The sequence below is a fragment of the Rhizobium sp. RAF36 genome (assembly GCF_052114105.1).
Classification (GTDB): Bacteria; Pseudomonadota; Alphaproteobacteria; order Rhizobiales; family Rhizobiaceae; genus Rhizobium.
Genome location: NZ_JBFREC010000003.1, coordinates 115,344 through 170,077, shown reverse-complemented (window position 1 = coordinate 170,077; position 54,734 = coordinate 115,344). Strand labels below are relative to the sequence as shown.

Here is a 54,734-nt window from a genome sequence, read left to right as displayed (position 1 = left end):
ATCAAGGTGTCAGGCGCTGTCGGCTTCATGCACAGCGGTGGCCCCGAAACGCCGCTGGGATCGATCGTGAAGGTGGTCGTCAACGAGGTGGCCCAGGTGAATGGGGAACTGACGTCGAAGCCTTCGTCCCCTACCCGCGCCTATCTGATCGGCTCCGACTACACCACCAATCTCGATAGTCTCGTCAGCGCCGCCCAGTCGGATGTGCCAGGAGGGTTGTTCTCCATCTTCCAGGTGAACCCGACGTTGGCAATCGTCATCGAAGCGATGAAGACTCACAAAATCACAGTGGCCTTCAACCAGATGGGTGGCAGCTCGGACATCAGACTTCCGCTTGATCTCGCTGTCCTCGCCACCGACGAGAACGGCCAGCGCCAAAGGAGCGGGCAGATCGTCGAGGACTTCGCTGGCTGTCTAGGAGCGATCGGTAAGCAGCTCTCGAAGTAAGAGCACCGAAAACGTGTGACCCCAATCTATCAGAGTGAGCAAGCATGCCATCCAAAGCTGACTTCTTCCCAAAGGCATGGCCAGAAATCCGGTTGAGCTGGGGCGCGAACGCCTCCCCTGGGGACTGGGATGCCGCTATTCGGTTGTGCTTAGATAACAGGCTGAAGGTGCGATACCTCGATCCGATTGAAGCCATCGTTGCAAGCCGCGTTCTGAAAGGCGAAGGGTTTTTGATCCTGACGATCCAGTGTTCGATCTTGGAATTTCTGGCATCTCTTCGCTTGGGCTGGAACTACCGACAAGGCGCAACATGGGGCACCAACTTCGAATACGGGGCCAGCAAGCGCCTCTTTGTGGATTTTCTGCGTCACACTCCTGCTTTTTCCGAATCGTTTCCGACCCAAGCCAATGCCGAGGATTTCTATAAAGACATTCGATGCGGCCTGATTCACGAGGCCCAAACGAAGAATGGCTGGGTTGTACGGGCTGGCCCGTCTTACCCGTTAATTGACTTCCAAACGAAGATCGTCAACCGCGACGCCGTAGGTGCCGCTATCAACGACTATCTTCACACTTACCGCCAGGCCTTGAAAACCGAAATCCCTCTTCAGGAGGCATTCAGTGCTGCGCAGCCGGGACTAACTCGTCGTCCATGCGTGCCGCGATCGATGCGGCATGGGCCGCCGACCCGACGCTCGACCGCAGCGGTATCGTGGTCAGAATACTCGGCCCGATCGTAATTCTTGAGGGATACCTTTCCGCGCGGGAGCATCGAGACATCGCCGTTCGCATTGCCGCGGCTGTAGCCGGAACTGGCAGGGTTCAGGACCGGATGCTCTATCGGTACAGCGCCCAATAATTGGAGGCAGGTTCTGAAAACGATCAGCGATTGGCTTGAGGACAAGCTCGACAATATGGGGTCGGAAATCGGCTTCGAGGAAGATGCGTCAGCATTCGAACAGCACGCCGAGCTCCTGCGTGCCGAAGCTGAAGAGGCCGGCTATACGGCCGAGGAGCTGACTGAAGCCTGCGGTGGCGATATCGCTGCGTTTCTTCGGGATCGTCAGAATTTGGCTACCGACAACGAGATGCAGGACAAGCTCGCGGGCGACCCGTTTCCCATTCCGCCTTCCGGCCTGAAACAGGACTAACGGCGTTTCACCAAGTTGCCTTGTCGCCGAAACATCTGGATTTGCCCTGCGTTTCAGCGGGCCGTCTTTCATCACCTGAAACGAAAAAGCTTCGCCCTCTGGAATGGAAGGCGCAGACAGGCCCTCGCCGTTTTTTTGACGGGGACGCTAAACTGATTTGCGGGATCTGCCCCCTCCTGACTTCATTTCGTCCGAGAATTCAATGCGTGTCGTTTTGTTCGCGCCTAAAACATTCGCCCAGATGTCAAAGGCCGAAAAGCTGCGAGCCTGCTTTTTTCATTGCATCCTTCGTTGGCTCACCCATGACTACATGAGTAACGCCACTCTTAGAGAGCGATTTTCAATCCCGCCGGAGGAGTACGTCATCGGCGAATCCATCAAACTCAATCGCATTGCGCCCGCGGATCCCGACCAAGGTAGGCGCAATGCGCGATACGTCCCGTATTGGGCGTCCTAAGCTTTTCGAGCATCCCGCCTTTAAAGGATACGAACCGTCGACCCGCTGCTGAGAACACAACCCTCTGAAAGTCCACAACGGTGAACGTCAGTTACTTTCACGCTGAACGACTGATAAGGGGCCGACGGCAGTCCGTCCGCGTTTGGCATTCGCGGTTCGAATAAGCTGCCTGTAAACGACGGTTTGATTGGGTGCGGATGTCAACACCATTCGCTCGTCCGTAGATCGCTTTAAAGAACAGAAAGCCGCCGCTCATCAGGCTGCGGGAAAGTTCAGCCTTGCCCGCTCCAGAGAAGTCGCAGAAACGATATCTAGACCCGAGATCTTTGCAGATGAATGAATTATTGCATCGTTATTCCGGCAATTTCATGCGCAGTGACTTCGCTTTTGCAAGATCGTTCAGCATATCATTTAAGCTAAGCTGGCCGTCCCCATCGAAGTCTAAGGCGTTCATTGCTTGAGGAATGGACGTATTTAGACTTTGGATGCGGCCAGCTACACCCGCAGGAGTTCCTGACGTCGACAGCGTAAATGCTGCCGTGAAAGCAGCGGTTTCGTCGTCCGCAGAGTTCGTACCGCTCGCGGTTGCCAGTACGTTGGTAAATCCGTTAGCGCTGTTCTGGCGCTCCGTCGGTTTTGACGCATAATTGCTGGGATCTATTCCGTTATAAGGATGATGTTTAATAAGCATGTTGGCCTCCGCTTTATCTTGCTCACGGGAATATTCCCTAAAGGTTGTGTCAGGCTTGGCAGTCTTGGCGGTTGCCGCAGCGAGAGCATCCGGCGCAACAATTATCCGGACGCCGGCATAGCTTCCCTTACGCCCCATCTTCGCACAACGCACCATTCGTTGCTGGCTTCTCACGCAAAGGGAGAATTTCAGCCTTTAATGGCTACGGCAGCTTTCAAATGAGCTTACTCCTCGGGAGCGCTTTCCTCAGAGGAAAGCGGCAGGAAATGCGTGTCTGTTTTTGCGCCGATGGCAATCACACGCTCAAGAGCTGCGGCTGGCGACTGCGACGAGAAGGGCTTCTGCTCGTCGGCATCCTTAACCGCGTCGAAGAACCTTTCATGCGCAGCCACAGAAATGCTGAGCATACGCACTGTCTCACTGCCCTTGTTAAAAAACCCGTGCGGTGTATTGGCCCGGGCAATGACGACGTCGCCCACACTGCAGTCCCAGCTCTCGCCCGAGGCGACGCTTGATGCGAAGTGGATGGTACCGCTGACGACGTAGAAGGCTTCGGGATAACTGTGTGTGTGGAGGGGAACGCCTTCCCCAGGTTCGACGACCTGTTCGAAAAGGCACAAGTCTCCATTCGCCTCGCCGCTCCTAACCTTCCAGGTGAGATTCGCGCCTGCAACAGAAAACGCTCTGCCTTCGCCAGCCGGTATTCGAACAAGCGCGAGATTTTCGGTATTCTTCATGACGATCTGGTCCATCTTTTGTCTGAACTTGATTGATGTGAAATGCAACAGTCACTGTCCTCTCGCGGCCTCAGCCACCGTTGCGTGAAAAAGCTCTTTTATCGGCCCGCTGTTGAGGTGCTTCCACTGCTCGGGGTCATGACCAAACACGACAAGAACACCGTCGTTCTGAAACTTCTGCAATCGGCGAAAGCGCTCCAACGTTGCCTTCCCATCACGGACGAACGCAGGATCTGGCAGCACCATTTTTTCAAGGGCCTTGCGCAAGTAACAGGCGTCGGCCGAAAGAATAACCTCGCCGTCCGCGAGCTTCACCTTGAGCGACTGGTGACCTGGAGTATGGCCGTGCGTTGGAATGAGGACGACGCTCCCATCGCCGAAGAGATCATGCTCCCCATCGACCGGGAGCCTGTCATGACCGAGATCATACTGGCGGATCAAGTAACTATTCTGTTCGATGGTTTCAGGCGTTGTTGCCGCTATCCACTCTCGTTTTTGAAGAACCAGTCGAGCGTTATTGATCAATTCATTACCGCCGCAATGATCAAAATGCAGGTGTGAGTTGATCAGGTAGTCGATCTTGTCGGGATCGACCCCAAACGCCCTAAGACGCTCGGCGACATCTTCGCCGGCCTTGAACTCGGGTTTGACCAGAGGCTCGAACTTTCCCAGGGTCCGCTTGACTTCCTCGGGATCGAGGCTCTGAAGGCGGTTTCAAGCCCGGTGTCGAACAGTGCAGTGCCCTTTGGATGGACGATCAGGTAGCTCGGTACCGGGATAGCCAACCAACCCTCGCCGCCGCTCAGGAAAAGCTTGGATGGCATTGTCAGCCAACCGCATGTCATCGCATATAGGCGTGGGCCCATTGTTTTGCTCCTTGCAATTTCGAAGAACATCACGGGCACGTTCGCCAGTTTGTCGCGCCCGTTTGAATTCCCTGTTCAGGCATGCATCCAATTTCACTTCCGGGCCTTGCATTTAAGATCTTGCGATGGCGACGCTGCCTTTTCCGATGTTCTTACGAGGTAGACATCTCGATCCGCAGATTATTCCACATTGTATGCGATTATTTTCGGCTACGATGTGAGCCCTGCTCACGGCCGCATCGCTTTAGGGGATGCGTCCTCAGCGCCAATCTCTCCAAGCACCGCCAGTGCATCCGCCGCAACCGTTTGCAGTAGATGTGTAACGTTAAGTCACATTTGGTTTGAAGAGCTGAAGGTGGTGCATTCCGGCCGGCGGCATCGGTCAAGCGATGGAGAAATGTGCCGGCCGGAGGAATTCGTTCACGGCAAGCCGGTTTCAGATGGAGGGCCGCGGTGCACGACTGGAGTATGTTGGCGTTGCGCTAGCGCCCAGCGTGCTATCTCGTCCTTTCGCGCAAACCAAACATCGTCATGACTTTTCGCGTAAGCGAGGAAGCGATCCAGCGCGCGAATTCGATTGGCATGCCCGCTCAGTCGATCGTGCATGCCGATGACCATCAGTCGGCGCCTGGTCGCACCTTCTTCGTAGAGCTGGTCGAACTCGTCTTGCAAGGCTTGCTCGTGCGCAAGGGGGTCGTAGCCTTGGAACGGGAAGTTCATATCGTTCATATGTAGGGTGTACGGCACCATGGCAAAGTCTTTTCCACGAACAGGGATGATAAACGGCTCGTCCCTGCTTGGCTCGTCAATACTGTACAGAAAACCGAGATCCTGCAGGGTTTCCGATATATGGATGGAGTTGCGCATGAAGTAGGCGTTCCAGCCGACAGGCTGCTCTCCGGTGATACGCTTGATGGTATCGACGGATTGCTTGATGAACGCCTTCTCCTCCTCAGGTGACAGATCATACGAGGCCGTCCAAGTCGGACCGTGTGCACCCGCCTCGTGACCGCGTCTAACGATCTCGCGCGCCAAGTCCGGGTTCTGCTCGATCGCCTTGCCGATCATGAACGACGTCACCTTGATGTCGTGCTTATCGAACAGGTCGAGCGCGCGCGGGATGCCCTCGTTCACACCGTAGGCGAAGAAGGCATTCGTCGCGTGATCGGGAACCCCGGGCTTTATCGGCTCCGGTAAAGCGCCGCCAGCCCCAGAGATTGGTTGTCCCGTTCCCTCAAACATCAGGGAAATGCTAACCGCCAATCTAGCGCCGTTCGGCCAAAAGGGGCCGGTCTTTCCATCTGGCTCGCTGGTCGATGTTACTCCCGTGCCGCCTCTTTTGGCTGCAGCGGGAAGCGCCTGCGAAACGAGTGCCCCTGTTGCGGCCACCCCAACGAAGTTACGCCGAGTTAATTCCATTATGGATGACATCACTGTTTTCCTTGTCTGTCTGTCTTGCGACCGCGCGCTTGGAAATGGCGGCTGGCACGACCAGCCGCCGAAGCGCTCACGCGATTGACCGGACGACGCCGCCATCGACGCGCAATGCCGAGCCATTTGTTGCCGATGCCTGTTGCGAGCAGACGTAGACGACCATGTTTGCGATTTCTTCGGTCGTGGAGAAGCGACCCAGAAGCGATGTAGGTCGGTTTTGCTCTAGAAAGCCTTTTTCGACCGCTTCAATTGACTGGCCGGTCTGCTGGGCGATGCCCTCCAGGACGTTACCGAAGCCTTCAGACCGTGTTGGTCCTGGCAGAACAGAGTTGACCGTGACGCCGGACTTGGCTGACAGTTCCGCAACACCACGCGAGACCGCGAGTTGGGCGGCTTTCGTCATGCCGTAATCAATCATTTCCTTCGGCGGGTTCAAAGCGGATTCGCTGCTGATAAAAACGACGCGCCCCCATCCCCGTTTGGTCATGCCTGGCAGATAATGCTTGGTAAGCCGCACACCGCTCATGACGTTGAGCTGGAACATGAAAAGCCAGTCTTCGTCGGTCAGATCATCAAAGGACTTAAACAGAGCAGCACCGACGCTGTTGACGAGAATGTCGGCTTCAGGCGCCGCTGCTACGAGCTTGGTAGCACCTTCAGCCGTCGACATGTCAGAAGAAACGCCGGAAACGATCGCCGTTGGGACTGCCTTTCGGATGGTTTCGATAGCCTTTTGCACGCGCTCTTCTGTGCGGCCATTGACCACCACTTCCGCGCCTGCCGCAGCAAGGCCCGTGGCGATGGCAAGGCCAATACCCGCGGTCGAGCCGCTGACGATAGCGCGTTTTCCATAAAGGTCGATATTCATTTGCATCTCCTTTTATCGTTCATTCGATACGACGAAGATATGCCTGCTCGAAACCAGACAGTAGACGTGGAACAGTCCTTGCACTCGTTCCGACAAGTCACTAATGGATGGGCGAGGAGATCACTTTGGCATCGGATCGTCTTGGAAGTATTGTCGCATTCGTCCGTGTCGCTGAGCTCGGCGGCTTCGCCGCTGCCGGCCGGGATCTGAACGTTTCGCCCTCGGCAATCAGCAAGAGCGTCGCAAGGCTGGAGGAACGGCTGCAACTCCGGCTTTTTCATCGGACGACCCGATCTCTGACCATGACTGAAGATGGGAAGCTGTTTTTCGAGCGGTGCAGCGGGATCCTGACGGACCTCGACCGGGCGGAAGAGGACATGCGTGCACGGGCCGCTCGTCCGAGTGGTATCCTGCGCATCGAAATGCCGACGGCGCTTGGCAGGCTCAAGATTTTGCCTGTCTTGGGGCAACTCACATCGATCTACCCCGAACTGCGCATTGCTGCGACTTTCGCTGACACTGTCACCGACCCGATTGCGGCTGGAATTGACGCTGTGGTGCGTATTGGAGAACCGCGCGACGAACGATTGATGGCAAAGCGTGTTGGAACCGTTCGATACATCGTGTGCGCCTCCCCTTCATATCTTGCAACTCATGGCAAGCCAGAGACTATAGAAGATCTTTCTCGCCATGATTGCGTGCGACGGGTTTCGCACTATGGTCCTGAGTTCGCGCCCTGGCGTTTTTCTCGACCTGAGACCGGGGAGCCGTTTGAACGTTCTGTCCAGGGAACTTTGAGCTTCGACAGTCCAGACGCGATGGTCGACACCGGACTATCAGGTGGCGGCTTGGTACAATTGCATACTTACATGGCTGAACCGCACATCAAGTCAGGCGCACTGATCGAGGTCCTCGCAGCTTTTGCGGCGGACGGTCCGCCGATTTCAGTGTTGTTTCCATCGAATAGAAACCTCGCACCAAAGGTTCGAGCATTCATCGATTTCGTCACGAAGATCCTGTGAGCCTGGCAGCTTCCGGTGGCCTGTCGCCGCCAACGGTGGCTGACCGGCAGAAGTTCTATAATGGAATCAGCCTCGAACGTTTAATCCTCTCCGATCAAGGCATAATGGCGTCGATCCACATCACGAGCGATGAGTGCCTCAACGGAGGTGATCGTTCGCGCCTGCGAGCACGCTATGACGGCGTGAGACCGTATCACGGCCAAGCCAGACACTCTGGTTTACCTCACCAGACACACCAAGACATGCCTCTTTGACGCCAAAGGCCGCCGAATACGTAAGATTGATGGGAATTGATCCGTGGAAACGGGCAGACCATGCACCGTTATAGGCGGGGCAAGCTCCGGTATCGTAGCCGCCACCGTGCTTGCTTTTGCTAGGTTGGGCCATGATCTCGACCTCAAGTACAGCCGGACCGCTATGGAGCCGAGCTGTGGCCACACAGAGCCGAGACGAAGCTGTCGATGCAATTGCGGTCGGGGGTTGGTACCTCGTCATAACCACTGCGACTGCGCAAATAGATCCTGCCGCTGCTTGGACACGACACGTGAGACGTTGCAAGCTCAGTCAAATCGGACGCACCGCGGTTAGCACTGCTAAAGAGTTGTCGTCACCTGCGCGCGAACCTGATCGGCGAGCGGATGCAGGCTCTCCGACGACCGGGGCGCGACGACACTGTATCCCGTTCCCGAATTGGCCCACGACCAGCCATTCACGTCGCCATCGGCGTGCGGCACCATGGGCTTGTTCTGGTCAACGATCATGTGTCGCGCCATGACAACCAGCCGGCCACCCTTGTCGTCGTCGTAGACCAGCATGAAACCAGGGCCATGCGTTGTCGAGATTACCCGTCCGCCCATCAGACGGTACCCCGCCTGGGAGAGATCCGGGAGAATAGCCTTCTTCCCAAGAGTGGCCGATGCAAGGCTGGTCAGCTCGCCCATGTCATCGGCGCGGACCTCGACTGGTCGCACCGCGTCGGTGGCAAACGTACCATAGGTGGCGGAAGCCTCCTGCGCGAGAGCGGCAACGCCCTCGGAAGGCGGCATGGAGAAACCGCGCACGGACCAGCCGCCGGCCGCACCGGCGACGAGCAACACCATGGCCGCCGCCGCGTACCGCCACTTAGGCAGTCTCTCGGGCTGCCTGTTCGCCGCGATGTGGGCCAGGTTCAGCCGGACGGGGATCGGCTCCCGCGCGACTGGGTCGAGGGCCGCCCTCAAGCCTTCGGCCTGGCGCTGGAACTCGGCGGCGCGGGCGGCTTCGGCTCCATTGGCGTCCAGATAGGCTTCGACATCGTCTCGGCGTTCCGAAGGAAGCTGGTTGTCGACGTAGCCCTGAATATCGTCTTCCGTGACTGGCTTTCTCATCACTTAACACTCCTCAGATGCGGTCTTTCCGTGCCAGTCGATACCGGCTGTGGCTCAAGCAGTGCCCGGAGCTGCTCTCTTCCCCTTGAAAGTCTCGACATCACCGTTCCGATCGGAATACCCAATACCTTGGCTGCATCCGCATAGGAAAGGTCCTCGACCGAAACAAGCAAGATGACGCTGCGGTAGTCCGGTGGCAACCGTTCAATAGCTTGCATCACTTGCCCGCCGTAAACGGTCTCGTCCTGAGAGGCGGCTATGGAGTGGCTCTCCTCCGACATGCCCTCGATCGGCGTCGGGTAGCCCCGCCTCGCCTTCTGCCGTATGCGGTTCACAGCCAGATTGTGCAGGATGGAAAACACCCACGTCCTGGGGTTCTCGTTTCGCCTGCGATGCCAGTTGGCGACCACTTTCTCGAGGCAATCCTGAACCGTGTCGTCCGCAGCGTCTGCGTCGCCCAGCAGCCCGCGAGCGTAGCGCCGAAGCGTCGGGATAAGCGGTTCTACGAGCGTGAGCATGTCGTCCATCGGGCACCTCCGGAGTAAAGGAAGCCCGCCTCGTGGAGGCGGGCCAGCCACATCAATCGGCCTGTGTCTGGACGACACTGCCAGGCTTGCCGTCTATGGACGTCGCGATGACCAGGTACTGGCGCTCATCCTTGTGCTTGGCTTCGACGATCTGGCGGATTGGGCCGACCGCGTTGACGATCGCCGAGCCCGCGGGATTGGTCATGAAGTTCGCAAGCCCCTGCAGCGTGCCACTGCCGTCGGCCTTGTCGGAAAGCGCCAGCACGTATGGCTTCTTCGCATCCAGTCCCGTGACCGAGGCTTGCAGAACCTGTGTCAGGCCCTGGTTGAAGAGCGTGACGCTTGTCGGCGTGCCTTCCTTGCTCTTGCCCTTTGCCCCGAGTTTCAGATGGGCTGCGTCGCCTGCCGTTCCAAGGGGCACGAGGTTCTGCAATCCATCGCCTTCTGGTACGGCGTTGGGAACATATGCCACGGCTTGTGGTGCCTGGCCAATCGGAATGTTTGATACGACCTTGTTGGTGACGGTGTCGATGACGGCGAACTGGTCGGCATTTTCGAGGCCAACGTAGACGCGCGTTCCATCGCCCGAAGGCCAGATGCCATGCGGCAGGTTGCCGACAGGGATGGTCGCGACCTGCTCGAAAGTGTCGGTACGGAAGACCTTGACCTGGTTGAGACCACCGACTGTCACGTAGGCAAAACTGCCGTTCTTGTTGGTAACCAGGTTGACGTGATTGGTGATCGGACCGGTGTCGATCGTCTTGATCAGGTCGAACGGAGCCTGAGCGTTGAAGACCTGTGTCTTGCCGACGTCCTTAAGGGTGAACCATACCTGCTTGCCGTCCGGAGAGGCAGCGATGTTCGGGCAGAACGGGCTATCCTGCTTCACGTGGCCGACGATCTGATGGTCGGCGACGGAGACGACGACCGTCTCGGGATTGAAGGACGAGCAGATGTAGCCGTACTTTCCGTCAGGCGAGAAGATCTGCATGCCGGGGCCAGCCGGAACTTTGATCCTCATCTTCTCTTCGAAGGTCGCAGCGTCGATGACGGAAATGTAGTCCTCGCCGCGCACGGTCACCCAGACTTCCTTACCGTCAGGTGTGAAGAAGGCTTCGTGCGGAGACCTGCCGACATAGGTTGTGTGCTTTACTGCATTGGTGGCGGTATCGATAAAGGTCACAGAATTCGAACCGATCGACACGACGGCAAGCGTCTTGTGATCCGGGGAGAAGCCCATGCCGTGCACAAGGACCTGGCCCTTGTAGAGCGGGCTGAGGTTGCCCGGCTGCGGGTCGCCAAGCTTGATGACGCCAAGCAGTTTGTTGTCGACGGGATCGGTCACGGAAACCGTGTTCGAGAACTGCTCGGCCGCATAGACGCGGTCCTTGTGACTGATCGGAATGTCGCCGTCCGAAGCTGATCCCGGTGCCTGACCTGCAAAAGCGGCCAACGGGGAGAGGATGGAGCCCGCGAGCAGAAGTGCTGCGATCGATAAGCGTGTCATTGGTGGTCCTTTCACTTACATCTTCATATCAGGAGACATGGCTTTCATGGCTCCGGCTGGGGCAGTCTGCGGCGCGACTTGGGTCGGAGCCGCGTTGGATGGTGGCAGCGGGTCACCGACGGCGATCTTCATCGCGGCGATTTCCTGCTGTTGGTCGACGATGATTTCCTGGGCGATGCGCTTCAGCTGTTCGTTCGTGCCGTAGCGCAGGTATGCCTGCGCCATGTCGATGGCCCCCTTGTGATGAGGTGTCATCATGACGACGAAGTCACGGTCGATATCGCCTGATGGCTTCGCCTCCATGTCGTCCATCATCTTGGTCATCGCCATGTCGTTCTCGGCGAGGTAGGCCGCTTCCGGCGTGTCCGGCTGGCTTGCCACCGACGGCGTGTTTTCCACCTGTTGGCCGAACGCCTGGTATGCCGAGAATGCCGCCACGGATACGAGCAGCGTCGTGATCAGGTATCTGGAAGATCGGGTCATCGTCGTCTCCTTCATGTTGTTTCCACAAGCGTAGACATCGGCCGGAACGATTTATTCCGGCGACCACCAACTATTTTCAGACGGGATCCTGCAGGCCGAACGAGGCGAGCAGACCGAGCGCGACAAGGCCGAGGAAGATCTCCGTCAGGCTCCCGTACAGCAGGCAGGTTCGCGCACGGGCAGCATTCGTGCCAAACATCGGCACGAAAACGTATCGGTTGACGATGGCGAGGATCACCATCAGACCGACGGCCAGCACCTTGAGAAGAAGCTCCTGATCATATCTCGAAGAGAGGTCTGGCCAGATCCGCCCATGGACGAGCCAGGTGTTGAACAGGCCGCTTACGAGAACAAGTGAGACCGCGACGTGCCCTGCCAGGGAAAACCGCTTCAAGGATTCAAGGGCTGCCGTCCGTAGGTCGAGAACGGAAGATAGGCGAAGGAGGTGGATGAACGGAACGAGCGCTCCGAGCCATGCGGTTCCAGACAGGACGTGCACGATGTCGGTTCCTTGATGGGATAAGCTCGCGAGGCCTGAACCTTCGGTGGCATGTCCGCGCAGCGCGAGTTCGCCGAGCATGAGGCCGGTTACAACGACTGACGTCCGGTAGGCCTTCAACAGCGTCGACACAACAAGAGCGACTGCCGTCGCCGCCTGAATGGCAAAGGCCTGCCCGACCTCCGTTTCTGCCATTAGGTGGAGCGTCTCAGGATCGAAGACGGAACTCCACATGCCCGTCGCATTCGCCGCTGAAAGCCTGAAGCAGTTGTAACGACGACTACCACGACGCAAAAGGACACCATAGGGTCGAGCCTCTGCACGAGCGTGCCGGCGAGCGGACGCTTGGCGACGAACGACGCGTAGCCCAGGCCGCCCCATAACAGCCCGAGCGAACTGTCATGCAGGAAGCGGTTGGCAGCCATGGCGCTTTCGGGCGTCATGGCGCAACCGTGAAGTCAAACTTGCCGGCATTCCTGTGTCCATCCTTGGAAAGAACATGCCATTCCACATGATAGAGGCCCGCCTTGAGGGTTTTGGGCACGGTCGCAGAGAGCTGCCGCCCGCCCTCGCCGCCGACCTGCGAATCGCCGATCGCGACTGGCGCGCCTGTGCTGTCGGTGACGGTAATCGTGGAAAATGAGGGTTCGAGAGCTTCAGACATGTCGACAGACAAGACCGGGGGCGACGACACGGTCGCGCCGGAGGCAGGCAGTGATGTTTCAAGATGGGCGTGAGCCCAGGCAGGTGCAGAGATAGCAGCCACGCAGGCGGTAAGCAGAAGCAGTTTTGCTAGACGAAATGTCATGTCCGCGTTCCTTGTCAGCGAATGCCGAGTGTTCTTTTTGCGTAGACATCACGCAGCCCCGTTTATTCCAGGGAAACTGAAAAGTTCTCTCGCGGGGATCGCTTAGGGAGCGGATGCGACAAAAATTCTGGCAACCGCGTAGATCGACGATATAGCCGATCTGCTTTCGTCGGGTGCCGAAGCTCTCTTCGATTACAGACGTTCAGGCTTTGAGCGGATCTGAACCTAGCTTCTGGTGCAAAAGGTCCAATAACCAGTCCGATTAGCTTTGAGGCGTCAGCAGGAACTACAAGCGAGAGTAGCTGTCTTGGAGAGCTTCGTGGCCGATATTTGGGTCTGGCATCGCTAAGTACGATGCCACCCATACAAAAATGAGCGGTCATGCCAGATGTGCTGACGATCTTATTAGCGTGAGCGCTATCAAAAAACGACTACCGCCCGAAAATCGTTGACGTTTGTCCCGGTTGGTCCGGTCAGAAAAAGGTCTCCGATCGCGGCAAATCCAGTATAGCTATCGTTCCTAGAGAGCAGTGCCCGCGGATCTATTCTAAGTGACCGCAAGCGCCGGATCGTTGTGCCGTCCGCAAATGCACCTGCGTTTGTCTCCGAGCCGTCGATGCCGTCCGTATCCGCGGCGAGAACAACAGCCTGCATGCCATCGATTAACAGAGCCGCTGAAAGCGCAAATTCGGAGTTTCTTCCGCCTTTTCCGCCTGCCCCTCGGAGGGTAACCGTTGTTTCCCCTCCGGAGAGAAGAACCACCGGCTTTCCAAAAGGGCGATTGCGAAGTGCTATTTCACGCACGATCGCCGCGTGGACGTACGCAACGTCACGGGTCTCGCCTTCGATCGAGTCAGACAGGACCGCAGTTTGAAATCCGGACTTTTGAGCCAGCTCGGCTGCCGCATCCAACGAAATCGACGCGGAGGCAATGATATGGGCGGAATTCCGAGCGAACATGGGATCGCGTGGAGACGGCGCATCGGCATGTGGCGAGGATATATGTTCCAACATCCGCAATGGGAGACGGAGGGCGTAGTGGCGAATGGCGTCCAGCGCGTCCGTCCGTGTCCCATCATCCGGCAATGTGGGGCCGGATGCCACAAAGGCCGGATTGTCGCCTGGGATGTCGGAGACGACCAGACTGACGACTTTCGCCCTGGTGGCTGCGGCAAGCCGGCCGCCTTTGATCATCGAGAAATGCTTTCTGATGGCATTCATCGCCGAGATCGGCGCGCCAGACGAAAGGAGGATTTCGTTGAGTGCAATCTCGTCCTGAAGTGAGAAACCCGGCGGCGGAGCCGGGAGAAGCGCAGAGCCTCCTCCACAGACAAGAGCGATGACTAGGTCGTCCGGGCCCAGTTCGCTGATTGCGGCCGTCAATCTTCGCGCCGCCACTATCCCGGCAGCATCCGGAACGGGATGCGACGCCTCAATGACCTCAATGATTGTCGTTGGGCACCCATACCCATATCTGGTCACCACCACCCCGGAGAGTGGACCGTCCCAGAGTGCTTCAAGTGCGCGCGCCATTTGCGCCGCACCTTTCCCTGCGCCGACGACAACCGTGCGGCCCTTTGGCTTGGCTGGGAGGTGTTTACGAATTCCTACAACGGGGTCCGCAGCCGCGACGGCGGCATCAAACAGGCTCTTGAGAAAGAGCCTCGGGTCGAAGTCGGGATGCGAAGCGTTAAAACGATAAGGCGATGTCATCTGGCTTCACTCAACCCCGTACATGCCGACGAGATGGCGCATCCTTGCAACCGCAAGATCGGGGTGATCGAGCACGTTGGCCTGGTCTGCAAGCCGGAACACTTCCGCATAATGTAGGATTCCTCGCGCCGACTGCATGCCTGCCGGCATGCTGAAATGATCCTGATGGCCATTGAGCCATGCGAGAAAGACCACGCCCGCCTTGTAAAACTGTGTAGGTGCTTCGAAGATCTTGCGGGAGAGCGCCACTGTCGGGTCAAGCACCTCGTGGAACGTCGAGAGGTCATTGCGCGCGAGTGCTGCCAGTCCCTTCGATGCTGATGGCGCGACCACATCAAAGATCCCGAGCAGCGCATGGCTGTAATGCTCGCCATCCCCCTCGATCATGTCAGCGTAGTTGAAATCGTCCCCGGTAAAGCACAGGACACCATCCGGAAGGCAGCGCCGGAGGATGACTTCCTTCTCTTTATCGAGAAGCGAGATCTTGATGCCTTCCACCTTGTCTTTGCTGGCTTCGATAATGCGGATGACGATTTTGAGCGCCGAGCCGAAATCCGACGCCCCCCAATACCCTGTGAGGTTCGGATCGAACATATCGCCCAGGCCGTGAAGGACCACCTTGTCTTTGGCCTGCGAAAGTAGGTGCCCATAGACCTCTTCGTAGTCATCCGCAGCGAGAAATGGGTGCCGATGGTGGTACAGCATCGGCACCCGTGCACGATACGCTCACCCTTTGATGTAGTGGCTCGTGGAGTATCCTCGAGCTCACTCAATTCATTTTGCGGTCTTAATCTTGGTGACCTCTTCGGCGCTCAACTCACCGACCGTCGTCACCTCGCCGCCGCTGATCTTCCACAAGCGGAACGGACCTGTGATGTCGCCATACTTGTCGAAGCTGACAGGGCCGATAACACCTTCGTACTTGACCGGCTTGCCATTCTTGATGAGCTGCAGCGCCTTGGCGAACTCTTCCTTGCCAGCATGGATGGGCGTGCCACCCTCGGCGACGACCTCGTGCATGGCTACCTTAATGGCGGCCGCATCTGCCTTGCCGGCCTTGGCGATCGCCAGCGCCACGATTGCACCCGCGTCATAAGAGCGGTCGGCGGCCGGAGCCGAAGGCGAGATGCCGCCGGAGAAGGCCTCGTAGTTGCCATTGAAATATTCGGTCGACGCCGTAGGGCTGGTGCCGGAGGAGGTGCCATAGGCATTCTCGAGATACTGCGCGCCGACGCTCTCGATAAAGTCCTTGGAGTTCATGCCGTCGTTCAACAGGAAGGTCTGCTTGCCACCACCGGAAACCCAAGCGCGAGCAATGGTCGCGCCATCGACAGGCGTGCTGACGAGATAAAGCGCATCGGGGTCACCGGCCATCGCGGCGCTGGCTTCCGAGGCGTAGCTTGATTGCTTCTCGTTATAGGGCGTGGTCGAGGTGATCGTGCCGCCGAGCTTCTGATAGGCGGTCGAAAATTCCTTGACCATGTTCACGCCGAAGTCGTTGTTGACGTTGATGATCGCAATCTTCCTCAGGCCCTGGTCCATCGCGAACTTCGCGGCCGCGGTGCCCTGCAGCGCATCCGAGGTAATGGTGCGGAAGAAGACGCCGTTGGTCTTGCCGCTGCGGCCAAGCTCGGTCAGCGTTGGAGACGAGGATGCTGGCGAGACCTGCACCACGCCGGCCGGTGCCGTTACAGATGTCAGGATCGGGATCGATACCGACGAGATGATGCCACCGATGATGACGGGCACCTTCTTGATGTTGACGAGCTGGGTCGCCTGATCGACGGCGACGTTGCCCTGGCTCTGGCTGTCGCGAGTGTCGGCGACGACCTTGCAGCCATTGACGCCCCCGGCGTCGTTAATGTCCCGGAAGGCCATCTCGACGGACTTAGCGCCGGCCTGGCCATATTCACCGGCCGGACCGGTGAGCTCCATAACGAGGCCCACGGTGATGTCGCAATCGGCGGCCAGCGTCGGTGCCGTGGATGCCGCAAGGGCAGCTACCATGGCAGAAAGCAGGAATGTCGTTCTCATTTTTGTTCCCCTTTGTTGAGATTGTACTTCATGATGCTGCCGTGGCGGCCTTCCCTGTCCCGCTCCAGCGTATAGACGTCGCCGTCGAGCGGCTTTGATTGCGCAAGGATCGCATCGATCTCAACCCTGTCCTTCTCGCTTAGCGCGATATCGGCGATTGCAAGATTGGACTTCAGGTGATCCCGATTGCGGGCGCCGACGATGACGGCGGCGACGCCTGGCTTGGTCAGCATCGCTGCACTTGCGATCGTGGCAATATCGGTATCGTGCCGGTCGGCGATCTCGCGCAGCGTCGACAGCAGCGCCTGGAATAGATCCCAACCGCCAAAATCGTCGATGATCAGCTTGTACTTCGTCAGTGAACGGTTCTCGAGCGGATGTTCCGGTTCCGGCTGGCCGAGCCAGCGATCGCCGAGGAAGCCGCCGGCGACGGTACCGTAGCAGAACAGCGCGAAGTTCTTTTCGCCGGCAAGCGCCGCCATGCGCTTTTCCGGGCGCCGGTCGAGCAGCGAGTATTGCAGCTGCAGCGAGGTGAAGGGCACGTCGGAACCGATGATCGCTTTGATATGATCCGTGTCGAAATTGGTGCCGCTGATCTTGCCGATCTTGCCGGCCTCATGCAGCTCCTTCAGCCAGCCCGCCGTTTCCAGCCAGCCCTCGATATCATAGGCCCACCAGTGGAATTGCACGAGATCGAGGCAGTCGAGGTTGAGCCGCTTGCGCGAGGTATCGATGACGCCTTCAACATAAGCCTTGCTGATGTTTGGTAGGACGGTCAGATCGGGCACGAATTTGGTGTGGACGCGGATGCGCGACAGCGCCTGAGTGCCACGCAGGTTCTTGTAGGCGACGCGAAAACGGCCGATCAGCTCCTCGACGCCTGTATAGATGTCAGCGCAGTCGAAAGTGGTGATCCCGGCGTCGGCAAAGGCGATCATGTCCTCGACAGCGCTGCCGCCATCGATCGCGCCGTGGCCGCCCGCCAGCTGCCAGCCGCCGCGAATGACGCGGGAGATTTCGTAACCGGGGGCGATGGTGATGCGCTGCATGTCTTTCAGCCTATTGGTCATTCAAGGGAACCGCCGTGGTGGCGGCATGGCTGAAACGGCGGATACCCGTGCGGGTGATCCTGAGCCGTGTCGAGCAATTGGGGTCCGGGCAAGCGATGTCGGCGTCCGTCGTCATCCAGTCGTTGCGATCCGTCGGGCGTTGCTTTGCCGCGAGCAGCGGCAGCACGGAGGAGAGCGAGTAGATCGAGATCCCCTGTCCCTCCGGCAGATGCAGCATCTCGCCCTTGAGCTCGAAATGATCGCCAGGCTTGGCGCCGCAGTAAACCGCGCCGCCTTCGGGAATGATCACGTCGACCCTCAGATCGAACAGGTCGAAGCCGTCGTCGATGGGTTCAGGCATGGTGACCTCCCGATGCATTGCCGTTGGGTTCGGCATCCAGCCGCCCGCGGATGAGATCGAAGGAGCGGCTGATGTCGTTGGAAAGCGATTGCATCGCGGCCTCGACATCGCGATTTTCCAGCGCACCGATCAGCGCCCAATGATGATTGGTGGCGGCAAGTCCGCCCTCTTCGTCATGAATATGCGCGGCCTTGCGAATGATCGCGCCCGACTGAAGCCACAGGCTCTCGACGATCGGGATGAGCACCTGCGAGCGCGCCGCATGATAGATGTGGAAATGGAACTGCTGGTTCAGCGCCGAGGTGGCATGGCCGATATCCTTGCCATGCTGCTCGAAAGCGAGATCGCAATCGACATTGATCTGCTTCAGCACGGCAAAATCGTCATCCGTCAGATTGGGCAGCGCCAGCGCAACCATCTGGCCCTCGATCAAGATGCGGGCGCGGGCCAGATCGTCCAGCCGCTCGCGGCTGATCAGCGGCACGCGCACCGAGCGATTGGGTAGCGATTCCAGCGCCTGCTCGGACACGAGGCGGCCAAGCGCCTCGCGGACCGGCATGGTGCTCGTCTGCAGCCGCTCGGCCAGATCGACGATGCGCAACACGTCGCCGGCGTCGAACATGCCGTTGATCAGAGAGTTGCGCAGCTGCGCGTAGACGCGGTCTTGCAGCGTTTCGCGCCCGACCGGCGACAGCGCGTCGTCACGGTCGTGACCACCATCGGCCGGTTTCCTCGCATGGGCTCCTCTCGATGGGACTACCATCGAGCCTGCTCCGTGAGACACCGCTTTTTTCGGTTGCTTTTCACCATGGGGTAAAGTTTGATCAAACATCACCAATCAAATCAAGAGACTTCTTTTCTCCATGCCTTTGCCAGTGCCAGACGCCCCATCGAAAGCGGCAGAACCCGCCAGAGCCGTGATCGACGCGCGCGACTTGGTGAAGTCGTTTCAGGGCAACGTGGCCGTCGGCGGCATGTCGCTCAGGCTTGGCGAAGGTGAGATGGTTGGCCTCATCGGCCCGAATGGCGCCGGCAAAACCACGTTGTTCAACCTGATTGCCGGAAGCCTGAAGCCGACATCGGGCGAAATCTGGATCGGCGGCCGCGAAGTGTCGCAGGAGAGCCCAGAGCAGAGAATCGGTCGTGGCGTCGGCCGGACTTTCCAGATTCCGAAGCCCTTTCTCGAAATGACGGTGCTCGAAAATGTACTCGTGGGCGCGCAGGCCCAAGACGGCGAGCGGCTGTTCGCGAACTTCCTGCGCTTTGGTCATGTCAGGCAACAGGAGCGGTTGGCGATCGAAAAGGCGCGTGCGCTGTTGGAGTTCGTCACCTTGTCGGGCCTAGAGGGACAGCCGGCGAAGGTTCTCTCGGGCGGACAGCGCAAGCTGCTGGAACTCGCACGCATCCTGATGGCCGATCCGCAGGCGATTCTGCTCGACGAACCGGCGGCCGGCGTCAACCCCGCGCTCCTGGAGACGATCATGGAACGCGTGCTGGATCTCAACGCGCGGGGCAAGTCCATCCTGCTGATCGAACACAATATGGATATGGTGGCGCGGCTTTGCAGCCGCGTCGTCGCCATGGCACTCGGCAAGCCGCTGGCCGAGGGCACGCCCGCCGACGTCGCCGCCAATCCCGAGGTCATCGAAGCCTATCTCGGAGCGGCGGCATGACCACGCCGGCGCTTCAAACCCGCGCGCTGGTCGCCGGCTACGAACCCGACCTGCCGATCGTGCGCGGCATCGATCTCTCGGTTGCGCAGGGAGAATTGCTGGTGCTGCTCGGACCGAACGGAGCCGGAAAGTCGACATTCGTCAAGGCGATCGCCGGCGTGGTGCCGATCCACTCGGGAAGCGTGATGCTGGGCCAGCGGGAGATCACCCACGTCGCATCCCACCGCAAGATCGGCGAAGGCCTCGCCTTCGTTCCGCAGACGGAAAACATCTTCGCGACGCTCACCATCCACGAAAACCTGCAGCTTGCCGCCGCCGTCCTGCCGAAGGCTCTGCGAGGCGAACGGATCGCCGCGCTCTATCGTCGCTTCCCCGATCTCGCCAGCAAACCCACACGTTTGGCCGGCGCATTGTCGGGAGGACAGCGGCAGATGCTGGCCGTTGCCCGCGCGCTCATCGTCGATCCCTCCGTGCTCATCCTCGACGAACCCTCGGCCGGCCTGTCGCCCAAAATCGTCGGCGAGGTGTTTTCGATGCTGAAAGAGATCAACGCCGGCGGTGTCACCGTCATTCTGGTCGAGCAGAACGTCAAGGCGGCCGTTGCGATCGCCAACCGCGCCGTCATCCTAGTCGAGGGCAGGATCAGGCATGAGGGCGAGGCGTCCTCGCTGCTCGCCGACCCGTTGATCGCCAAGCTCTATCTCGGCACCACCACGCAGGCGGCGGAGGCACCATGAACCCGCAATTTCTCATGGATGGCCTGATTGCCGGCGCGATGATCGGCCTTGGCGCCATCGGCGTGACGCTTACCTATTCGATCCTGCGCTTTGCCAATTTCGCGCATGGCGAGATGCTCTCCTGGGGCGCCTATCTGGCACTCGCCGTCAGCGGCGGCCTCGGGCTCCTGTCGACCACGTTGACGAAGCCGATCGGCCCCTTCTCCTTCGGCTGGTCGCTACCGCTTGCGGCCGTGATCGCGATCCTGCTCACGGGCTTGCTTGCACTTGCCGTGGATGCGGTGCTGTTCGGGCGTCTGCGGGCGCGCGGCGGCGCGATCATCATTCTCGTCATGGCGAGCTTCGGCGCCTCGCTTGCGCTGCGCAGCCTGCTCGAATTCATCTTCACCTCGAAGCCCGCCTATTACACCAAGGCGCTGCAAATCGCCGTGAAGATCGGTGGCGGCCTGCGAGCCACGCCCGACCAGCTCCTGTCGCTCGGCCTGTCGCTGGTTGCGGTCGTCGCGATCCACCTGCTGATGACCCGCACCGACATCGGCCGCTCCATGCGCGCCGTGAGCGAGAATCCGGCTTTGGCGGGCATTGCCGGCGTCGACGTGCGCCGTGTGATCCGCGTCGTCTGGTTCGTCGGCGCTGCCCTCGCCTGCATCGCCGGCATCATGACCGGGCTGCTCGTACAGATCCGCCCCTATCTTGGCCATGACCTGCTGCTGCCGCTGTTTGCAGCCGCAATCCTCGGCGGGATTGGCAGCGTTCCCGGCGCGATGATCGCTGGATTGATCGTCGGCCTGTCGGAAGCAGCAGCCGTGCAGGTCGTCGGCGCTGAGTGGCGGGCGGCTGTCTCTTTCGTCATCCTGGTGGCGGTGCTGCTTCTTCGCCCGCGCGGCCTGTTCGGGAGGGCGGCATGAGCCTTGATCTGATCGCCTACGCAGCCTTCTTCCTGACGATGGCACTGACCTATGCCATCATGTGCCTCGGCCTCAATGTGCAGTGGGGCCAGACCGGCCTCTTCAACGTCGGCATCGCCGCCTTCGTCGCGATCGGCGCCTATGTGTCGGCGCTTTTGACGACGCCGGATGCGCCCGGCCGCTTTGGCGGTTTCGACCTGCCGATCGCCATTGGTTGGCTCGGCGGCGCGCTGGTCGCCGGGCTTGCCGCCTGGCTGGTCGGTGCGCTCACCATAAGGCTGCGATCCGATTATCTCGCCATCGCCACCTTCGGCGTCGCGGTCACGGTGCAGCTCTGTGTGCTGAACCTGCAACCGCTAACCGGCGGCGCCTTCGGCATCGGCTTCATTCCGCGCCCGTTCGGCAGCCTTGCCGCTGATCCGCTGGCATTTTCCCTTTCCAATCTCGCGCTGATGGCGGGCGTTGTGCTGGCGCTCTATCTGGCGCTCCAGCATCTCGCCAAGAGCCCCTGGGGCCGCGTGCTGCGCGCGATCCGCGAGGATGAAAGCGCTGCAAAGGCGCTCGGCAAGCGGCCTATCCGCTTTCGTCTGCCGGCCTTCACCATCGGCGGCGCCATCATGGGGCTGGCAGGGGCCGCGCAAGGACATTTCATCGGCTTCATCGCTCCCGACAATTATCTGCCGATCCTGACCTTCCAGGTCTGGGCGATGCTGATCGTCGGCGGCTCCGGCAACAATCGCGGCGCCATACTCGGCGCGGTGCTGGTCTGGGGACTGTGGGCGCTGTCGGCGGCCGCCGTCTCCGCGTTCGTGCCGCCCGAGCAGCAGGCCCGCGCGGCGTCGCTGCAGATCGTCATGATCGGCGTCGGGCTCTGCCTCATCTTGCTCCTGCGCCCTCGCGGCATTCTCGGCGCCTCAAATGCGCTGGCATCGCTGACGAGCAAGCGCAAACAGACATCCAGGGAATAACGACATGTCCACCACGCCCCCACGCATAGCCCTCACCAAGGATCTCTCCATCAGCCGCATCGTCTGCGGTCTCTGGCAGGTGGCCGACATCGAGAAGAACGGCACCGTGATCAATCCCGACAAGGGCGCCGATGTGCTGCAGGCCTATGCGCTGGATGGTTTCGATACGTTCGACATGGCCGATCACTATGGTTCGGCGGAGCTGATCACCGGTCGCCTGCTGTCGCGCTATCAGAACGGCCAGCGGCCAGTCGCCTTCACCAAATGGTGCCCGGAGCCGGGACCGATGACGGCTGATGTCGTGCGTCGTGGCGTCGAGGAGCGATTGACGAGACTTGGTGTCGACAAGGTGGATCTACTGCAATTCCACTGGTGGAGCTTCGAGCATCCAGCGTGGCTCGACGCACTGCACGAGATGCAGCGCCTGCGCGGGGAAGGCCTGATCGGCGCGCTCGGCCTCACCAATTTCGATGCTGGACATCTGGCGCTGGCACTCGCCGACGGCATCGAGATCGCCAGCAATCAGGTCTCGTTCTCCCTCGTCGACCGCCGCGCGGCCGGTGCGCTCTCGAAGCTCTGCGCCAATAGCGGCGTCAAGCTTCTCGCCTATGGGACGCTCTGCGGCGGATTTCTGTCCGAGAAGTGGCTGGGCCAACTGGAACCGACTGGTATCGCCGATTGGAGCCGCTCAAAGTACAAGCGCTTCATCGACATCGCCGGCGGCTGGCAGGCCTTCCAGGGCATTCTCAGCGCAGCCCAAACCATCGCGACCAAGCACGGCGTGTCGATCTCCAACGTCGCGAGCCGCTGGGTTCTGGAGCACGACGCGGTGGCCGCCACCATCGTCGGCGCGCGCATCGGCGAAAACGAGCATCGCGGCGACAATCTGAACGTCTTCTCTTTTGCGCTCGACGAAGAGGATCACGCCGCGTTGAACGCTACCTTTGATGAGACGCAGCCCATTCCCGGCGACTGCGGCGACGAATACCGCAAGCCGCCATTCCTCACGGCATCCGGCGACCTCAGCCACCATCTCGATGCCATTCCATCCGTCTACACGGCTGAGCCGGTACCCGGTCGTCCCGGCCGTTCGCGTGTCTCATCCGGCAGCATCTGGGAACCGATCGCGGGCTATAGCCGGGCCGTCAGGGTGGGGGATCGCATTATGGTCTCCGGCACGACCGCGACGCATGGCACCAACCGCTGCGTAGCGCCGGGCGATGCCGGCGCGCAGGCGACCTACATTCTCGACAAGATCGCCGCCTCCATTTCGGCGCTTGGCGGCAAGATGGAAGACGTGGCCAGGACCCGCATCTATCTGCGTGATGCCAATCAGTGGGAGCCGGTCTCGCGCGCGCACGGACGCGCCTTCGCCTCGGTTCTTCCTGCCAACACGCTGATCGAGGCCGGCAATCTGATCGGCGATTACGAGGTCGAGATCGAGGCGGAAGCGATCTGCGACTGAGTACATGCAACATAAAGTAGGGTTAGACGCTTTCCCTATCAACATCATTCGTGCTGACGGAGATGGCTGCACCGGTGCTTGGCTGCACTTCTGCATCTGTCCGCTTAAGAGATCGCCCCCAGCGACACCGATCGAATGTGCGTCACTGTCAATCAAATGCTCGATCAAAATGCTGGTCTGATTGTGCTTCCCGAGTTAGTGTCAGGGCAGATCCTGGCTTCAAGTGCTTCAGAGCTGCTTTCGTCAGCAGGAATGTGGCATGGATGTTTGTCTTCATCGTCGCGTCGAAAGCTTCATAGGTAATGTCGCTAATTGACTGGGCCTGCTGCTGGCGACCGGCATTGTTCACCAGGATGTCGAGACCACCGAGTGCCTTGACTGCATCGTCGACAAGTTTCTCACAGAAGGCGGCATCCCGAAGATCGCCCGGTAGCGCCACACCCTTGCGGCCTTCCGCTTTAATGAGTGCGATGACTTCCTTCGCATCGGGTTCTTCATCACGAAGATAATTCCAGAGAAGGAATTGTCTCATGCCCTAGGGCGACAAATCCGCATACACCGAGAAGCAGAAGCGCAAGGCCGAGCATATCGAGGAAGGCTACGAAGACCGGGGCGTTTTGGAAAAGGAAGCTGAACGCCGCGCTTGGGCAACCGTTAACAAGGAAAGTGGCGGCGGTAACAAATCAGGCTCTGGGCGCGGCCATGCCGAAAGCCACGCCTCCTCCAAGAAAGGAGGGCGAAAGGGTGGCACGGCCGCCGCGTCGCGGACCAAGGAAGAGCGCTCTGCCTCAGCCAAGAAGGCAGCTGCCACCCGCAAGCGCAACGAGCACCACGCTCATCATTGACAGAGGACGACGCCACAACAGCGGCGCCGTTCTTTTTGGAGAACGCTTATGCCGAAAAATAAACCCAAACAGAAATGGTCACAGGATGTGACCAACAACAGCGATGCGATGGATCTGAAGGACGGCGTCTTCAAGCAACGTAGCGCCAAGAAGATCGCGGATTCGCTGAAGGCGTCCGCCGAGCACAGCGACCGCCGCAAAGCCACCCCGTTTCAGTCTGCGATGTCGATGCTGAATTTCTATATCAATAGGGCGGGCAAGCAACTGTCGAAGTCGAGGTTGGCAACGCTCGACAAGGCAAAGGACGAGTTGCGCAAGGATTTTGGCAAGCAACCAAAACATTGATGACCCGCGCCCGTCGCCGCAGTCCGCGGTGCTGCAGCCATCAAAAGGCGCGCAGCGTGAGAAGCAATCGACGTTGCATCTCAGAAATTAATCTTCAGCTCAAAGGAAGACGATCATGCAAGCTGTCCGTATCCACCGCTTCGGCGGTCCGGAGGTTATGGCAATCGATGAAATCGACCAACCGACGCCGGCCGCCAACGAAGTTGTCATCAAGGTCTTCGCCGCGAGCGTCAATCCTGTCGACGCAAAGATGCGCGAGGGTAAATATCCTGTCGTCACCGAAAAGGATCTTCCCTACGTGCTCGGTAGAGACGTCAGCGGCGAGATCGCGGCCGTTGGATCTGGCGTTGCGAGCTTCCTGATCGGCGACAAGGTCTTTGCATTCCTGTCGCCTGAACATGGCGGTTACGAGGAGTTCGTCGTGGCGAGCGCGGAAGAAGTGGCTTTACAGCCCCAGGCACTTGATGCCATTGGCTCGGCGGCCGTACCGCTCGCCGGGATCACAGCATGGCAGGGGCTGTTCGATCACGGTGGCCTTCTGGCGGGCCAGCGTGTCCTTATTCATGGCGGTGCGGGCGGCGTCGGCCATTTCGCCATTCAGTTCGCCAAGGCAAAGGGCGCATGGGTAGCGACAACCGTGTCCTCGTCCGACAAGGATTTCGTAACCGACCTCGGCGCCGACCAGGTGATCGATTACAAGGCGGAGAAGTTCGAAGATGTTGTCGAGCCCGTCGACCTTGTATTCGATCTGATCGGCGGCGAGACCCAGGAAAGAAGCTTCAGCGTCGTCAAACCGAAAGGCGCCCTCATTTCTACACTCCAGGAGCCGGATAAGGCAAAAGCCAAGAAACAGGGTATTCGTGCAGCGCGCTACACCGCTCAGCCGAACGGCGCCCAATTGCAGGAAATCGCGCAGCTGATCTACCAAGGCGAGGTCCAGGTCGTTGTTGCCAGCACCTTTGGGCTAGGCCAGGCAGCCGAAGCCCAGTCCGTCCTCCAAGAAAAACATATCCGCGGCAAGGTCGTCCTTCAAGTCGTCTCGGAACAACCGAAACCTCTGATCGATGAGGAGGCGAGACGGCTGCGCGCATATCTGATCTGGGAAGCAGAAGGTCGTCCTGAAGGCCAGGACCTTACCCACTGGTATCGGGCCGGTGACACCGATGCGGCAGCGGAACGCGGCGACTATCGACAATATTTCCCAGGCATTGCGCCGGCCGGATCATTGGTGATCAAGTTCTATCACTCAGGCGATCAGATCCGTGGTTATGTGCGCAAGATAGCCGACACAGACGCGGACGATACGATTTTTCCCGGCGAGGAGATGGAGCCCGCCGCGGCCTTCAAACTGGCGGCCTCTCATAGAGCCGACAGCAACGAGCCCATATTTGTCGAGCTTGTGGAAGGGGTTGAATGGAATCCCAAATGGGGTCGATTGGCTTAGTGATGGGAGTCGAGATGACAAAACGGGAAAAGCTGCCGGAGACCGCTCCGGCTGAAACAGATGATGCCCGCTCTGTAGAGAGCCCAGAGGCCGATCGAAACCGCCACGCTCTGGCGCAAGGAGCGGCCAAAGGACTGCACCGGGCGATGAAAGAGCAACCCCGCACAGGAGAAACGGCGGAGGCTCAGGAGGAACCTGAACATGGAAAAAAATAAAAAGTCATCAAAGGCAGAGATCGAGCGAGACGCAAGGGGTCAGTCGGAAAGCAACCATGCCGGAGGATCCAACAATGGTGTGAGTAGCGCCAAGCCCCGCGTCATCACGCATTCAGATGACGCGACCGTCAACAAGAAGACGCCGGGCAAGGATGAAGACGCCAAGGACTGGGATATCAACTACGACGAACGTGACATGAACGAGGGCGAGTTTCGGGGGTAATGGCCGAGCATGGTCAGCGCGTTTTCGATGGCGGCCCCTGAGGCCGTATTGTCGAACACGCACCAGCTCTCCGGCGCCAGCAATTTTGAGAAAGACGCGATCTCGTCGTCGGTATAGCTCGAGTAGTAGATTTTTGGCTTGCCGTGCAGACGCACGTACTTCGGCTGTCTTTCAAAGTCTTCCGCTGGCCATACCGGGGCCGGATTGGCAAAAACCCGATCGATCGCGAAGTTCTTCAGCAGGTTCAACGCCTCGGCCGATGCCCAGCTCTTGTGGCGCGCTTCTATGACGATCCGTTCGTCATCGGCATCCCGTAAGGTTTTGAGTGCGGTTTCGAGAACATGTGCATCGAACACCAGCGACGGCGGTACCTGGCAGAGCAGCGGCCCGCGTTTCTCTCCGAGCGGTGCGATATCAGCAAGGAACGTGTCGAACGGCTCGGCAATGTCTTTCATAGCGCGGGTGTGGGAAATCTCCTTGGGGATCTTGACCGCGAACCGAAAGCTGTCCGGGACGGAGTCCGCCCAGCGCGCGAATGTCGATGTCTTGTGCCGCCGGTAGAAGGTCGAATTGATCTCGACGCCGTCGAAGACCGAGGCGTATCTGGTAAGGCCACTTCCCTCCGTTCCAAACCGGTCGCCCGCCTTTTTCGGGATGGACCAGGCGGCGGTGGCAACAATCGGCAATCGTCTTCTCCTAGGTGTGCAAATTTACGAGCGAAACGATGGGTAGAATAGGTGGTTTCTTGCGCCGATCCAGCCCACACCGGAACCATCAACAGCCAAGAACGTTTGAAGAACGAATTCAGGAGATTGTGATGAGTGACAACCCGAAAACCGATACCTTTTCCAACACCCAGAAAGATCCGGACGACTGGGTCAGCGGTGATGAGCCGATGACGGGCGCACAGCGCTCCTACTTGAAGACCCTGTCGGAACAGGCGCATCAACCCGATGCGTATGCTGAAGATCTGACGAAGGCAGAAGCCTCGAAGCGCATCGACGAGCTTAAGCAGTCGCTTGACCTGGAATGACGTATCAACCGGTGGCACATCAAACTCCCGGCGATGGAAGCTCATGCGGAACTTTTGTGCGCTGCAGCACTTATTAATCGTCAACCGCGAAAGGACGCGACTATGTCAGACCTGAAGCTTGGTGAACCGATCCCGACAGGCATTCCCGGTAGTGAACCGGTCAGCACGGAAGTACAAGATGCCGCCGAGGCGGTCGTCCGGCCGTTCGAGCGGTCAATCGGCGGCATGACGGCTGGCTACTCCGACAGCCCTTTGTTCGATCAATTGCTTCTGTTTCCAATGAAGCTCGGCCTGTCCATGGCACTTGCCTGGACGGCGATGCTCGTTAGCCCGATTGCGATGACAAAACGGCTGCAGACGACCGGGGTCACTCAATAAAGGACGTTTCTTCGTCCGTCTCGCTGTCGCCGCCTTTCGAGGTGGCGATTTCGTTTTGAACCGCATGTCGGCTGAGCAGGCCTGCGTCCTCAAGCGCTTCGATGTTTGGCAGGTCGGGGAGCGTTTCCATGCCGAAGGCGGAAAGGAAATTCGGCGTCGTCACGTAGGTGTATGGCGCACCGGGTGTTGGGCTGCGTGGGCGTTGCGAAGGCGGCTGGGATCTTGAAGACTGAACTTCATCGGAATATGGCGTTGCTTGGCGTCACATCAATCGGTGGGATCGGTGACGAACATATCGTGGCTTAGGGCCGATCGTTTTTATGTCAAAGGCAATGGACCGGTCCTTCGACCTGATCGCCGCGCTCATGAGGCACCGGAAACACGCTGTCCCTTTCACCCGGGCTGGCAAGATCGGCCAAAAAGTCGAACAGTCGCTGGGCCACGAGATGGTACCACCTCCCCTTTGCGCTGGATCGCCGTGGATGCTCATCATCGACGCCGTCATCAACACTCGGCGCTGGCGCTCGAACAGTGACGGCCGGACGACGGCATTGACGATCTCGGTCTCGTCTTCGAGCGTCAGGAACATCAGGCGGCCCTTAGAAGACGGAAGTCACCACATTGCAAAGTGTCAGAAAACTGCATATATTTCTGACAGGAGAGTTGCCGTGCAAAGACTGACAACACAGATCATGGCCTATGCCGAACAGCTACCCGAGGGAACGGCGCTGTCCGCGAAGGCCTTCCTGCATTTGGGAAACCGTGCCGCGGTAGACCAGGCATTGTCGCGGCTGTATGAGCGCGGCGAGCTCGTCCGGGCCGGTCGGGGGGTCTATCTCAAGGCGATCAAGAGTCGCTTCGGAAGCCGGCCACCGACGGTCGAGCAAGCTGTCGATGCAATCGCGAACCAGCGTGGCGAGGTCATCGTCTCGAATGGCGCTGCGGCTGCAAACTCGCTGGGGCTGTCCACTCAGGTACCGATCCGATCCGTCTACTTCACATCCGGCCGCAGCCGAACCATGATTGTCGGTAGCCAGACGGTCGAGTTGAAGCACGTGCCGCGCTGGCAGCTCGCCTTGGCGAACAAACCTGCCGGCTTGGCTGTCCGCGCGCTGGCATGGCTTGGTCCGGAAAAGGCAGAAGAGGCACTTCCGAGTATCAAGCGGAAGCTTTCCGTCGAGGCATTCGGCGAACTCGTTGCCGCCGCCCCCCAGTTTCCCAGCTGGCTTGCCCGCAGTGTAGGAAAAGCCGCCTATGACTGAGCAGTTTTTGAAGCTGTCCCTGGACGATCGAAGAGACGTTCTTGCGATCGCCGCAGAGAAAGCCGGGCGGCCGATCCATCTCCTGGAAAAGGACACGTGGGTCGTCTGGGCTTTGCAGACCCTTTATGGAACGGCGCTCGGTGACCACCTCGTCTTCAAAGGCGGCACGTCACTCTATAAAGCCTACAACGCCATCCGCAGGTTTTCGGAAGATGTCGACCTGACCTACGATATCCGCGAACTCGCCCATGATCTCGTTGGCGAGAACGAGCAGGCATTGCCGGAAACCAGAAGCGAGGAAAAGCGCTGGTCGAGCGAAGTCCGCAAGCGTTTACCGATCTGGGTATCCGAGAACGTCAGCCCGCTCGTTGTCGATGCGATCAGCGGCCAGTCGCTTCCAGCCACCGTCCGTGTCGAAGCCGACAAGCTCTTCATCGACTACGAAGCGGTTGCCGGAGGATCCGGCTATGTCGCTCCAAGCGTCATGCTGGAGTTCGGGGCACGATCGACGGGAGAACCCCAAGCGCTCGCAACATCTCGTGTGACGCTGCAGGCTTTGTGGATGGCATTGAGTTTCCAACCGCCAGTCCGCGGGTCATGCATGCCGAACGCACGTTTTGGGAAAAAGCGACGGCAATCCACGTCTTCTGCCTGAAGGAGCGGCTCCGCGGAGAGCGCTTTTCACGCCACTGGCACGATATCGTTCGTCTTGACGATATCGGCATCGCCGACAGCGCAATCGCGGATCGCGACCTGGCCAAGTCGGTGGCGCAGCACAAATCGATGTTTTTCGCCGAGAAAGCGGCCGACAGAACGTCGATTGACTATGAAGCTGGCGTGGGCGGAGGGCTGCAGTTGACACCCGCCGGCGAAGGGAGGGCGGCTCTCGAACAAGACTATGCCCGGATGCTGGAAGACGGCCTTCTTCTCGATGAGGCTGAGACGTTCGACGAACTGCTCGCGCGATGCGCGAAAATCCAAGACAAGGCCAATGCCAACGGCTGAGAAAAGCGTCCACGATCGCGGGAAGCTAACGGAAATGACCATTCCCGCGATGGCCGGCCCATGATTTTCAACCGCTACGCCACCTATAGGCCCGGTTTCTTCCCGTCTGCTTCCTTTCGGAAGATGGAAGCTCCGGCTAAGCGAAATTCGTCATTCATTTTCACTGCAATCACAGACTTCCCCAAACGCTGAAACTGATGCTTTCCCTGAAAGCCGACCCGTCGCTGGAATGACCCCTCGGACTGCTCATACAAATCAAATGCCCCCGGGATAATCTAGGGTTGTCTTTATGAATCATGTGCGTAAAAGATAATGATGCGAAATGCCAGCGGAGCGCCTACCATGGATGACGCGATTCCCAGTGAAGGCTTCGATGCAGCTTTGACCTTGACCGATCCCCTCGATCATCTGCCGGCGAACAAGCGCCGCGAACTCGCCCGCGTGCTTGAAATCATCTTCTTCGAGGTCGAGCAGTTTCGCGCGACCAAGCTGTCGATGAAGAAGTTGGACGCCAAGATCCTGAAAGTCATCCTTTATGGATCCTATGCCCGCGGCGACTGGATGGAGGACAGGCTAAGCGGATACCGCTCCGATTACGATCTTCTGATTGTCGTCAACAAGCAGAGCTTCGTCGACGAGGAGGAATTGTGGCTTGCTCTCGATGAGCGTCTGATCCAGGAGCAGATCGCCCATAGGATCAAGACGCCCGTTCTGCCCGTTGTTCATTCGCTGCATGACGTCAACGACCAACTTGCTCGCGGACGGCCGTTCTTCGTCGACATCGCTCGCGATGGACGCGTGCTCTATGAGCAGCCCGGCCATCCGCTGGCGCAGACGAGGCCCCTGTCGAAGGAAGAAAAACACGAAGAGGCCCAGCGGCTTTTCGATCAATGGTTCAAGCTGTCGAAGGAGGCGCTGCAAGTCGCATCTTACAGCATTGAGAATGGTATCTGGCGTGACGGCGCATTCATGCTGCACCAGGCAACTGAGCGCGCTTATCACTGCCTGCTTCTGACCCTCACGCTCTACAGTCCAAAATCGCATCGGATCAAAAATCTTCGGTCGAAAGCCGAAGATCTCGATAAGCGGCTTGTCGAGGCATGGCCGCGCGACAACCGCTTTGCCCGGCGCCACTTCGAGCTGCTGTCGCGTGCCTATGTCGAAGCCCGGTATTCTGCCAGCTACGAGATCACCGTCGAAGAACTCGAATGGCTCGTGGAGCGAGTGAGGGTTCTGCAGGATCTGGTGGCTATGATCTGCCGGGAGAAATTGGATGCGGTGAAGCATAGCTAAAGTTAGGTGCGCGGCAGGCTATTCGTCCTAGTGGTGTTGATGTTCTAGAGACGGAACGATCGGTCCTCAGCTGGATTTTCCTATTCGCGATTGTTCACGCTGGGTAGCAGGCCTGTAGCCCATTCGGGATCGAAAGCCGCGTCGCATGGTATCAACCACCACGCTATTATGGAACTCATCGATTGTGGCATAACGTTATTTTATGGAACTTCAACGGAAACGAGGCCGGCCGGATGAGTGACACTAGGGCCGACTTCGCTTCGTGTGCATGCCTTCTTTACAGCGATCTCATGGAGCTTATTCCGCTCTGTCGAGGAACGTGTTCACCTGCGAGACGAACAGAGCATGGTGCTGGAATAGCGATCCATGGCCGGAGTCCGGGTAGAGGCTGAGCTGAGCGTTCGGAATATGTTGAAAAAGCACAACGGATTCCGGTGGGGGAGCGATGATGTCGTTGCTCCCATTGACAATCAGCACGGGCTGAGTAATCCGCCCAAGCTCTGCGTAATTGTCCGGCATGCTGCCCCAGGTCACGAGAGCTTTTGCTTGGGCTCCGGTCGTTTCCTCCGAGGCCGGGGGCTCCGCATCAACCGAATGATTGTTGATGTTCTTGAGGTATTCCGCGCTTTCCGCCTTGCCACGTTCGGTGTCGGTATAAAACAGAATGGCGCGCAGCGACCGTCCGGTTTCGCCGCTCTTTTTTACGGCTGCGGCGATCACATCGGGTATGACCCGCAAGCCCGGTGAACCCTGAGGTCCCGAGCCGACGATGATCGTCTTCCTGATCAGTTCCGGTCGATCCACTAGGATTTGCTGCACGATGCAGCCGCCGAGAGAATAGCCAAGCACATCGACCTGCTGCAGCTTCAGGGCATCGATCAGTTGTTCGCTGATCTTGGCCATGCCAGAAACGCTATCGGGTGACTTTCCGCCAGAAGCGCCGATCCCGGCGTTGTCGAACACGATGACCTGGCGGTCCTTCGACAGTCCTTCGATTGTTCGTTGGTCCCAATCGTCCATGGTTCCAGTGAAGTGTTGAAAAAGTACCAGCGATGGCTTGCCGCCGCGCTCGCCGATCGTTCGGTACGCATAGCGAGTGCCACCGATCTCGACGTACTTGTTGAGCGTCTTGCTGTAGTCAGCAGCTAACACCGGATTCGCGAAGGCAACACTTCCGGCGATCACTGTGGATGCCAGCATTGCGGCTAGGAGAAATCTCTTAATCATTCTACACCTGCGTTTTCGTGATGATTGACGTCTTGATATGCGCGGCCGCAAAGCGATCACTTCGCGGCCGCCGCGGGGTCAGCTGAGGAAATCCATGGCCTGTTTCACGAATACTTGGTGGTACTGGAAAATGCCGCCGTGCCCGGCGTCAGGAAGGATGCTCAACTGAGCATTGGGAAGACGCTTCGCCAGCTCGAAAGAGTTGATAGTCGGCACCATGATGTCGTCATCGCCATTTGCAATAAGGACAGGATGTTGGACCGAATTAAGTTCCGATGCGTCGCCTTTGCCCCACGCGTCGATGGCGGCGATCTGCGCACCGATCGTCTCCTGACGAACGGCTACGTCGCGGTTCTCCGCGCGCTCGTTCAATCGCGCCAGGAATTCGTCGGCCGCTGACTGCCCCTGTGCGGTTTGCGTGAAGAAAAGAAAGTGCTTCGGATGCTTCCCGGCAGCGCCGGCCTTCCCGAAGGCATTCTGAAGTACCGCACCGACCCCTGAAATTCCCTCGCCGCCAGCCGGACCGGTTCCCGTCAGGATGATCTTGCGCACGAGATCGGGGTAGCGCTGAGCAATGACCTGCGAAACGAACCCGCCAAGCGAAAAGCCAAATAGGTCGACCTTCTCCAGGCGCAGTGCGCGAACGAACGCCACGGCATCCTCCGCCATTTCCTCCACCGTCGAGGGGGTGGTGCCTCCCGTTCCGCCAACGCCGCGATTGTCGAAGAGGATAACCGGATGGTTCGCAGCCACGCCGTCGACGACCAGGGGGTCCCAGTCGTCAAGGACGGCCGTTAGATGGTGGAGGAAGAGAACGGGCACTCCCCGCGGTTGGCCAAGCTCGCGGTACACGAACTTGGTGCCGTTGACATCGATTTCCTTTGTTTTTGCAGTCTTGAAGGTTGCCATTACCTTGCGCCTCACACTTCACGCCGGTCACCAACAGGATGTTGGCATTAAATAACGATCGTGATATAACGAGCGTTATGCTACCGGGAGCTGGTGCTGTCAAGATGTGGATTGGAGTGACAAGTGAGGTATCCGCCGGATCAAAAGGCGAAAGCGCGAGCGGCATTGCTGGAGGCTGGGGCGAGAGCGCTCCGAAAGAACGGTTTCGACGGCGTCGGCGTCGATGGGCTGGCTGCCGCCGCAGGTGTGACGTCCGGCGCGTTTTATTCAAACTTCTCGAACAAAGAGGCGCTACTGAAGGACGTTGTTGGTACCTGCCTCGGCGAGCCATTCATCAGCGCCACCGGCACGGTTCAAGAACGCCGGCAAAAATTGAGAGAATGGCTTGAGGTATACATTAGCGTCTCGCACCGGGATCATCCGGAATCCGGCTGCGTAATGCCGACCCTAAGCGCGGACGTTGCACGCGCCCGCCCGGTTATTCGCGAGACCTATTCAGAGCGAATGAACATTCTTGTCGACAAAATTGCAGAAGTCCTCAGCGGGGACGAGATGGGGCGCAAGCGCCGCGCATGGAACATTGTCGCCTTGATGGTAGGCGCTGTCTCGATCGCGCAGGCGCAATCTAATCCGGTCAGTGCAAAGGCGGCCCTGAGCGCAGCATTGGACTCGGCCAGCCAATTGATCGACTAACGAACCCAAGAGTGGGAAGCGGTATCAAGAGCTATACCTGAACGCATCAAGATAAGGCGGGGGAGTTTAGCGCCGGCGCGATGAGAAGCATCGGAGACTGGATAAGATAGCGCTGCCGCTATTCCGTCAATGCTGAGCACACGGTATCGGCGCGAGATGGTTTTCATAAGCTGGGGAGGGCTTCAACCCCTTCCCCGTATTCCCTGCGAGATGAAATTAATAAGTGCTTGCAACGCGGCGCTCTGGTTTTTTCTGCTGGGATAGTAGAGCGATAATCCAGAAACCGGTGGGATAAACTCTCCCAACATCGCAACCAGCCGGCCTTCGCGACATTTCGGTTCCGTCCACCAATTGGCAAGATATGCGAGACCCGCGCCTGAAAGTGCTGCTTCAAGCATCAATCCCGCATCGTCCAGCGTAATCGACCCTGGTACTTCCAGACGCAGCATTTGCCCGTGAACCAAGAACTCCCATTTTTCGATCCCGCCGCTTGGCAATCTCGAGCGGAGGCATTGATGCTGCATAAGGTCCTGCGGAAGGACCGGTGTAGGTCTGCCCTTCAAATATTCCGGAGAACCCACAATCGAAAACTTCTGATTCGGCTCCAGCGAGAGGGCAATCATGTCTTTCGGCACGGCGTCACTCGGTCGAATACCGGCATCGAACCCGTCCGCTACGATGTCGATCAGCCGATCTTCAGTGACAAGATCGATTTCAATACTCTCGTAGCGGCGGCTGAATTCCAGGATCACACTGTTTAAAACGCGTCGAGCCGCACCGACAGAACTGTTTATCTTAAGCCTTCCCACTGGCCTCACTCGGTGCTCGTTGACGGTATCGACTGCATGTTCAATCGCGCTAAGTGCAGGTTCTATTTCCGAAAAGAACTGCGAGCCCGCTTCGGTTGGGGAAACGCTTCGGGTTGTACGATTGAACAGCCGGACGCCTAGCTTTTCCTCGCTAGCTGCGATGCGCTGGCTCAACACCGTCGGCGAGACGCCAACATCGTGCGCAGCCGCTCGGAAGCTGCGACGTCGTGCCAGCGCAGCAATGCTTTGCAGTTCGTCAAGGCTTAGGTTTCGCATTCATAAGAATCCTGCATCACTCCAATCAACATTACAGCAATTATTGCGGATAAACATCTCGCTTATCTTCACCGCTCCCGCGGAAGGAGAAAGAAATGAGCGATACTTCCCACATCTATGTCGACGGCCGTTTTATTACCCCACACGGTACCGAGCTCTTTGCCCTGCACAATCCAGCCTCCGGTGAGGTCATTGGGCACGTGAGGCTTGGCGACGAGGTGGATGCCCGCAATGCGATAGCTGCGGCCAAAAAGGCTTTTCCCACTTGGGCGCGAACCGCGAAGGACACGCGTATCGCCTTGTTGAAGAGAATGCATGACGCGATGGCGGCTAGGCGGGACGAGCTCCTTGCCGCCATAATTCTGGAATACGGAGCCCCCGCCGCACGAGCAGAATGGATGGCGACTTACGCCGCGACCAGCTTCCTCGACGCAGCACGGGCGTTGGAGCAATACCCGTTGGAGCAGCAGATCGGTAATGCTCGGGTCATAATGCAGCCTCTCGGGGTGGTCGGCCTCATCACGCCTTGGAACAGCAACGCTGGCTTCATCTGCAGCAAACTCGCCTATGCTCTTGCCGCCGGCTGCACTGCGGTCTTGAAACCGAGCGAGATGAGCGCCTCGCAGACGGTTGTTGTTTTAAAGGCGCTGCACGAAGCCGAGGCGCCGGCTGGCGTGTTCAACATCGTCAACGGTCGAGGCGACGTCGTGGGCGCCGAAATCACCAGCAATCCGGACGTAGCGAAGATCTCCTTCACCGGCTCGACAGCAGTCGGGAAGTCGATTCTGAAGGAAGCCGCAGCCACCCTCAAGCGCGTCACACTCGAACTTGGCGGCAAATCACCCAGCATCATTCTCGACGATGTCGATTTCGCGGAAGCAATCCCCCTCGCCTTGCAGGTTGGCCTCAATAACAGCGGACAAGCCTGCATCAATGGCACACGCATTCTTGTTCCTGAATCTCGACTGGATGAAGCTCTTAGTCTTATCAAGCCCGCGGTGGAAAAGATGAAGGCGGGGGATCCAAAGGATCCTGCAACGGTGATTGGGCCCATGGTTAGCCAGACACAGTATGAGCGGGTTCAGCGGTATATAAAGAAGGGGATCGAAGAAGGTGCCACGCTTGTGGTCGGCGGTGAGGGTCATCCCGAAGGAGCGAGCGGATTCACGGTCAAACCAACGGTCTTTGCAAACGTAACGAACGACATGGTGATTGCTCGCGAAGAAATTTTTGGTCCTGTTCTCTGCGTCTTGACCTACAAGGATGAGGCCGAAGCAATTCGCATTGCCAACGACACACCCTATGGCCTGCACGCCTACGTGTTCTCCGGAAGCCAGCAGCATGGAATCAACGTAGGGGAGCAGCTGGAGGCCGGCCGCATTTCTGTCAATGGAGCTCCGCACCATCCGGATGTGCCGTTCGGTGGCTTTAAACAGTCGGGGATCGGTCGCGAGTATGGCATTTTTGGTCTCCAGGCATTTCTTGAACCCAAAGCGCTTATGGGAGCGGCAGCGTCATGAACTCGGAGAGCACACTTGGAATTGATATTTATACGGCGATGCGCGGTGAAGAGAATGCGCGACGCCTCGTTGAACTGTCCCGGGGAACCGCATCGGACGCCGTGATTGCAGACTTCACGATTGATTTTGTCTATGGTCAGGTCTGGGGTCGCGACGGGCTCGACCAAAAACAACGCAGCCTTGTAACAATCGGTATCCTCATTGCGCTACGGCAGGTGGGGGAGCTCGAAAACCACCTCAAAATCGGGCTGAACAATGGCCTCACCCTGACTGAAATCGAGGAGGCTATTATTCAAGCGGCCCCCTATGCAGGGTTCCCGGCGGCGTGGAGCGCTGCGAAGATCCTTGCCGATCACCGTAAGAGCTTAGAGGTAAATTAGCAGCCGGGGCAAGCACCGCCACCGACATTCACCTGCCTCATACCCACGCCAAGTTACCCAGCGGGAGCTTCAAAGGCATTTGAAGCTCCCGGTAATGATACGTCGGATCCGTGGAAGCCGGCTTGAAACGAACTTGCCTCGCCTAGGCAGCCTCGCGGTCCGCCCTCAGCTGACTGGGGACGGGCAAGAGTCTGTCGGCCACCGCTCTAGTATGGCGGCAGCCGGAAGGAATTTTCTCTTTCACCCGCCCGACTGGATCAGCCTGATAGAGATCGAAGCTTGCCACGGTGCGAGCTATGGCCGGCTAAGATTTTCGGCGACCGGTGTCGGCGGCACCGGCAGTATGATTTCCGAGGCTACTTTCCAGTCCTTCGCGATCTTCCTCCAAGTGATGATCATCAGGAACGGCCTGGGGGTTCCATCCTGTCCTGCATAGGACACGCTGATTTCCATAGGTGCGTAGGATTCCGCTATATCGCGGGTCAGCCCGACGACCTTAAGCTTGGTGAGATCGGGCGTTAGCACGACGGGGCCGGAGGCCGCTATGTCATGCAGCTTCTGGTCGATCGCGTCGTTGCCCCAGACGCCCGCCCAATTGCCTTCGGATGGAACGGCGCTCTTCGCCACCAGAAGAGCGGACGGCGATTGCCAGAACATCGCGTGCAAACCTTTGATGTCGTGTTTGTTCGCCAGCTCCATGAGTTTGCCGAAGCGCGATTCGATCGTGCCAATGGTGCGGGCGTCCGGCGAGTCCTTGTCGGCTGCCGAGGCTACGGTCGCGAAGCCCGCGAAAGCAGTCGCCAAGGCGACAGTAGCGGCAAAGAGCATTTTTTGCATTGTCCATTCTCTTTTCGAAATGAGGTAGCGGGACCTGTTTTGGATCGCAGGTAGGGGCCGGCCATGACGACCAGCCCGTCTTCGACTTTAAGCGTGCTTCTTCGCGACGTTCGCGGCTCCCCAGAGCGAGCCGACATTGACCCGATTGGGATAGAGTTGCAGCATGGCGTCGTAGAGTTCGCGCGCCGTCGTGGTCGTTTCGTTCAGGTGATTGAAGTCGCGGATGTATTGCCGGGTTTCCCCGATGATGCGCGGGTCGTCAGCATTTTCCGGGACCTTGTGCCCTGCAATCACCGCCCGAGGGGCAAGGGCTTCGAGCTTGTCCAGCGTGGAAATCCATTCGAGCCGGCTCTCGCTCGTGGTTTCGCCGAGATAGAGGTGAATGCCGTTATAGACGACGTCGCCGCCGACGATCAGCCCCGCCGACGGCACATGCAGGCTTGTCGACACCGCCGTATCGGTGCGCCCCGCGTTCACTGCCACAAGTTTGTGACCTTCCAGCTCCAGTTCATTGTTTTCCAACGGTTCTGCCGCAAGCAGCCGCTCGGGGATCTGGCCTGGAAAAAGCCTTCGCCAAAAGTTTTCAACCGAGGCCGGCGACAGATGCTCGTGCATGGCCTCGACCACGGCTGGCGTTGCAACGGCCCTGGCGTTCGGAAAGCGTTCGAGAAGTGGTGCCAGTCCGAAGAAGTGATCGCCATGCCCGTGGGTGATGTAGATAGCCGTCAGGTTCCTGCCACTGCCGGCAACCCAATCCGACAACGTCTGTGTCTGTTCGGTGGTGAGAAAGGTGTCGACCAGAACCGCGTCGCGCTCGCCGTAGATCAATGTCGATGAATTCGCCACCCACATCAGATCCTCGTGGCCGGATGGTACGTCGCGGCTGAGTCCTGGCCGCTTGATGTTGAGTGTTTTCCAGGAAAGGCCATTATTGGAGGCTGTGTTTGCAGTCATGATTGTCTCCATGATGTGAGAAGGCGTGCTGCCGACAGGTGGAAAGGGAGTTGATACAGCTATGCCTTGGCCACTGTGAGATGCTCGCGGAACCACCCGGTGGCGGCAGCCTCGGCCATCGGAAACTGGTTGAGATAGGGGGTGAAATGACCGCCCGGAATCAAAACAAGTCGCTTGGGTTCAAGCGCGCGTTCGTAAGCCGCAAGTGCAACGTCGGTGACAGTGATCTTGTCTTCGCGGGCGACTACAAGCAACAGCGGCGTCGGCGAGACTCGGGAAATCCAGTTGCCTGGTTCGTACATCCTGGCAGCTCTTGTCGAGCGAAGCGTAACCTCATTATCCCAATGGCCCGCCGGGACCGGCTGCAGATAGAAATCGACTGCTTCCTGCGAACGATAGGCGGCAGGAACGGAGGGGTCAGCGCTGACGACAGCCTGGCGGCGCGGCGGCTCACCGCGCAATTGCGCCCGTTCATCGATGTCGAACGTGCCTTCCAGCGCCGGCAAGGCATCGGGCGAGACGCGCCGCAGTCCCTGTTCGTATCCGCTGATGGTTGGCACCTGGGCGACGATGCACCGTAACCGACGATCCGTTGCGCCGAGCACGATCGCATGACCGCCGGCATAGCTGGTTCCCCAGAGACCGATCCGTTTCGCATCCACCTCGGGACGGGTTTCAAGATAGGAGATCGCCCGGCGCCAATCCGCAACCTGCTGCCACGGGTCGATGTCGCCGCGCTGCGCGCCGCCGCTTGTCCCGAAATTGCGATGGTCGTGAACGAGTACAACAAAACCCGCTTCAGCGAACGCCCTGGCAAAACGTTCGAGGCCATGCTCCCTGATCCCGGCATAGCCGTGCGCCATGGTGATGGCGGGACCAGGGCCTGACGGTTCGGGCAGGAAGAGCCAGGCACCGAGCTCTATGCCGCCCTCTGCGGGAATGATGATATCCAGTCTCGAAACCACAACTATTCTCCCTGTGGGCAAAGTCGTTTGCTTGACACCGTCTCGGCAAACTAAGATAATTACAAGGTGACCGGTCGGAATTAATTAGTCAAGGATGGATCAGATGAAATCTTCGTCAAGTGGCCGACGGGGGCCGAAGCCGAAACCTGGCACACGCGACAATCTCGTGAAGGCGGGCTTGCGGATGATTCACACCGAGGGATATGCCGCGACTGGAGTTCAGGGCATCGCCGAGAGTGTCGGCGTCCCAAAGGGATCGTTCTACAATCACTTCCCGAGCAAGGAGGTTTTTGGCGCCGAAGTTCTCGATGCGTATTTTGATCGTAATGAAGAAAAGCTCCGCAGCGTACTTTGCGATTCTGGGATCCCCCCCCTTGCCCGCTTGCAGGCTTACTTTGACGAAAGGATCAAGGCTTTCGAGACAGCAGGCTTTGTGAGGGGGTGCCTTCTTGGAAATATCAGCGCCGAAGTAGCCGATCACAGCGTCCTTATGCGCCAGCACCTTTCAAAGCATTTCGGATCGTGGACCAGATTTTTTGAGGCTTGCATCGCGCAGGCACAGGATGAAGGAACGGTCGGTCGAGATTTGCCCGCAGCGCTTTTGGCCCGCTTCGTATTGAATAGTTGGGAGGGCGCTTTGCTGCGCATGCGGGCAGAAAAGAGCAATGAACCCTTGCTAGACTTCAGGGCGATCATCTTCGATGCCCTCCTGAAGTAGCGCAGGCTTCTACGCCGCAAGATTTCCAGTGCAGCCTGCCTCGTATGCGTCGGGATACCAAGTGCTCCGACTGCAGCAGACGATGTGCAATGGTTCGGTCGTACACCGCGCACCGATGCCACTAAGTCCATTCGTGCGACACACATCCAACGCCGTCTTGGCTACGCAAGGCTAGGCTCTTGCGAGGGGTCGCAACCTCACACGATGCAAATTGTCATCTGTTCACCGTACCTCAGCCGCCACGGGAAGTAGCGTGAAACGTCCAAAACACTGCGCTCGCTGACACTAGGCGACAGATCGACGGGATCGCTAGATCGAAGCCCCAAAAGTTCTCGACGCTCACCGGAGGAAGGCCTCGAGAAAAATTCCACGCCCTATTGCATTACGTTCGTACTTCTATATTATGATCGTAATATCACTTATTGAGACGCACACCCGGTGATCCACGAGAATAGATACCGAACAGAGGATTTCTCATGCAAAAAGAAATAAAGTCAGACCGATCCAGCGAAGGGCGCGGTTTCGCGGAAATCGGCGTCGCACAGGCTGCTCGCGCATTGAGTGATGGCGCCTTCTCGGCGGAGACCTATGCCGAGGCGCTCTTGCAGCAGGCTCGGGACCAATCGGAACTCAAAGCGTTCATCACGGTGGACGAGAAGGCGGTCATCGCCTCGGCGCGCGCAGCGGATAAAGCGCGATCCGCCGGCGCTTCCGACCCTTTGCTTGGTGTTCCTCTTGGGGTGAAGGACAGTTATCTGACGAGCGGATTGCGTACGACGCTCGGCGTCAGCAATCTGACTGGCTTTGTACCCGCACACGATGCGGGCGTGGTCAGTGCCGTCAAAGACGCCGGCGCGATTGTTTTCGGCAAGAATAACCTCGTCGAAATGTCATTTGGTTTGACCGGAGACAATGGCCCCTACGGGCAGGTAAAAAATCCTCACGCGCATAACCGGGTCAGTGGTGGTTCGTCTAGCGGCTCCGCCGCAGCTGTAGCCGCGAGGATTGTCCCTGCGGCTTTCGGAGGAGACACCATCGGTTCGATCCGCGTTCCGGCGTCACTTTGTGGCGTGGTGGGATTCAAGCCGACGACGGGACGTTGGCCACGAGACGGTGTCGCTCCAATTTCGCATGTTCTCGACACGACCGGTGTCTTCGCTCGCTCAGTCGAAGATTGCGAATTGATTGATCAGGTCGTGACCAAAACTTCTCCATCGACAACATCCGAGCCCGCCGATCTCAAGGGCGTGAGATTTGCATATGCTCCAAAGCAATATCTTGATGTTGTCGACATCGAAGTCGAGGCGCGATTCAACGAGGTTATCCGCAGACTGCGTGACGGCGGTGCTGAGGTTGTTGAAATCGATCTTGGTGATGAGTTTTCAGCCCTCGCCAACACGACGACCTGGGATTTATTCTTCCGTGAAACAAGAGAAGCAATCGTCGGCTTTTTGCGGGACAACGGAATATCGACCTCGTTCGACGAGATCTACACAGATCTGAAGCCAGGGCTAAAAGAAGTTTGGCAGCATCTGGTGCTGCCGACGGGATCCAAGTGGCTGACACCGGAGGCATATGAGAAGGCGCTGAAGGTTGATCGGCCCCAGATCCAGCGCCTGTTCGCTGACGGGTTTGCGAAAAGTGGCGCTGAGGCACTTATCTTGCCAACAACTCCCTGCACGGCGCCGGAGATTGGCAAGGAAAACGAGTTCCTCATCGCGGGCAAGCAAGTGACCTTCGCGGCGCTGGCGAACAACACCATACCGGCGAGCGCAGCAGGCCTCCCCGGCATCAGCATACCGATGGGCAAATTGAGCGACAAGCTTCCGATCGGCCTTGAGATTGATGCTCCCAGTGGTAGCGATCGTCGCCTGCTGACACTCGCGCGTCGGGTGGAAGCGCTCAGTATCTCGTCTCTTTGAAACGTAACCTCGGTTGAGGCAGCTCGCCTCAACCGACCACAAGAAGGTATGTAAAATGACCAAGGTCACAGACATCAAAAAGATCAATGTCGAACATGTCACGATCCACTCCAGCAAAGATTTCAGTGCTGTCAAATCAAAGCTGGAGGGCGCTATCCCTCGGATAGATGACGGGATTTTCACGCTCTTGCGTTACCGGGAGTCGGCTCGCGCACTTCAAGAATTGGAGGCTCTACCTGCACTCTCTATTTTTGGATTCAGGGATCACGGAGCGGTCCTTCAGGTGGCCGGTCTACAACGTCAGTCAATTCAGTACGACATCGGAAATCCATTGACCGCATCGAAGATGACCCGACATGCCTTGTCGGCGGGTCTCTACGCACCTATTCGGGTACTGCTGCGCGAAGACTCGGATGGTGTCGCATTTGAATATGATCGGCCGCTTACCACTTTCGGCCAGTTCGCCAATCCGCGGGTTGACGAAGTTGCCCGAAAGCTCGATCAGGACTTGCTCGCCGCTCTTGAGAATGCCGCATCCTAAGGTACGAGAATAGTATGCTTATTGACGTAAATCGCATCAGTCAGGCACCGCAGGAGAAAACAGATGCGGTTTGAAAAAGGTCATAAAGAAAATACGCGGCGTCGGATTGTCGACGTCGCGTCCAAACGTTTCCGCGCCGATGGAGCTGCCGCATCAGGGCTCGCGGGGATCATGACGGAGGCTGGTCTAACAAACGGTGCATTCTACGCTCACTTCGATTCGAAAGAAGCACTCGTGAAAGAGGCCATGGTGACCGCCCTAGCGCATCAGAGGGAAAATCTGGAGCAGGATCGGAACGAGGACCACGATTTTGAGAGCGTCATCCGCAACTATCTCAACGTTGACCATATGCTGGGACGCGAAACCGGCTGTCCATCTGCTGCACTTTTGCCCGAAATCGGAAGACAGCCAGAGGCGACCCGTGATGCCTATGAGGTTGAATTAGGAAAGTTTACGAATGCTTTGGCGTCGATGCTCCCACCTTCGCCTTCATCCTCGTCCAAGGACAGGGCGATAGCGATATTTGGATTAATGGTGGGCACCCTCCAAATTGCCCGGGCGGTCTCAAGCCCTGCAACGGCGTCAAGTATTCTTGAGGGTGGTGTCCAGGCGGCACTGATGCTTGCAACCTCTTAACAAGCACAGGAATCGCATGATTGGCTCGACGGATCTTAACTCCGAGACCAAGCCAGCCGCGCAGCCACACAACAACTAGTCACATCACCCCATAAAGTCGATCGATGCTGTCGTCCAGACAGCTTCGGGAAAAGTATGACGTTTGCGCCCCTTACTTTCAGGCCATCTCTCAAGCGCATCGTGTCGCCGCCAGAAGGTTACGAGAGGTGGAATTAGTTTTCGCAACGTCATGCAGTCCACCGCACGAAGCGACCCGAACCCCAAACTCGCCGACATGACACCTAACGCTACTCGGAAACCCATGCAAAATCTGCCAATTACCTCAAAGTTCTTTCTCCTTCTCGGCGCCGTCGTCGTGTTCATCAGTGTGATAGCAGTGTTCTCCGGGATGCAAATGCTTCGGATCGATGCCAGGTACCGGGGGGTGTTTAGGAGCGAGATAGCAGCAGCAACTTCAATAGCACAAGCAAACCGATTCCTGCAGGCAGCGAAACCCATCGTCGGCGAGAAGCTCAACCCTATCCCTGCGGAGGGTGCTCCAGCAACAGAAGATCTGGGGTCTTCGCTGCAGAGTTTTCTAAATCTTATGGACAGCGCGATCGAGGCGATGCCATCTGATCCAGATCTGGTCACCCTGAAGAGGAGCGGGCGAGACGTCTTCGGCGTGGCTTGCAGTTTTGGTAAGCAAGAGACAGCAAATTCAGACGTCGTGTCCGCGTCGAGCGACGCCCCTCCAATTCGTCACTGCCAGGATGAGTTCGCCAACACTTCAAAACTACTTCAGGACAAAACGCGGGAACTGATGGATCGTGCTGAAACTGCCACCGAACGCGTCCACACGGCCGTCCAGCTCGACATCTTGGCCACGGTCGCAATGATTGCTGCGGGCCTGCTACTCTTCCTTTTGCTCGGGCTTTCGGGCGTTCGCAAGTGGATTGTCAACCCATTGCGCCACCTTTCAAGAACAATGGCGGTTTTAGCAAAAGCAGATTTCGATGTCACCGTAAACGGCGTAGATCGGAAAGACGAACTCGGAAGCATGGCAAGAGCCGTTCAAGTCTTCAAAGAGAACGGCCTTCGAGCGCTCGCATTGGAGCAAGAAACTGCTGAGCTCCACGAGGCCTCTGACGCCGAAAGACGGCATGGTGAACGCGAAAACCAAGTGCGCATCGCTCAACTCACTCGTGCAACGGCCGGTCTCGGAGAAGGCTTACAGAAGCTCTCCCTGGGAGATCTGCGGTTCAAGGTTACCGAGGCCTTTGCGCATGAATTTGAGCAACTCCGAGAGAACTTCAATCAAGCGGTGGAGCAGCTGGCAAGGACTCTGGCTGCTGTAATCACCACGACAAATCAACTAGACGGCAAGTCCCAGGAGCTCAGCCAAAGTGCTCATCATCTTTCGCGTAGGACTGAGCAACAAGCTGCTTCACTGGAAGAGTCCGCTGCAGCCCTCGACCAACTCACGACGAGTGTCTCTAAGACCACCACACGAACTATCGATGCACGACAGGTAGCGGCTGAGGCACTCGCTAGTGCCCATCGATCCGCTACCCTCGTGTTTCGGGCGGTCGAGGCATTTGGAAAAATTGAAGCGTCGTCCCGTCAAATCTCATCGATCATTGAGATCATCGATGAGATCGCGTTTCAGACAAATCTACTCGCTTTGAACGCCGGTGTAGAGGCTTCTCGCGCTGGTGAGGCGGGACGAGGTTTCGCGGTTGTTGCCCAAGAGGTGCGGGTTCTGGCGCAAAGGACTGCCCGATCAGCCGGAGAGATCAAAGAATTGATCGAATTGTCACAAGTGGAAATCGCGGGCGGCGGCACGCTGATTCGAGACACTGGCAAATCGCTAGACGATATCAATCACCTTGTCGGGCATATTCATCATGAGATTGAGGAGATTGCGCATTCCGCGCGCGAGCAATCGCTCGGCTTAGCGGCTATAAGTACCGCGATCAACGAGATGGGTAGCGTGACGCAAAAAAACGCATCACTGGTAGAGGAAGCGAATTCAACCAGCACGGCGCTTGCGAAAGAAAGCGGACAGCTCCGGCAGCTGGTAGCGAAGTTCGGACTTCCGTTAGCGATCAACGAAATAGACAAGGCTGATTATTCAGGCGAACGGCTGGCTGGCTAAGTCCGCCCAGCTGTAATGTCCCGGTTGGTTCGGCCAAACACCGCTGCTCAACTGCGAATCTCTATCGGCCAATCAACGCCAGTCGCGCCGGTGAACAACGACGGGCTCGGTCAAACCACCATCCGGCTCGCCAGCAGTGTGGTCGGAACGATATAAAGGGGGATCCATTTTCGAAGCCCGCTCCCAGCCACAGGCGCCAGGATTGGGCGAAGAGCTGCAATGTTGACCGCTGCTCGTGAAGCAACCGAGATGGTGTTCAGAAAAATTGCTGGCAGCCGCAGGGGCCGGCTTGCACGGCCTCTATTGAAAATCTGCATCGTTTTGTCGTCGTCGGTCCGAACACCGATCGTCATAGCCGCCTCCAGGATCCCAGCCCGGACCAGTCTCGTATACCATCGACTTTCTGAATCGGTTTCCCACTCACCGCGCGAGGTGGATCAAAGCTTGCCCGTTGCGTCGTATCGATCTGTCTATGCAGGATCGTCTCGGTCACGAGCGGCGTTCCGGGGACCCCGGCCGTATCGGAATCCAGATGAATCTCGATATCGTTGCTTGCCTTCAGCTTCGCGATTGCCTGTTCGAGCGCAACCTTGATGAAGTTCGCGCAAACCTTTCGGTCACGGTCGCTCTGGCACGAATAAAAAAGATGGATCGGTTGCATCCGAAAAGGCATAGCATCGCCACCGTTCAATCAGACGCCATGAGATACCATCATTCCAGGATTACGATCGTTCGAGAAGTGAGAAAATTTCCTATGGCAATCGATCTGACGGCCGCAAATGCTCTGCCCCCACTCTCAAACAAGCTTTTTCGCATATTTGCTCGTTTCGAATTCGCGCTGAAGATGGCCGGCTTCGCAGAAATGAGAAGGGGAAAGGTCGAGATCGCTTGGGATAGGTTTTCCAATAGCGTGGCAATTGGTCCGGCGTTCCTTCAACATTTGCGCGACCACAATATCTGTCCGACGATACTGGATGCGCCGCCGAAGGCAGATCTTATAGAAAACGGTAGCTATGGCTTCGAGCAACAAGTAGGAAAACCGAATTGTATCCAGGACCTGTTTGGCGCCGTCCGACGGGTTCGCAACAACTTATTCCACGGCGGAAAGTATTTCGACGATGACAAAAGAAGAAACCGGCTCTTCGTCCGCGAAGCTATTGCCATTCTGCTTTTAGCTGCGGAGAAGCATCCGGATATTAATTTTTACTTCGAGGGGCGAGCGTAATGAAAATGATCGCGCCTCAGCAGTGACATTACTGCGGTCAAAACGAAACTAACCGCCCCCACAAAGCCGGTATATCTGGCAAGCTTGTGCGACTGTATAGAGCGCCCTGTCATATGGGCGGAGGGCGTCGTTAAGCAGACAGCGATTTTTGGCGAAAACCTCGTCATGCGTCGCCGTATCGAAGTCGATGTCTTCGGGACCAATATTCGCGTCGATGATATTGTCGAGAATCGCGGATTCAGGCCGACCCCCCATGCAATCCTGTACCACGTGAATTTCGGTTATCCATTTCTGGACGAGGTCACGCAGATCTCGGGTGACCTCGACGGGGATCTTATGTCAGCATTCAACGGAGAGGATAAGCGCCCTCGAGACGATTTCGTCGACTACTTTCAGGAGTTTCCTGTCGTATCCACCACGCCGAAAGCGTGCGTCGAAGTTAGGAACGAGGCGTTGATAGGCGGCGTCCGAGCGCGCATCTCCTATCCTTGCAAGCTTCTACCGAATTTCGGTGGCTGGCGGGCGTTTCAATCGGGTGTTTATGCCCACGCGCTCGAACCCATGCGGCGGGCCGAGCCTGGCAACCGGACAAATGAATGGGCGGGAACCTTGGGCGCAGGCGAGACCGCCGCATACTGGCTCGAATTGCAGCTCTCTTCGATCCATAGGTAAACCAAGCGGCGATCGAATCTTGGCTCTTGTTAGATATCGGGCGGGTATCTCACACCTATAATCGCACGTCTTTACTCGCGGGCTCCTAACGCGTGTTTTACCCGGAATATCGCAGCCGCAACCGCCACGACGACGACGGGAATTGAGCCAAGCATGACCAAAGGGCTAAGGTGGTAGCCTGCATGATCTGCGGTCTCGACGACAAATTTCATCAAGCTCAGAAGATAGTAGCTGATCGCAATGACTGAGAATCCCTCCACTGCTCGCTGTATCTTAACCTGCGTCGCTGCTCTCTCAGCCATCGCTTGGATCTGAACTGCGTTCTGGTACTCAATCTCTACTTGGATCCGGGTTTGCAGCAAGTCGAGCAAATGCATCGCCGCGTGCGATAGCTGCTCCAATCGCAGTGCTGTCGCCTCGCACGTTCTGACGGCTGGTTTGAAGCGGCGTGCCACAAAAACGCCGAAACGCTGAAAGCCTGAAACATGGGACTCCCGGAGCTCTGAAATGCGCTCTTCCACGATCTTTGCGTAAGCTGAGGTTGCGCCGAACCGATTGCGGGTCCTTGCTGTCTCCGAAATAATCCGCGCCGATAATGTCGAGATTTCGTCGAGCAGTTGCTTATGCTCCGTTGCCGGCAGATTTTGATTGCGATTCGTTAGCTCAACCAGCTTGCTGTCGAAATCCTTCAGATGGGGAGCCAGCCGGCGCGCCTCTGGAAGGCCAAGGAGCGCCATCGACCGGTAAGTTTCGATTTCACAAATCCGCCGGACCATCCTTCCCAGACGATATGCGTTCAGGTCATTGTTAAATAAGAGGACTCGGCTCGAAAAGTCAGACCTGACCCGGAAATCAGAACAGACCTGCGCTGCTCCTCCACCGATTGATGAAGCGGCTGTATCCGCAAAATCAAACATCGAAAGAGTGGGGCCGAGTTCGGATGGAGGACTACCCAGAACAAGGATGCCAAGCCGGCAAATCAGTTGCGGCGACTCTATCGCAGCGAGCGCAGAAACTTCAGAAAGACCCAAACTCAAGGCTGGCCAGGCCGAAGGGTTTTGTTCGATTTTGGTCACGCGCGTGATCGTAACGAACTCGGTATGGTGTTCAATCTGGGTCCGGATACCGTCGTCCCCACTTTCCAATGCCACCGCGCCATGTTGCCGACTTTGGTCCGCATGCATAACCGCAATGTGCTCCACAAACGCCGGCCCGGCAAAGTAGATTGACGGACGAGCATGAAGCTCAGCATTGAAATCCGATGTCATGTCTCGCCTTCGGGTCTGCGCATGAGGACAAACGTTATCACAGCGCGAAAGCTTACTCGCGCTTCATCCGGGAAAGCATTTCCACGGCCTCACCGATCGACTTTGCATTGAGGCCCGTGGCCGCTCGTTCCAAGTGCGCCTCAACCTGGCTCTTTTCGATGCCTTCGAGCAACGCAATGTCATCGATGGATTTCCCTTGGGCAATCCATCGTAAACACCCGATTTCGAGAGGTGCGAGCATCGACAAGTTCATTTCCTTATCGCCAACACCACAGTGGATCGCATCTCGCAAACAATGACGTTATGGCTTTCTGCCGATCATTAGGCCTGAGCCGCGGGCGAAATCGCAGGCATGTCGAGGGCGATGTCATGCGACTGCAACCTTCAACTGTTGAGGAACCGCCAACTGGCTCTGCCCCAACTCAAACTTTGAAATCAACTGGAGAAGTCGAGCCGCTTCCGCTTCCATAGACTGACAAGCAGCCTTGGATTCTTCCGCGATGGCGGCCGTCTGTTGCGTCGATATGTCGATTTTTTTGATGGTGGCTTTGAAATCATCCAGATGCCTCGCCTGGCTTTTGGCGGTCGAGGCGATGTTCGAGACGAGTGTTCGGATGAGATCAACATGCTCTGCTATGTCTTTCAGCTGGGCGCCGGTCGAACCGACGAGTTGAATTCCCCGCTCAACGCGCAGGGAGGAAACGTCGATGAGATCCTTGATCTCCTTGGCCGCGTCGCCAGAGCGCTGAGCGAGAGCTCGAACTTCCGAAGCGACGACGGCGAAACCTTTTCCGGATTCGCCGGCACGCGACGCTTCCACGCCGGCATTCAGCGCCAACAAGTTCGTCTGGAATGCGATTTCTTCGATGACGTTGACGATATTCGCGATCTGCAATGAGGATCTCTCAATGTCACCCATTCCATCGATGGCCTGCAAGACGATCACTTCGGATGAGGCAGCCACCGCGTGAGCTTTGGACACCAACGTGTCGGCCCTACTGGCACTTTCTGCGGTCAGATTCACATCGGCAGAAATAGCGGTCAGGGTCGTTACGACGCCGTCCAGAACAATGGCCTGATGCTCTGTGCGGTGGGCCAAGGTATCGGACGCGTGGGCCATTTCCATGACGATCGCCGAGATCGAACTGGCCTGCCCTGCAACTGACTGGATCGTGTGATTCAACTGCGTGACCGCATTATTGAAGTCGTCTTTGATCTGCTGGTACCCTTCGGGAAACTCCACTTCGATCCAACGTGATAAAACTCCATTGGCCAAGGCCGCGAGGCTATCGCCGATTTGTGAAACAATCGCTGCCTGGGTGCTGAGCCTATCCTGGCGATCGGCTTCCATCGCAATCCGGTCTAGCTCAGCCTTTTGCTCCGCCCGTTGCGTGTCGGCCTCGGCCACGGCTCTCGCGATCGCATTGTCTCGGAACACAAGAACAGCTCGCGACATGTCGCCGATCTCGTCCAGTCGGCTCGCTCCATCGACGACGGTTGCGGTATCGCCGGCCGCAAGATTTTTCATCGCAGCGACCAAACTTTCGATCGGTCGCGAGATGGATCTCGACGCTATGACCGCGACGGCAAACGTGATGACGGCTGTCATCGCCGTGATGAGCATGATGCTCCAGATTAGAGAAATCGCAGGAGCAAACACTTCTTGCGTCGGCTCCAAGGCTATAATTGACCAGGTCTGACTTCCGCCGTTCAGCGTTTCCGTCGCTGCCAGGACGTCGTGATCGCGGTACCGCCCAAACGACGTCCCAGGGGAGAGGAGAGAGTTTTCTACCGACGGAAGTGCTTCGTTCGAAAAGCGCGACGTTGAACGAAGGATACCGTCCTTGCCAGCAACAAGCGCCTCGCCCGATGGGCCGAATCCGGAGCCGTCATGCATTATGTCGTCGATCATCTTGGTGCTGACCCTGATCAGTAAAGTCCCTGCCCGCTGACCAGCATTCATCGGGTCATCGACGCCGATCACGAAAAATGCCTGGCCGGGCCCAGCTCCAGAGGAAGAAGAGAAATCCGTCATGACGACATTCGCCGTCCCTTTGGACTGATCGATCGCGCCGGCAATCGCGCTCGTCGGCTGCAGCAAGCCGAGAGCATCGCGCCCGGAGCTATAGATTAGCTCATCTCGCGAATTGACGAGCATGATTGCCGAGTAACCGTGGTCAGCGCTAAGAGGCCGTAGCCATGTATCAACATCCTGATACGACTTCAGATAGTATTTGAGCCCTTCTGTAGCTTCGCCCTCGACGTTACCCCCGGCAGCGATTGCAGCTGAAAGCACAGCAATCTCCTCTTTTGGCGCCACTTTGAAGCCTACGCTCAGTCGGTCAAATAGTTGAACGAAAGCGCGGGTCGACGCGAGACCTTTCGTTTCCGACTCAACGGAGCTCAATTTGGCGGCAAGCTTCTCACGCTTTGTCGTGGCGATGTAGGAAAGGTGCTGTCCGATCAGCTCCTTTGTGGTCGCAAAAGAGGTCATCCCAGTGAACGTTGCGACGGCACCACATGAAAAGGCCGCGACACAGACCATCAGAACCGGAATCTTCCAGCCAATACTCCATCGGATTTTGTGAACACCAAAAGCCCGCACCTAGTCCCCTCCCCTTGAAATCTTGATGCTCGCCGCGATCATCGTCGCGGCAACTGGCTCGCTCAGCGAGTGCTGGTTGCCGCTTCACGTCGAAGCAGCATGCCGAACAGGTCTCGCGGCTCATCAGGGTCCGCAAGCAAATCCAGCTGATTGACGTGGCCAGAGCCATGGACCCGGTCACGCACATAACGAAGTGCCGAAAAATCCTCGATTGCGAAACCGACGCTGTCGAACAGCGTAATCTGCTTGTCGGAGCTGCGCCCGACCTCCTGACCAACAATGACGCGCCAGAATTCGATGACCGGGTGATCCGCTGCCAATTGCTGAATTTCGCCCTCGATGCGTGTCTGCGGCGGAAACTCCACGAAAATGTCGGAGCGTAGCAGGATGTCGCGATGCATTTCCGTCTTGCCGGGGCAGTCGCCGCCGACGCCGTTGATGTGCACACCGGGGCCGATCATGTTGTCAGTGAGGATGGTGGCATTGTGCTTGTCGGCCGTCACCGTAGTGATGATGTCGGCGCCTTCGACCGCTTGTTCGGCGGAGGTGCAGCTCTCGATTTCGAGGCCAAATTTTTCGAGATTGCGACGGCAGCGTAGCGTTGCCTTGGGATCGATATCGTAGAGCCGCAGCCGGTCGATGCCGAGCAAGGCCTTGAAGGCGATCGCCTGAAATTCGCTCTGCGCGCCATTGCCGATCAGCGCCATGGTGCGGGCGTCCTTGCGGGCTAGGTACTTCGCGGCGATTGCAGAGGTGGCGGCGGTGCGCAGTGCGGTCAAGATGGTCATTTCGGACAAAAGCAGCGGATAACCGCTATCGACATCCGAGAGCACGCCGAACGCTGTGACCGTCTGAAGGCCGGATTTAGTGTTTTTCGGATGGCCGTTGACGTATTTGAAGCCGTAGAGCACGCCGTCACTGGTCGGCATCAGCTCGATCACGCCGTCGCGCGAATGGGAGGCGACGCGGGGGATCTTGTCGAAACTTTCCCAGCGACGGAAATCGTCTTCGATGTAGCCTGCCAGCTCGAGGAGGAAGGTCTCGACGCCGGTGGCGACGACAAGGTCCATCATGTTCTCGACGCTGATGAAGGGCACGATGTTGAGACTGGAAGGCGCACTCATTGTAGTTCCTTTCAAATCGAAATATCTCCTCGGGCAAAGACAGCTGAGGATTGTTATCGGGTGGAGGAGCGGCCCCGATTCCTTCCGGGATTCGATTCTTAGTCGTTTCCACCTGGGGATTGGCGCGAGCCCGTGTCCGAACGCCGGTAGCCTCGCTTCATAAGAACCATCATCTCAGCTCGATCAAACGGACCAAGCTCCGGGAGGAGATCATTCTCCGCCTCGAAATCACGGCCATAGCACGCGCTGATGAGTTCAAGACCGCTCTGGTGAAGGGGAGCGGTGATCCCGGCGAGTTTCGCCAGCTGAAGCGTTGGCACAATCCCGAATGGGACGTCCTCAAGAATGTAGCGGGTGTTCAGATCCGTTGGACCAAGTGGATCACTTCCGCCTTCGACGAGGGCGGCAGAGATCTCGGAAACGGTATTTCCGGTGACGTTGTAGGAGAGCTTGAAGTGGTCGAAGGTCGTTATGACGGACTTGCCCAAAGCCTTGGCAATCGCAACACGCTCCCGGTCCATCGCCTCGAGAAGGCGTCCTATCGCCGGCGTAACCATGGTGTTCTGGCCCCAGCTCTCTGCTTTCTCGATCCGCGACAAGTTGCAGAGCGCCATCCCCAGATGGTCTTGCGGATTGATATTGCTAAGAGCAATCGAAAGTAGATCGTCCTGACGGTTGAAACGATCGCCGAACAGAGAGACGCAGACGTCGAGCGCTCGATCAAAACAATCGACCGGAACGGTGGCCATGCCAACCTTCGCGCGGATGGCGCCGATGTTGAAGCGATTTGGCCCCCGTGGCTTACATGTGAGGACCGTCGTATTCCAGGCGACGATCGGAATGTCGATCTGCCGCTCGGCGAGCTTTTTGGAAAGATAGAGCGCCGCGAAAGACAAGTGACCACTGATAATCACGACGTGGCGTGGTTCGAGATACGGAACCAGGCTATCCAGAACCGACCGATGACCATAGGCGGGAAGCGCCAGGACAATCGTATCTGCTCGGGCAAGATCTTCCGGTGACGTCGATACAGCCGGTCGGAATATTCCCTCTATCGCGCCGGTTATCGTGAGAGGGTCCCCGGCGCGAAGGGCTTCAGTCCTTGATCCCGACGGCGACCAGATTGTTGGACGATGCCCGCTCTTCTCGAGGAAGGCAGCGTAGCCCATTCCAATGTTACCAGCTCCGGCGATGCCAACCTTCATAGTATTCCTCATTAAAGTTTACGCTTTTGTCCTGAGATCTGCCGAACCTTACTGCGCAAGGAGAGTTGCCTGCTCATGTCAACCCGCTCGCGTACGAGCCGAAGGATCTCGAACCGCTGAAGTGTCGGGATCCAAAATGGGCGCCGACAGGTGAAACAATCGCTTGTCCACCTTTGCCGCCTAAGTTGAGTCCGCCAGAACCTCCGAGCGCCAGCGGTTCGAATTCTTGAAGCCGGTCCGCTTTCCTGGACGATCTCGCCGAAGCGAGTTTGATGTTCATCAGGTATCCTCAGCAC

At 57.9% G+C, this 54,734-nt stretch carries 59 protein-coding genes and 4 pseudogenes (1 of these 63 only partly in view); 30 read left to right on the top strand and 33 right to left on the bottom strand.

The features are described 5' to 3' along the window. From AB4Z25_RS12115 to AB4Z25_RS12105, 3 genes are all read left to right on the top strand, one after another. On the top strand, window positions 1–447 hold the 3' portion of the coding sequence (locus AB4Z25_RS12115; RefSeq protein WP_442208092.1) for a hypothetical protein. 129 nt of this gene lie to the left of the window's left edge; 447 of the gene's 576 nt are visible here — the last part of the coding sequence; its start codon lies off the left edge, out of view; the stop codon is at window positions 445–447. 44 nt (window positions 448–491) lie between these two features. Continuing rightward, window positions 492–1,187 carry a hypothetical protein gene (locus AB4Z25_RS12110; RefSeq protein ID WP_442208091.1) on the top strand — a complete coding sequence of 232 codons (696 nt, stop codon included), beginning with the start codon at window positions 492–494 and terminating at the stop codon, window positions 1,185–1,187. A 174-nt stretch (window positions 1,188–1,361) separates the two neighbouring features. Next, window positions 1,362–1,598, top strand: coding sequence for a hypothetical protein (locus AB4Z25_RS12105; protein WP_112540261.1), 237 nt, complete (start codon window positions 1,362–1,364; stop codon window positions 1,596–1,598). A gap of 809 nt (window positions 1,599–2,407) precedes the next feature. Here AB4Z25_RS12105 and AB4Z25_RS12100 read toward each other — a convergent pair. The 5 genes from AB4Z25_RS12100 to AB4Z25_RS12080 all read right to left on the bottom strand — a co-directional run bounded on the left by AB4Z25_RS12100 (window position 2,408) and on the right by AB4Z25_RS12080 (window position 6,651). After that, window positions 2,408–2,902 carry a hypothetical protein gene (locus tag AB4Z25_RS12100; protein ID WP_112540105.1) on the bottom strand — a complete coding sequence of 165 codons (495 nt, stop codon included), beginning with the start codon at window positions 2,900–2,902 and terminating at the stop codon, window positions 2,408–2,410. A gap of 68 nt (window positions 2,903–2,970) precedes the next feature. Then, on the bottom strand, window positions 2,971–3,498 hold the full coding sequence (locus tag AB4Z25_RS12095; RefSeq protein WP_442208090.1) for a cupin domain-containing protein: 528 nt from the start codon (window positions 3,496–3,498) through the stop codon (window positions 2,971–2,973). A gap of 36 nt (window positions 3,499–3,534) precedes the next feature. After that, window positions 3,535–4,038: an MBL fold metallo-hydrolase gene (locus AB4Z25_RS12090; RefSeq protein ID WP_442208335.1), complete on the bottom strand. Its 504-nt coding sequence runs from the start codon at window positions 4,036–4,038 to the stop codon at window positions 3,535–3,537. Window positions 4,039–4,769: 731 nt separating this feature from the next. Further along, window positions 4,770–5,780, bottom strand: a complete 1,011-nt coding sequence (locus AB4Z25_RS12085; RefSeq protein ID WP_442208089.1) for a polysaccharide deacetylase family protein — start codon at window positions 5,778–5,780, stop codon at window positions 4,770–4,772. A gap of 76 nt (window positions 5,781–5,856) precedes the next feature. Beyond that, window positions 5,857–6,651 carry an SDR family NAD(P)-dependent oxidoreductase gene (locus AB4Z25_RS12080; RefSeq protein ID WP_442208088.1) on the bottom strand — a complete coding sequence of 265 codons (795 nt, stop codon included), beginning with the start codon at window positions 6,649–6,651 and terminating at the stop codon, window positions 5,857–5,859. A gap of 125 nt (window positions 6,652–6,776) precedes the next feature. On the opposite strand from AB4Z25_RS12080, the gene AB4Z25_RS12075 reads away from it, so the two are divergent. Continuing rightward, complete coding sequence (locus AB4Z25_RS12075; protein WP_442208087.1) at window positions 6,777–7,673, top strand: LysR family transcriptional regulator; 897 nt, start codon at window positions 6,777–6,779, stop codon at window positions 7,671–7,673. A gap of 593 nt (window positions 7,674–8,266) precedes the next feature. Here AB4Z25_RS12075 and AB4Z25_RS12070 read toward each other — a convergent pair. From AB4Z25_RS12070 to AB4Z25_RS12015, 12 genes and pseudogenes are all read right to left on the bottom strand, one after another. Continuing rightward, entirely contained in the window at window positions 8,267–9,040 is a 774-nt protein-coding gene (locus tag AB4Z25_RS12070; RefSeq protein ID WP_442208086.1) for an anti-sigma factor family protein, read from the bottom strand. Continuing rightward, window positions 9,040–9,567, bottom strand: a complete 528-nt coding sequence (locus AB4Z25_RS12065; RefSeq protein WP_442208085.1) for an RNA polymerase sigma factor — start codon at window positions 9,565–9,567, stop codon at window positions 9,040–9,042. Before AB4Z25_RS12065 ends, AB4Z25_RS12070 begins: the two co-directional genes overlap by 1 nt. A gap of 52 nt (window positions 9,568–9,619) precedes the next feature. Beyond that, window positions 9,620–11,074: a YncE family protein gene (locus AB4Z25_RS12060; protein WP_442208084.1), complete on the bottom strand. Its 1,455-nt coding sequence runs from the start codon at window positions 11,072–11,074 to the stop codon at window positions 9,620–9,622. Window positions 11,075–11,089: 15 nt separating this feature from the next. After that, on the bottom strand, window positions 11,090–11,572 hold the full coding sequence (locus tag AB4Z25_RS12055; RefSeq protein ID WP_442208083.1) for a DUF305 domain-containing protein: 483 nt from the start codon (window positions 11,570–11,572) through the stop codon (window positions 11,090–11,092). Between the two features lie 61 nt (window positions 11,573–11,633). Further along, on the bottom strand, window positions 11,634–12,251 hold the full coding sequence (locus AB4Z25_RS12050; RefSeq protein ID WP_442208082.1) for a CopD family protein: 618 nt from the start codon (window positions 12,249–12,251) through the stop codon (window positions 11,634–11,636). A 244-nt stretch (window positions 12,252–12,495) separates the two neighbouring features. Further along, the gene (gene copC, locus AB4Z25_RS12045) at window positions 12,496–12,864 is read right to left on the bottom strand and encodes a copper homeostasis periplasmic binding protein CopC (RefSeq protein WP_442208081.1); all 369 of its coding nucleotides are present in this window, start codon (window positions 12,862–12,864) and stop codon (window positions 12,496–12,498) included. Window positions 12,865–13,284: 420 nt separating this feature from the next. Beyond that, complete coding sequence (locus AB4Z25_RS12040; RefSeq protein WP_442208080.1) at window positions 13,285–14,577, bottom strand: glycerate kinase type-2 family protein; 1,293 nt, start codon at window positions 14,575–14,577, stop codon at window positions 13,285–13,287. 6 nt (window positions 14,578–14,583) lie between these two features. Beyond that, window positions 14,584–15,246: pseudogene (locus tag AB4Z25_RS12035) on the bottom strand (DUF993 family protein); the annotation flags it as partial. A gap of 105 nt (window positions 15,247–15,351) precedes the next feature. Further along, the gene (locus AB4Z25_RS12030; RefSeq protein ID WP_442208334.1) at window positions 15,352–16,584 is read right to left on the bottom strand and encodes an ABC transporter substrate-binding protein; all 1,233 of its coding nucleotides are present in this window, start codon (window positions 16,582–16,584) and stop codon (window positions 15,352–15,354) included. Between the two features lie 23 nt (window positions 16,585–16,607). Beyond that, window positions 16,608–17,660 (bottom strand): aldo/keto reductase, encoded by a 1,053-nt coding sequence (locus tag AB4Z25_RS12025; protein WP_112516779.1) that lies wholly within the window; start codon window positions 17,658–17,660, stop codon window positions 16,608–16,610. Between the two features lie 10 nt (window positions 17,661–17,670). Beyond that, window positions 17,671–18,021, bottom strand: a complete 351-nt coding sequence (locus AB4Z25_RS12020) for a TIGR04076 family protein (protein ID WP_112389144.1) — start codon at window positions 18,019–18,021, stop codon at window positions 17,671–17,673. Continuing rightward, window positions 18,014–18,784, bottom strand: a complete 771-nt coding sequence (locus AB4Z25_RS12015; protein WP_442208079.1) for a GntR family transcriptional regulator — start codon at window positions 18,782–18,784, stop codon at window positions 18,014–18,016. The genes AB4Z25_RS12020 and AB4Z25_RS12015 overlap by 8 nt, the downstream gene beginning before the upstream one ends. 100 nt (window positions 18,785–18,884) lie before the next feature. Here AB4Z25_RS12015 and AB4Z25_RS12010 point away from each other — a divergent pair, with 100 nt between their 5' ends. The 5 genes from AB4Z25_RS12010 to AB4Z25_RS11990 are packed head-to-tail and all read left to right on the top strand — an operon-like array spanning window position 18,885 to window position 23,772. Beyond that, window positions 18,885–19,694, top strand: coding sequence for an ABC transporter ATP-binding protein (locus AB4Z25_RS12010; RefSeq protein WP_112444664.1), 810 nt, complete (start codon window positions 18,885–18,887; stop codon window positions 19,692–19,694). Further along, window positions 19,691–20,431, top strand: coding sequence for a branched-chain amino acid ABC transporter ATP-binding protein (locus AB4Z25_RS12005; protein WP_112444665.1), 741 nt, complete (start codon window positions 19,691–19,693; stop codon window positions 20,429–20,431). Before AB4Z25_RS12010 ends, AB4Z25_RS12005 begins: the two co-directional genes overlap by 4 nt. Then, window positions 20,428–21,339 (top strand): branched-chain amino acid ABC transporter permease, encoded by a 912-nt coding sequence (locus AB4Z25_RS12000; protein ID WP_112516761.1) that lies wholly within the window; start codon window positions 20,428–20,430, stop codon window positions 21,337–21,339. The genes AB4Z25_RS12005 and AB4Z25_RS12000 overlap by 4 nt, the downstream gene beginning before the upstream one ends. Beyond that, window positions 21,336–22,307 (top strand): branched-chain amino acid ABC transporter permease, encoded by a 972-nt coding sequence (locus AB4Z25_RS11995; RefSeq protein ID WP_442208078.1) that lies wholly within the window; start codon window positions 21,336–21,338, stop codon window positions 22,305–22,307. The genes AB4Z25_RS12000 and AB4Z25_RS11995 overlap by 4 nt, the downstream gene beginning before the upstream one ends. 4 nt (window positions 22,308–22,311) lie before the next feature. Then, window positions 22,312–23,772 (top strand): aldo/keto reductase, encoded by a 1,461-nt coding sequence (locus AB4Z25_RS11990; RefSeq protein WP_112444671.1) that lies wholly within the window; start codon window positions 22,312–22,314, stop codon window positions 23,770–23,772. 178 nt (window positions 23,773–23,950) lie between these two features. Here the strand turns inward: AB4Z25_RS11990 and AB4Z25_RS11985 are convergent. Next, a pseudogene (locus AB4Z25_RS11985) lies at window positions 23,951–24,283 on the bottom strand (SDR family NAD(P)-dependent oxidoreductase); the annotation flags it as partial. Window positions 24,284–24,359: 76 nt separating this feature from the next. Between AB4Z25_RS11985 and AB4Z25_RS11980 the strand changes: the two are divergent. The 5 genes from AB4Z25_RS11980 to AB4Z25_RS11960 all read left to right on the top strand — a co-directional run bounded on the left by AB4Z25_RS11980 (window position 24,360) and on the right by AB4Z25_RS11960 (window position 26,844). Then, window positions 24,360–24,617, top strand: coding sequence for a plasmid stabilization protein (locus tag AB4Z25_RS11980; RefSeq protein ID WP_442208333.1), 258 nt, complete (start codon window positions 24,360–24,362; stop codon window positions 24,615–24,617). Window positions 24,618–24,665: 48 nt separating this feature from the next. Continuing rightward, entirely contained in the window at window positions 24,666–24,962 is a 297-nt protein-coding gene (locus tag AB4Z25_RS11975) for a DUF3175 domain-containing protein (RefSeq protein ID WP_442208077.1), read from the top strand. 115 nt (window positions 24,963–25,077) lie between these two features. Next, window positions 25,078–26,406, top strand: a complete 1,329-nt coding sequence (locus AB4Z25_RS11970; RefSeq protein ID WP_442208076.1) for a zinc-binding dehydrogenase — start codon at window positions 25,078–25,080, stop codon at window positions 26,404–26,406. Continuing rightward, entirely contained in the window at window positions 26,376–26,621 is a 246-nt protein-coding gene (locus AB4Z25_RS11965; RefSeq protein WP_442208361.1) for a hypothetical protein, read from the top strand. The genes AB4Z25_RS11970 and AB4Z25_RS11965 overlap by 31 nt, the downstream gene beginning before the upstream one ends. Next, on the top strand, window positions 26,608–26,844 hold the full coding sequence (locus tag AB4Z25_RS11960; protein ID WP_112444679.1) for a hypothetical protein: 237 nt from the start codon (window positions 26,608–26,610) through the stop codon (window positions 26,842–26,844). Before AB4Z25_RS11965 ends, AB4Z25_RS11960 begins: the two co-directional genes overlap by 14 nt. Here the strand turns inward: AB4Z25_RS11960 and AB4Z25_RS11955 are convergent. Further along, a complete protein-coding gene (locus tag AB4Z25_RS11955; protein WP_112444681.1) occupies window positions 26,802–27,530 on the bottom strand; it encodes a DUF72 domain-containing protein in 729 nt (242 codons plus the stop codon). The two genes, AB4Z25_RS11960 and AB4Z25_RS11955, sit on opposite strands and share 43 nt — an antisense overlap. Before the next feature lie 131 nt (window positions 27,531–27,661). On the opposite strand from AB4Z25_RS11955, the gene AB4Z25_RS11950 reads away from it, so the two are divergent. Both AB4Z25_RS11950 and AB4Z25_RS11945 read left to right on the top strand, forming a co-directional pair. Next, a complete protein-coding gene (locus tag AB4Z25_RS11950) occupies window positions 27,662–27,877 on the top strand; it encodes a DUF3072 domain-containing protein (protein WP_442208075.1) in 216 nt (71 codons plus the stop codon). Window positions 27,878–27,979: 102 nt separating this feature from the next. After that, window positions 27,980–28,255 carry a hypothetical protein gene (locus tag AB4Z25_RS11945; protein ID WP_442208074.1) on the top strand — a complete coding sequence of 92 codons (276 nt, stop codon included), beginning with the start codon at window positions 27,980–27,982 and terminating at the stop codon, window positions 28,253–28,255. On the opposite strand, the pseudogene AB4Z25_RS11940 reads toward AB4Z25_RS11945, so the two are convergent. Continuing rightward, window positions 28,245–28,454, bottom strand: a pseudogene (locus AB4Z25_RS11940) (SMC-Scp complex subunit ScpB); the annotation flags it as partial. The gene AB4Z25_RS11945 and the pseudogene AB4Z25_RS11940 overlap by 11 nt on opposite strands. Here AB4Z25_RS11940 and AB4Z25_RS11935 point away from each other — a divergent pair. The 4 genes and pseudogenes from AB4Z25_RS11935 to AB4Z25_RS11920 all read left to right on the top strand — a co-directional run bounded on the left by AB4Z25_RS11935 (window position 28,427) and on the right by AB4Z25_RS11920 (window position 31,815). Continuing rightward, window positions 28,427–28,561 (top strand): alpha-hydroxy-acid oxidizing protein, encoded by a 135-nt coding sequence (locus AB4Z25_RS11935; protein ID WP_442208073.1) that lies wholly within the window; start codon window positions 28,427–28,429, stop codon window positions 28,559–28,561. The pseudogene AB4Z25_RS11940 and the gene AB4Z25_RS11935 sit on opposite strands and share 28 nt — an antisense overlap. A gap of 362 nt (window positions 28,562–28,923) precedes the next feature. Next, window positions 28,924–29,517, top strand: a complete 594-nt coding sequence (locus AB4Z25_RS11930) for a DUF6088 family protein (protein ID WP_442208332.1) — start codon at window positions 28,924–28,926, stop codon at window positions 29,515–29,517. Beyond that, window positions 29,510–30,522 (top strand): annotated as a pseudogene (locus AB4Z25_RS11925) (nucleotidyl transferase AbiEii/AbiGii toxin family protein). Before AB4Z25_RS11930 ends, AB4Z25_RS11925 begins: the two are co-directional and overlap by 8 nt. A gap of 342 nt (window positions 30,523–30,864) precedes the next feature. Continuing rightward, window positions 30,865–31,815, top strand: coding sequence for a HEPN domain-containing protein (locus AB4Z25_RS11920; protein ID WP_442208072.1), 951 nt, complete (start codon window positions 30,865–30,867; stop codon window positions 31,813–31,815). Between the two features lie 297 nt (window positions 31,816–32,112). Here AB4Z25_RS11920 and AB4Z25_RS11915 read toward each other — a convergent pair whose 3' ends face one another. Both AB4Z25_RS11915 and AB4Z25_RS11910 read right to left on the bottom strand, forming a co-directional pair. Further along, window positions 32,113–33,042, bottom strand: a complete 930-nt coding sequence (locus AB4Z25_RS11915; RefSeq protein WP_442208071.1) for an alpha/beta fold hydrolase — start codon at window positions 33,040–33,042, stop codon at window positions 32,113–32,115. Between the two features lie 78 nt (window positions 33,043–33,120). Continuing rightward, complete coding sequence (locus tag AB4Z25_RS11910; protein WP_442208070.1) at window positions 33,121–33,951, bottom strand: alpha/beta fold hydrolase; 831 nt, start codon at window positions 33,949–33,951, stop codon at window positions 33,121–33,123. 123 nt (window positions 33,952–34,074) lie between these two features. On the opposite strand from AB4Z25_RS11910, the gene AB4Z25_RS11905 reads away from it, so the two are divergent. Next, complete coding sequence (locus AB4Z25_RS11905) at window positions 34,075–34,644, top strand: TetR/AcrR family transcriptional regulator (RefSeq protein ID WP_442208069.1); 570 nt, start codon at window positions 34,075–34,077, stop codon at window positions 34,642–34,644. 182 nt (window positions 34,645–34,826) lie between these two features. On the opposite strand, the gene AB4Z25_RS11900 is transcribed toward AB4Z25_RS11905, so the two are convergent. Beyond that, on the bottom strand, window positions 34,827–35,729 hold the full coding sequence (locus AB4Z25_RS11900; RefSeq protein ID WP_442208068.1) for a LysR family transcriptional regulator: 903 nt from the start codon (window positions 35,727–35,729) through the stop codon (window positions 34,827–34,829). Between the two features lie 95 nt (window positions 35,730–35,824). Here AB4Z25_RS11900 and AB4Z25_RS11895 point away from each other — a divergent pair, with 95 nt between their 5' ends. Further along, window positions 35,825–37,249, top strand: coding sequence for an aldehyde dehydrogenase family protein (locus AB4Z25_RS11895; protein ID WP_442208067.1), 1,425 nt, complete (start codon window positions 35,825–35,827; stop codon window positions 37,247–37,249). Then, the gene (locus AB4Z25_RS11890; protein WP_442208066.1) at window positions 37,246–37,629 is read left to right on the top strand and encodes a carboxymuconolactone decarboxylase family protein; all 384 of its coding nucleotides are present in this window, start codon (window positions 37,246–37,248) and stop codon (window positions 37,627–37,629) included. The genes AB4Z25_RS11895 and AB4Z25_RS11890 overlap by 4 nt, the downstream gene beginning before the upstream one ends. A gap of 294 nt (window positions 37,630–37,923) precedes the next feature. Here the strand turns inward: AB4Z25_RS11890 and AB4Z25_RS11885 are convergent, their stop codons facing one another. The 3 genes from AB4Z25_RS11885 to AB4Z25_RS11875 form a co-directional block, all read right to left on the bottom strand. After that, entirely contained in the window at window positions 37,924–38,466 is a 543-nt protein-coding gene (locus AB4Z25_RS11885) for a hypothetical protein (protein ID WP_442208065.1), read from the bottom strand. An 87-nt stretch (window positions 38,467–38,553) separates the two neighbouring features. Then, a complete protein-coding gene (locus AB4Z25_RS11880) occupies window positions 38,554–39,420 on the bottom strand; it encodes an MBL fold metallo-hydrolase (RefSeq protein ID WP_442208064.1) in 867 nt (288 codons plus the stop codon). Window positions 39,421–39,479: 59 nt separating this feature from the next. Continuing rightward, on the bottom strand, window positions 39,480–40,385 hold the full coding sequence (locus AB4Z25_RS11875) for an alpha/beta hydrolase (protein ID WP_442208063.1): 906 nt from the start codon (window positions 40,383–40,385) through the stop codon (window positions 39,480–39,482). Window positions 40,386–40,488: 103 nt separating this feature from the next. Here AB4Z25_RS11875 and AB4Z25_RS11870 point away from each other — a divergent pair, with 103 nt between their 5' ends. The 5 genes from AB4Z25_RS11870 to AB4Z25_RS11850 all read left to right on the top strand — a co-directional run bounded on the left by AB4Z25_RS11870 (window position 40,489) and on the right by AB4Z25_RS11850 (window position 46,339). Continuing rightward, window positions 40,489–41,103, top strand: coding sequence for a TetR family transcriptional regulator C-terminal domain-containing protein (locus tag AB4Z25_RS11870; RefSeq protein ID WP_442208062.1), 615 nt, complete (start codon window positions 40,489–40,491; stop codon window positions 41,101–41,103). Between the two features lie 476 nt (window positions 41,104–41,579). Continuing rightward, window positions 41,580–43,025, top strand: a complete 1,446-nt coding sequence (locus AB4Z25_RS11865; RefSeq protein WP_442208061.1) for an amidase family protein — start codon at window positions 41,580–41,582, stop codon at window positions 43,023–43,025. Window positions 43,026–43,080: 55 nt separating this feature from the next. Further along, window positions 43,081–43,566, top strand: a complete 486-nt coding sequence (locus AB4Z25_RS11860; protein ID WP_442208060.1) for a DUF302 domain-containing protein — start codon at window positions 43,081–43,083, stop codon at window positions 43,564–43,566. Window positions 43,567–43,629: 63 nt separating this feature from the next. Then, window positions 43,630–44,202, top strand: a complete 573-nt coding sequence (locus AB4Z25_RS11855; protein WP_442208059.1) for a TetR/AcrR family transcriptional regulator — start codon at window positions 43,630–43,632, stop codon at window positions 44,200–44,202. A 301-nt stretch (window positions 44,203–44,503) separates the two neighbouring features. After that, on the top strand, window positions 44,504–46,339 hold the full coding sequence (locus tag AB4Z25_RS11850) for a methyl-accepting chemotaxis protein (protein ID WP_442208058.1): 1,836 nt from the start codon (window positions 44,504–44,506) through the stop codon (window positions 46,337–46,339). A 110-nt stretch (window positions 46,340–46,449) separates the two neighbouring features. Here AB4Z25_RS11850 and AB4Z25_RS11845 read toward each other — a convergent pair whose 3' ends face one another. Further along, window positions 46,450–46,692 (bottom strand): hypothetical protein, encoded by a 243-nt coding sequence (locus AB4Z25_RS11845; RefSeq protein ID WP_442208057.1) that lies wholly within the window; start codon window positions 46,690–46,692, stop codon window positions 46,450–46,452. Between the two features lie 179 nt (window positions 46,693–46,871). On the opposite strand from AB4Z25_RS11845, the gene AB4Z25_RS11840 reads away from it, so the two are divergent. Then, window positions 46,872–47,564, top strand: coding sequence for a hypothetical protein (locus AB4Z25_RS11840; protein WP_442208056.1), 693 nt, complete (start codon window positions 46,872–46,874; stop codon window positions 47,562–47,564). Window positions 47,565–47,648: 84 nt separating this feature from the next. Further along, window positions 47,649–48,236, top strand: a complete 588-nt coding sequence (locus tag AB4Z25_RS11835) for a DUF4432 family protein (RefSeq protein ID WP_442208055.1) — start codon at window positions 47,649–47,651, stop codon at window positions 48,234–48,236. 71 nt (window positions 48,237–48,307) lie between these two features. Here the strand turns inward: AB4Z25_RS11835 and AB4Z25_RS11830 are convergent, their stop codons facing one another. From AB4Z25_RS11830 to AB4Z25_RS11805, 6 genes are all read right to left on the bottom strand, one after another. Continuing rightward, window positions 48,308–49,504: a DUF3422 domain-containing protein gene (locus AB4Z25_RS11830; protein WP_442208054.1), complete on the bottom strand. Its 1,197-nt coding sequence runs from the start codon at window positions 49,502–49,504 to the stop codon at window positions 48,308–48,310. Window positions 49,505–49,556: 52 nt separating this feature from the next. After that, the gene (locus AB4Z25_RS11825; protein ID WP_442208331.1) at window positions 49,557–49,745 is read right to left on the bottom strand and encodes a LuxR C-terminal-related transcriptional regulator; all 189 of its coding nucleotides are present in this window, start codon (window positions 49,743–49,745) and stop codon (window positions 49,557–49,559) included. Window positions 49,746–49,871: 126 nt separating this feature from the next. Continuing rightward, a complete protein-coding gene (locus tag AB4Z25_RS11820) occupies window positions 49,872–52,109 on the bottom strand; it encodes a methyl-accepting chemotaxis protein (RefSeq protein ID WP_442208053.1) in 2,238 nt (745 codons plus the stop codon). 62 nt (window positions 52,110–52,171) lie between these two features. After that, a complete protein-coding gene (locus AB4Z25_RS11815) occupies window positions 52,172–53,233 on the bottom strand; it encodes an ornithine cyclodeaminase (RefSeq protein WP_442208052.1) in 1,062 nt (353 codons plus the stop codon). A gap of 98 nt (window positions 53,234–53,331) precedes the next feature. After that, window positions 53,332–54,438: an NAD/NADP octopine/nopaline dehydrogenase family protein gene (locus tag AB4Z25_RS11810; RefSeq protein ID WP_442208051.1), complete on the bottom strand. Its 1,107-nt coding sequence runs from the start codon at window positions 54,436–54,438 to the stop codon at window positions 53,332–53,334. Between the two features lie 73 nt (window positions 54,439–54,511). Then, complete coding sequence (locus AB4Z25_RS11805; RefSeq protein ID WP_442208050.1) at window positions 54,512–54,718, bottom strand: hypothetical protein; 207 nt, start codon at window positions 54,716–54,718, stop codon at window positions 54,512–54,514. Window positions 54,719–54,734: the final 16 nt, after the last annotated feature.

Bases quoted from the DNA above. Each gene is read 5' to 3' on its own strand.
- AB4Z25_RS12085 (WP_442208089.1), bottom strand. From the start codon at position 5,780: ATGTCATCCATAATGGAATTAACTCGGCGTAACTTCGTTGGGGTGGCC.
- AB4Z25_RS11855 (WP_442208059.1), top strand. From the start codon at position 43,630: ATGCGGTTTGAAAAAGGTCATAAAGAAAATACGCGGCGTCGGATTGTC.
- AB4Z25_RS11895 (WP_442208067.1), top strand. From the start codon at position 35,825: ATGAGCGATACTTCCCACATCTATGTCGACGGCCGTTTTATTACCCCA.
- AB4Z25_RS11825 (WP_442208331.1), bottom strand. From the start codon at position 49,745: ATGCTCGCACCTCTCGAAATCGGGTGTTTACGATGGATTGCCCAAGGG.
- AB4Z25_RS11960 (WP_112444679.1), top strand. From the start codon at position 26,608: ATGGAAAAAAATAAAAAGTCATCAAAGGCAGAGATCGAGCGAGACGCA.
- AB4Z25_RS11815 (WP_442208052.1), bottom strand. From the start codon at position 53,233: ATGAGTGCGCCTTCCAGTCTCAACATCGTGCCCTTCATCAGCGTCGAG.
- AB4Z25_RS11975 (WP_442208077.1), top strand. From the start codon at position 24,666: ATGCCGAAAAATAAACCCAAACAGAAATGGTCACAGGATGTGACCAAC.
- AB4Z25_RS12100 (WP_112540105.1), bottom strand. From the start codon at position 2,902: ATGGTGCGTTGTGCGAAGATGGGGCGTAAGGGAAGCTATGCCGGCGTC.
- AB4Z25_RS12055 (WP_442208083.1), bottom strand. From the start codon at position 11,572: ATGAAGGAGACGACGATGACCCGATCTTCCAGATACCTGATCACGACG.
- copC (WP_442208081.1), bottom strand. From the start codon at position 12,864: ATGACATTTCGTCTAGCAAAACTGCTTCTGCTTACCGCCTGCGTGGCT.
- AB4Z25_RS11910 (WP_442208070.1), bottom strand. From the start codon at position 33,951: ATGGCAACCTTCAAGACTGCAAAAACAAAGGAAATCGATGTCAACGGC.
- AB4Z25_RS12040 (WP_442208080.1), bottom strand. From the start codon at position 14,577: ATGACATCGCCTTATCGTTTTAACGCTTCGCATCCCGACTTCGACCCG.
- AB4Z25_RS11995 (WP_442208078.1), top strand. From the start codon at position 21,336: ATGAGCCTTGATCTGATCGCCTACGCAGCCTTCTTCCTGACGATGGCA.
- AB4Z25_RS12015 (WP_442208079.1), bottom strand. From the start codon at position 18,784: ATGGTAGTCCCATCGAGAGGAGCCCATGCGAGGAAACCGGCCGATGGT.
- AB4Z25_RS11830 (WP_442208054.1), bottom strand. From the start codon at position 49,504: ATGACATCGGATTTCAATGCTGAGCTTCATGCTCGTCCGTCAATCTAC.
- AB4Z25_RS11890 (WP_442208066.1), top strand. From the start codon at position 37,246: ATGAACTCGGAGAGCACACTTGGAATTGATATTTATACGGCGATGCGC.
- AB4Z25_RS11915 (WP_442208071.1), bottom strand. From the start codon at position 33,042: ATGATTAAGAGATTTCTCCTAGCCGCAATGCTGGCATCCACAGTGATC.
- AB4Z25_RS12000 (WP_112516761.1), top strand. From the start codon at position 20,428: ATGAACCCGCAATTTCTCATGGATGGCCTGATTGCCGGCGCGATGATC.
- AB4Z25_RS11970 (WP_442208076.1), top strand. From the start codon at position 25,078: ATGCAAGCTGTCCGTATCCACCGCTTCGGCGGTCCGGAGGTTATGGCA.
- AB4Z25_RS12005 (WP_112444665.1), top strand. From the start codon at position 19,691: ATGACCACGCCGGCGCTTCAAACCCGCGCGCTGGTCGCCGGCTACGAA.
- AB4Z25_RS11845 (WP_442208057.1), bottom strand. From the start codon at position 46,692: ATGACGATCGGTGTTCGGACCGACGACGACAAAACGATGCAGATTTTC.
- AB4Z25_RS12050 (WP_442208082.1), bottom strand. From the start codon at position 12,251: ATGGCAGAAACGGAGGTCGGGCAGGCCTTTGCCATTCAGGCGGCGACG.
- AB4Z25_RS12030 (WP_442208334.1), bottom strand. From the start codon at position 16,584: ATGGTAGCTGCCCTTGCGGCATCCACGGCACCGACGCTGGCCGCCGAT.
- AB4Z25_RS12010 (WP_112444664.1), top strand. From the start codon at position 18,885: ATGCCTTTGCCAGTGCCAGACGCCCCATCGAAAGCGGCAGAACCCGCC.
- AB4Z25_RS11885 (WP_442208065.1), bottom strand. From the start codon at position 38,466: ATGCAAAAAATGCTCTTTGCCGCTACTGTCGCCTTGGCGACTGCTTTC.
- AB4Z25_RS12105 (WP_112540261.1), top strand. From the start codon at position 1,362: ATGGGGTCGGAAATCGGCTTCGAGGAAGATGCGTCAGCATTCGAACAG.
- AB4Z25_RS11805 (WP_442208050.1), bottom strand. From the start codon at position 54,718: ATGAACATCAAACTCGCTTCGGCGAGATCGTCCAGGAAAGCGGACCGG.
- AB4Z25_RS12070 (WP_442208086.1), bottom strand. From the start codon at position 9,040: ATGAGAAAGCCAGTCACGGAAGACGATATTCAGGGCTACGTCGACAAC.
- AB4Z25_RS12080 (WP_442208088.1), bottom strand. From the start codon at position 6,651: ATGAATATCGACCTTTATGGAAAACGCGCTATCGTCAGCGGCTCGACC.
- AB4Z25_RS11870 (WP_442208062.1), top strand. From the start codon at position 40,489: ATGAAATCTTCGTCAAGTGGCCGACGGGGGCCGAAGCCGAAACCTGGC.
- AB4Z25_RS11920 (WP_442208072.1), top strand. From the start codon at position 30,865: ATGGATGACGCGATTCCCAGTGAAGGCTTCGATGCAGCTTTGACCTTG.
- AB4Z25_RS11990 (WP_112444671.1), top strand. From the start codon at position 22,312: ATGTCCACCACGCCCCCACGCATAGCCCTCACCAAGGATCTCTCCATC.
- AB4Z25_RS11850 (WP_442208058.1), top strand. From the start codon at position 44,504: ATGCAAAATCTGCCAATTACCTCAAAGTTCTTTCTCCTTCTCGGCGCC.
- AB4Z25_RS11965 (WP_442208361.1), top strand. From the start codon at position 26,376: ATGGAATCCCAAATGGGGTCGATTGGCTTAGTGATGGGAGTCGAGATG.
- AB4Z25_RS11860 (WP_442208060.1), top strand. From the start codon at position 43,081: ATGACCAAGGTCACAGACATCAAAAAGATCAATGTCGAACATGTCACG.
- AB4Z25_RS12020 (WP_112389144.1), bottom strand. From the start codon at position 18,021: ATGCCTGAACCCATCGACGACGGCTTCGACCTGTTCGATCTGAGGGTC.
- AB4Z25_RS11810 (WP_442208051.1), bottom strand. From the start codon at position 54,438: ATGAAGGTTGGCATCGCCGGAGCTGGTAACATTGGAATGGGCTACGCT.
- AB4Z25_RS11880 (WP_442208064.1), bottom strand. From the start codon at position 39,420: ATGACTGCAAACACAGCCTCCAATAATGGCCTTTCCTGGAAAACACTC.
- AB4Z25_RS11865 (WP_442208061.1), top strand. From the start codon at position 41,580: ATGCAAAAAGAAATAAAGTCAGACCGATCCAGCGAAGGGCGCGGTTTC.
- AB4Z25_RS11945 (WP_442208074.1), top strand. From the start codon at position 27,980: ATGTCAGACCTGAAGCTTGGTGAACCGATCCCGACAGGCATTCCCGGT.
- AB4Z25_RS12110 (WP_442208091.1), top strand. From the start codon at position 492: ATGCCATCCAAAGCTGACTTCTTCCCAAAGGCATGGCCAGAAATCCGG.
- AB4Z25_RS11900 (WP_442208068.1), bottom strand. From the start codon at position 35,729: ATGCGAAACCTAAGCCTTGACGAACTGCAAAGCATTGCTGCGCTGGCA.
- AB4Z25_RS11935 (WP_442208073.1), top strand. From the start codon at position 28,427: ATGGCGCACCGGGTGTTGGGCTGCGTGGGCGTTGCGAAGGCGGCTGGG.
- AB4Z25_RS11840 (WP_442208056.1), top strand. From the start codon at position 46,872: ATGAATCTCGATATCGTTGCTTGCCTTCAGCTTCGCGATTGCCTGTTC.
- AB4Z25_RS12095 (WP_442208090.1), bottom strand. From the start codon at position 3,498: ATGGACCAGATCGTCATGAAGAATACCGAAAATCTCGCGCTTGTTCGA.
- AB4Z25_RS12025 (WP_112516779.1), bottom strand. From the start codon at position 17,660: ATGCAGCGCATCACCATCGCCCCCGGTTACGAAATCTCCCGCGTCATT.
- AB4Z25_RS11950 (WP_442208075.1), top strand. From the start codon at position 27,662: ATGAGTGACAACCCGAAAACCGATACCTTTTCCAACACCCAGAAAGAT.
- AB4Z25_RS12065 (WP_442208085.1), bottom strand. From the start codon at position 9,567: ATGGACGACATGCTCACGCTCGTAGAACCGCTTATCCCGACGCTTCGG.
- AB4Z25_RS12060 (WP_442208084.1), bottom strand. From the start codon at position 11,074: ATGACACGCTTATCGATCGCAGCACTTCTGCTCGCGGGCTCCATCCTC.